This window comes from Lysobacter enzymogenes, assembly GCF_900106525.1.
Taxonomy (GTDB): Bacteria; Pseudomonadota; Gammaproteobacteria; order Xanthomonadales; family Xanthomonadaceae; genus Lysobacter; species Lysobacter enzymogenes.
This window is the reverse complement of the sequence record NZ_FNOG01000002.1, coordinates 342,850-396,617: the sequence shown is the minus strand read 5'-3', so window position 1 is coordinate 396,617 and position 53,768 is coordinate 342,850. Positions and strand designations below refer to the sequence as shown.

Sequence of the window (53,768 nt, the reverse complement as noted above, 5' to 3'; positions counted from 1 at the left end):
AGCCCCCTGTAGGAGCGGCGCAAGCCGCGACCGCGACATCCGGCGTGCGGCGCCAGCGGCTACCCCGCGGTCGCGGCTCGCGCCGCTCCTACAGGCAGCCCATGCAGGAACGCAGCGCCCCCTCCGCGACGCCGCGGCCGGCCCTTGCACAGGCTGATGCGCGCCAGCGGCCGAAGGTTTGCATGACTTACGCCAGTTAGCGCGCCGCCGCCGTGCCGTTAGTCTGCGCGCCGTCGCGGTGCCGTTCGCCGCGATCCGCCCGCGGCGCTGCGCGCCCGGGACGGTCCACGCAGTCGGGGGAGCGCGCCATGCGCCATCGTTATTCGTTCACCGCCCGGGCGGCCGCGCGCGCCGCCGCCTGCGCCGGCCTGTTGGGCGCGCCGTGCGCGCAGGCCCTGGAAATCGACGGGCGCATCGACCCGCAGGAGTGGAGCCAGGCGCGCCGCATTACCGACTTCCGCCACACCCAGCCGCTGTCGCGCGAGCCCTCGCGGCTGCCGACCGAAGCCTGGCTGATGGCGACCGAGCGCGGCCTCGCTGTGGCCTTCCGCAACGTCCAGCCCGCCGGCGTGCCGCGCATGCGCCAGCACATCCAGCGCGACGGCGACGGCACCGTCGACCGGGTCAACCTGTACGTGGACTTCGACGGCGACGGCCGCACCGGCTACAACTTCACCGTGACCCTGGCCAACGGCATCACCGACGCCACGGTCACCAGCGAAAACCAGTTCAACAACGACTGGGACGGCGACTGGCGCCACGCCACCAGCGAAGACGAGCAAGGCTGGTCGGCGGAGATGCTGATCCCCTGGCACATCGCGCCGATGCGCCAGGGCCAGGACGGCGCGCGCACGCTCGGCATCCAGCTCGACCGGGTCATCGCCTCCAGCGGCGAGCGAGTGTCGTGGCCGGCGGTGCATTACACCGAAGCGCGCTACCTGTCCGCGTTCGAGCGCATCCAGGTGCCGGCGTACAAGCAGTCGCTGTTGGCGATCACGCCCTACGTGGTCGGCATCGGCGACGCGGTCGGCCACGGCAGCGACGTCGACGGCGGCCTGGATCTGTTCTGGAAGCCCAGCGGCCGGTTCCAGCTCAGCGCCACGCTCAACCCGGACTTCGGCCAGGTCGAGAGCGACGAGCTCACCGTCAACTTCAGCGCCACCGAGACCTTCTTCAGCGACAAGCGCCCGTTCTTCACCGAGAACCAGGGCTTTTTCGACGTGCCGTTCGGCTCGTACAGCAACAACAGCCGGCTGATCTACACCCGCCGCGTCGGCGGGCCGGCCGACGACGGCAGCGGCTCGGGCGACGTGACTGCGGCGGTCAAGCTCAACGGCAGCGCCGGCGGCTTCAATTACGGCGTGTTCGCCGCCAACGAAGGTGACCAGGCCGGGCGCGACTTCTACGCCGCGCGCGTCACCCGCGACTTCGCCCGCTTCGGCCTGGGCGCGATGGCCACGCGCGTGGAGCGGCCGTTCCTGGACCGCACCGCCAACGTCTACGAGTTCGACCAGCGCTGGGCGCCGAACGCGCAGTGGTCGCTGCGCGGCACCGTGGTCGCCTCCGACGTGCAGCAGGCCGGCCGCAGCTTCCGCGACAGCGGCGCGCAGTTGCGCATCGACTACGACATGGGCGGCGGCTGGCGCCAGCAACTGTACGGCCTGCACCTGGGCGGCGAGCTGATGCTCAACGACTTCGGCTACCTGGAGCGCAACAACTTCAACTACCTGCGCTACGACCTGGGCAAGCGGGTCAGCGACCTGCCGCCGGACTCGGCCTATGCCGGGCAGGACTGGCACTTCGCCGTATCGCGCCGCTACAGCGACGACGGCGTGCGCATCGCCGACGCGATCGCGGTCAACCGCCGCAGCGACATGCGCGACGGCGGCCGCCAGTTCGTCGAAGCGGCGCTGTGGAGCGGCGGCCACGACGATCTGCTGACCCGCGGCAACGGCGTGGTGCGGATGCCGGCGAAGGGCTTCCTCAGCTACGAGCGGCTGCGCCCGCAGCGCGGCGGCAGCCCGTGGTCGCTGTACACCGAGGCCTATTACAAGGCCGACGGCCTGGGCGATCTCGACCAGGGCCGGGCGACGCTGTACCTGGAGCCGAACTATCACGTCAACGACCGCATGTCGCTGTTCGCCGGCGTCGAATACAGCCACGACCCGGCCTGGCTGCTGTGGCGCGGCGACAACCGCGTCGCCGATTTCCGCGCCGACATCCTCAGCCTCAACGGCGGGCTGGAGTGGTTCATCGACGACAAGCAGGAGCTGCGCGTGCGCCTGGAGACCATCGGCGTGGACGCGCGCAAGCGCCGGGTCTACCGCGTCGACGGCGCCGGGCGTCCGTTGCCGGTCGCCGAAGAGGTGCCGGACTTCAGCTTGCGCAATCTCGCGTTCCAAGTGCGCTATCGCTACGAACTGGCGCCGCTGTCGTACCTCTACATCGCCTACGTACGCGGCGGCGAGATGTTCGAGGAAGGCGACCGTCGCCGCGATGTCGGCAGCGAGTTCGGCGACGCGTTCAGTCTGCGCGACAGCGAGCAGTTGCTGGTGAAGCTGTCGTATCGGTTCGAGATCTGAGCGCCGCGCGAGTCTCAACGCGGGACAAGAGTGGAGCCACGCGCACATCGGTTGTGGGCGCTGTTTTCCGCGGGTTTTCGCACCGCTATGCGCTTGCGCGATGCGGCGGCGCGATGCGGCGGAAAAGCGCGCGGGGTTATCGGTTTCGGCGAAATCCGCCGTGCTATTGCTTGCGCCCGGCGACGGCGCAAGCGCTGCGATGCGTTCGCGGCGCGCGATGGCCGGACGCCACCCACCGACTGGCTCATGGAGGAATACGATGAACGTTCGTGCAGTGTGCATCGCCGCTTCGGTTCTCACCTTGGCGCTGTCCGCATTCGCCGCCACCGCGGCAGGCGGCAAGGGCGTCACCTGGCGCAAGGCCAGCCACGCCAACGGCGTGGACCGGATCGGCTGCTTCAGCCCGGAATGCGATGCGTATCAGGGCGATACCGTGTGTTCGGCGCGCTTGCCGGCGCTGTGTTTGAAGCAGGACGGCTCGCCGTCGCCGGTGCCGGTCGATTTCTACAACGGCTGGGCCAAGGGCAACATCGCCCTGAGCCGCGCGGTGCGCGGCGATTCGTTCAAGAGCCGCGCCGAAGCCGACGCTTTCTGCCGCGCCGAGTTCGGCCCGGGCTACCGCCTCGCCGAGCATCACGACGGCGGCGGCGGTTGGGGCTGGCAGGCTTACGGCAACATCGACGACACCACGCGGTTCTGGGTGACGGTCAACGATCAGCCCAGCAGCTGCTGGAACTGAGGCCGTCGCGGCGCGCCGTGCGTTCGCGCGGCGCGCCGCATCGCCGGCTGCGCCTCAGCGCGCCGACCACTCCAGGCCGACATACACGCCGCGTCCGTCGCCGGGCAGGAAGTTGCGTCCGTCGAGCCCGCGCGCGTCGGCGATGGTGTTGGTGCTGGCGATCCATTTGCGGTCGGCGAGGTTGCGCGCGTCGGCGAACCAGCTCCATTGCGCGCCGATCCGCCCGCCTGCGCGCAGCCCGGCCACGGTATAGCCCGGCGCCTTGAAGCTGTTGGCGTGGTCGATGTAGTAGCCCTGCGGCGTCCACTCGATGTTCGGCTCAAGATAGAAGCGCGCGTCCGGCGACCAGCGCAGCTTGGCGCGCAGTTGTTGCGGCGGCGCGCCGGCGAGGTCGTTGTCGCCGTAGACGCGGTCGCCGTCGAAGCGGAAATCGTTGTAGAGGTAGCTGGCCGAAACGGTCCAGTCGCGGGCGAAGGTCCAGCCCAGCCCGAGTTCGATGCCTTGGTGCAGGGTGCGGCCGGCGTTGACCGTGCCGAGCGGATTGCCGTTGCCGTCGTTGAGCGCGAGCAACTCGCCGCGGATGCGCGCGCGATAGGCGGCAAGGTCCAGCGACAATCCGCCGCGCTCCAGGCGCAAACCGATCTCGCCGCTGTCGGCGCGCTGCTTGTCCACCGGCGTCACGCCAGGGCCGCCGCTGAGTTCGCCGAAGCTCGGCGGCTCCAGGCTGCGGCTGAGGTTGGCGTAGTACTGCAGTCCGTCGCCGGCGAGATAGCGCAGGCCGAGCTTGGGGCTCAGGCCGCTGTAATCCTTGTCGAAACTTTCGTCGCGGCCCTGGGTGATCAGCAGGTCGCGCGAACGCCGCTGCGATCGCAGCGCCTGCGCGCCGAGCGAGACCGCCCACTGCGGCGTCAGCCAGCTCTGGTTCTCGATATACAGCTTGGCGTTGCGCGCGCGCTGGTCGAAGCGGTTGCTCGGCGCGCCGGCGCGGCCGCCGACGTTGAACCAGCGGCGGTCGTCGATGTCGCCCTGGGCGAAGGCGGCGCCGGCGATCAAGGTGTGGCGCAGGCCCAGGCCGTGATATTCGCCGCGCCAGCGCAGGTCCAGGCCGTAGTCGCGGCTGTCCTGGCGCAGCACCTGGAAGATCGGATGGTCGAGCGATTTGTCGGCGTAATAAGCCGACAGCGTCAGCGTGCCGGCCGCCGACGGCGACCACGCCAGGCGCCCGGCGATGCGGTCGAGGCGATAGTCGCGGCGTTGGTTCTGGGCGAGGTTGCCCGGCGCGGCCAGGCGCGGATCGCGGCGCGATTCGGCCAGGGTGAGATTGCCGGGCAGGGCCGAGCGGGTGTCGACGTGGGTGAGGTAGACGCGGCCGTCGAGCGTGTCGTCGAAGCGATAGCCGGCGTTGGCGAACAGGCGATAGTTTTCTTGTTCGGCGTGATCGCGAAAGCCGTCCTGGCGCAGGCCGCTGAGGCTGGCGTAGCCGTCGGCCGCGCCGGACGCGCCGGCGGCGGCGATCTGGCCGCGGCGGTAGCCGAACGCGCCGGTTTCCGCGCGCAGGCGCAGGGGCGCGGCGTCCAGGCCGGTCGGCGAGACGAAATCGATCGCGCCGCCGAGCGTGGCGGCGCCGTATTCGAGCGCGTTGGCGCCGCGATAGACCTCGATGTAGCGCGCGCTCAGCGGTTCCACCGCCTGGAAGTCGAAACCGCCGTCGGCGAGATTGAGCGGGCTGCCGTCCTGCAGCAGTTCGATGCCGCGGCCGTGGAAGGTGCGTTGCAGGCCCGAGCCGCGGATCGACAGCCGCGCTTCCTCGGCGCCGAAGCGCGGCTGTACGAACACGCCGGGCGCGTAGCCGAGCGCGTCGGTCAGCGTGCTGACGCGGCCGTCGCGGTAGGACTCGCCGTCGATCCACGCGGTCGCGCCGGCGCGCTGGGCCAGGCGCTCGCGCGCCTGCGCGGGCGTGGCGACGGTGGCCGGGCGCTGGCCGTGCACGCGCAGGCGGTCGAGCGTGGTTGCGGCGGGTGCGTTCGCGTCGGCTGCTGCCGCCGTCGCATCCGGCGGCTGCGCGTGCGCGGCGCCGGCGAGAGACAGCGACAACAGGGTCGACACAGGCAGGATCGATGAAAGCGTGACGGCGCGCATGCGAGGCCATGGCAGCGGGAAAATGCCGGCCAGCCTAGGGCCGCCGCGCTGCGCGCAGATGCGGCAAAACGCCGCGCCGCTGCCGGTGGCCGCTCGCGCAGCGAGAGTGCGTCAAGATTCTTTCGATAGGGCCGCGCGAAGCGTCGGTGGGATGCGCCCGCTTGGATTGCGATTAGATCCGCAGCGCTCAGGCCTCGCTTTCCGCCACGACCTCCGGCGGCACCGGCTTGATCCGCAGCGCCCACAACACGCCCGCCACCAGCAACGCGATCCCGATAAAAGTCAGCGTCGGCGGCGCTTGCCCGCGCAGCATGAACGCATAGGTCAGCGCGAACAGGGTTTCGAACACGATCAGTTGCCCGGCCAGCGCGGTCGGCAGGCGCTGGCTGGCTTCGTTCCAGCACAGCGTGCCGACCCACGAGGCGAGCAGGCCGATCGCCGCCATCAAGGCGATGAAGTAGCCCGCGCGCGGACCGAACGGCATTGGAAACGGCGAATGCGTGGCGCTCATGTACAGCCATAGCGCGAGGTAGCCGATCAGCGCCAGCGGCAACGTCGCCACGCCTTGCGCGGTGGCCCAGGTGCGCGGGCTGCGGTCGGGATGCGCGCGCAGCCAGTCGGCGTTGCGCAGCGGGTACCAGGTCCAGCAGATCACCGCGCCGAACGCGAGTAGGCCGCCGAGCGCGTAGCGGTGCAGGTCGGCGTGGGTTTGCCCTTGCAGCTCGCGCAGTTCGGCGCGGTTGACGCAGGCGATGCCGAGCGCGATCAGCAGCAGCGACGGCGCCAGCCGCGCCCACGGCAGGCGGCCGTCGCGGCGCGCGTTGCGCAGGTTGGCGCTGATCGCGATCACCACCGGCAGGGTGCCGATGATCATCGTCGGCAGCGGCCCGCCGGCGCGCTGGATCGCGCTGGCCAGGCACAGGTAATAGAGCAGGTTGCCGATCAGCGACAGCTTCAGCGCTTCGATCCAGTCGGCGCGGCCGAGTTGGCGCAAGGCCTTGCGGTCGAGCCAGGCCAGCGGCAGCGCGATCAGGCCGAAGGCGAGGTAACGGCCGACCGATTGCAGCGCCGCGGGGTATTCGGGCAGCAGCAGCGGGCCGACGAAGACCAGGCCCCAGATCAGGCCGGCGAGCAGGGCGTAGAGGGTTCCTAGCAGCATGGACGCAGGATCGCTGGGCTGCGGGCGCGCGTCTTGTACGAGATTGCGGTGCGCGGGGCTGCTGCAACGTAGCGACTGTAGGAGCGGCGCAAGCCGCGACTGCGGGGTTGCAGATTGCGTCGCAGGCGCGGTTTCGCGGTCGCGGCTCGCGCCGCTCCTACAGGGGGTTACCGCGGCTTTTTCAGCCGCGGATTTGTTTTTGGTAGCGCGCTGGGGTCACGCCGTAGCGGCGTTGGAACGCGCGGGTCAGATGCGCCTGATCGGTCAAGCCGGTGTCGGCGGCGATCCGCGCCGGGGCCAGGCCGGCGGCGAGCAGGCGCTTGGCTTCGTGCAGGCGCAGCGCCATCAGCATCTGCTGCGGGGTGACGTGGTATTGCGCGCGGAACTGGCGCAGGAAGTGGAACGGGCTCAGTTCGGCGACCGCGGCCAGTTCGTCCAGGGTGACGCGCTCGGACAGGCGCGCGCGCAGGCAGTCGAGCACCGCGGCGAAACGCTTGGGCGCTTCCGGGCGCGCGCGCCGCGGGGTCTTGGCGTGGTCGCGGAATTCCTCCAGCAGCGCGTGCAACTGGCTATCGAAGTCGAGCGGTTCGCGCGCATGCCACAGCGCGTCCAGGCGCGCGGTGATCCGGCGCGCGCGGCGCGGGTCGTGGCGCACGGCCTCGTCGAACCACCAGCCCGGCTCGCCGACGATGTCCGCGGCCGCGTCGGGTTCGACGTAGATCATGCGATAGCGCCAGCCCTCGGCCGTTACCGCGTGGCCGGTGTGCAACACGTCGGGATTCATCAGCACCAGCGAATCGGGCGGTGCGAGGTGGTCGCTGCCGCGGTAGCGGAAGCGCTCCACGCCCGATTCGATCGCGCCCAGGCCGTAGGCTTCGTGGGTGTGCGGATCGAACGAGTGGCGGACGATGTGGGCGCGGTAGAGCTCGACGCCGGGGCGATGGGCGACCTGCCGGAACTGGGCGGCATCGAAGGCATCGTCGAAGCGGTCGGGCACGCCTTGCATGGGGCGAGTATGGCATGCGGTCGTGGGCGGGCGCGGCGAACCGAGAGGAGAGCCTCGGGCCTGAAGGCCCTCCCACAAAAGCCTGTGCCTCGGGCCTGAAGGTCTCCCTACAAAAGCTCGCGCTTCGGGCCTGAAGGCCTTCCGACAACAGCTCTCGCTTCGGGCCTGAAGGCCTTCCGACAACAGCTCTCGCTTCGGGCCTGAAGGCCTTTCCACAACAGCTCGCGCCTCGGGCTTGAAGGCCTTCCCGCAACAGCTCGCGCCTCGAGCTTCAAGGCGCTCCCACAACAGCCGGCTTCGGCCACGGCGCGGGCTGTTGTGGGAGGGCCTTCAGGCCCGAGGCTTTCCTTTCAGATCCCGATCACGCCCCAGGCGAGCGCCACGCTTCCAACGCCACCCAGGTCTGCGGCGTCATGATCTCGAACAGGCCGGCGCGCGCGGTGCGCCGGCCCAGCACCACCAATGCGTGATCGCGACTGAGCAGCCAGCGCGCGCCGGCGGCCTGGGCCAGTTCGAGGAATTTCTGGTCGTCCGGATCGGCGCAGCGCGGCAGCGGCGGCGCGCCGGCAGCCGCGTCGATGCCGGCGAACGGATGCAGCCAGGCGTCGTACTCGCGCAGACACTCGGCGCGCGTCTGCGCGCTCAGGCCGAGCTTGGGATAGTCGAGGATGCGTTGCCATTCTTCGCGGCAGGCCGCGTCGGTGACCGCGGCCAGCACGCCTTCGCGCAGCGCGCGCAGCAGCGGCGCCACCGCCGGGTCGCGGAACGCGAACAGGTCCAGGCAGACGTTGCTGTCCAGCACGATGCGCGGCGCGCCGCTCATGCGCGCGGCCGCGGCGTCACAGGTCGTCCTCGCCGGGGAAGGACACGCTCAGCTCGTCGACCTGCAGCAGCGCGCCCTGTTTGGGATAGCGCGCGTCGTCGCTGGAGAACTCGCCGTCGCCGACGGGCGCGGCGGCGTTGGCCGGCGCGTCGTCGGCCCAGCCCAGGCGCGCGTTGCGCCGCACCGGGTCGCCGTCCTTGGGCGCGAGCGCGCCGCCGTTCCAGTCGGTGACGATGCCGCCGTAATCCCAATCCAGCCCGTAGAAACGCAGCGGTTTGCCGTTGAGGCGCACGAGTTCGGCCAGCGGCAGGCCGATGGCGACGCCGTTGTCCAGGCGCCAGCGGCTGCCGGGGTCGTCGACCACCACCAGCGACAGGCCGCGCAGTGCTTGGCTGTCCTGGAAGTACAGGCGCGCGCGCCGGGTCGGGTCGGCGCCGAACAGGCGCACGCCGCGGATTTCCGCGCCCTCGGCGCCGGGCAGGCGCTCGTCGATGGCGACGTTGCCGGCGCCGAACAACTGGCGCAGTTGCTCGACGCCGAGGTCGGGCGCGAGCGCGCCGGGCAGCACGTAGTCGCTCGCCGGCGCGAGCGCGGGCGGTGCGGGCGTGTCGGTGGATTGCGGCGTCGGTGCGGCAGTGGTGGCTGGCGCGGCGTTCGCCGTGTTCTTCGCAGGCGCCGCTGGAGCAGTGGCCTCGCGCTGGCAACCGGCCAGGATCAGCGCGAGCGCGGCGGCGAGCGTCAGGTGCGCGAGGTTCACGGCTTGAGCTCGCGGATGTCGGCGCTGGCGATGCGCCAGGCGCGCTGTTCGGCGCTGGCGCCGTCGACCACGGCGCGGCGCAGGGTGTAGGCGCCGACGAAACGGCGCTGGCTGCCGTCGCGCTGGGTCGCGGTGATCGACACCGGCACTTCGATATGGCGCTGGCCGGCGCCGGCATCGACGCGGCCCGCTGGCGCCAGTTCCACCGACACGCCGGCGGTCTGGGCGAAGCCGTTGGCGAACTGCTGCGCATCCTGGCCGCTGGCGCGGCCGCCGTCGGACCACAGCGCATAGGCGCGTTCGTAGCGGTGGGCGTTGATCGCGGCGTAGTAATCGCGCACCACCGCGACCGCGTCTTCCGGCGTGGGTTCGCCCGCGGGCGTGGGCGCTGCCGGGGCCGCATCGACCGCGGCCGGATCGTGCGCAGCCGGCACCGGCAGCGCCGGGTCGACCGGCGCGTTCGGATCGACCGGCGCGGCGGGATCGGCGACGGCGTTCGGATCGGCCGGCGGCAGCGGGTTGCCGTTTTCGTCCAGTTGCGGCGGCGCGGGCGCCGGCGCGCCGGTCTGGCCGGGCGTGCCGGCGTCGGGCATGCCGGTGATGCTGCCGCGCCCGCCTTCCGGCGCCGGCAGCGCCGAGGGATCGCCGGCGTGAGCGCCATCGCCGGCGACGGCCGGATCCTTGCCGCCGCAGGCGGCGAGCGCGGCCGCCAGCAGTGCGGCGGTCAGCAGGGCGAGGGCGGGCGTTGAGCGCATGGCGGAGTCCTGAAAAACCGGGCGCGCGCGGGTCGCGGCGCGAAGCCCGCAGTGTAAGGCGCGCGGCGTGGCTGCGGCATCGGCGCGGCGATGCGGCGTTGGGGATCGGTTCGTTGTGGTTGGAGCGGGTTGTCGTGGTTGCGGGTTCGTGGTCGCGGCTTGCGCCGCTCCTACAGGGACTTCGGAGGCCGCATCGCGCCCTGTAGGAGCGGCGCAAGCCGCGACCGCGAACTCACCCGCCGCGCCGAAACTCCAGACCCGAACAGACTTACTGCAACGGCGTCGCCATCGAGACCCCGGTCAATTCCCAACGCTGCTCGACCTGATTGCGCCGCAGCCGATACCAACCCTTGTAGCGCCGGTTCTCGCCGTTCTCCAAGGTCGCGCGCAGCTCCACCGGAATGCGCAGCAGCTCCGGCACCGGTTCCTGGTCCAGCGGCTCGGGCGTTTCGTTTTCGATGCGGAACGCGCGCAGGTTCTTCAGCGTGCGCAGGTCCGATTCCTCGTTGCCGCGCGGCGCGCGCTGGTAGCCCCAGTACTTGGCCGCCGCTTCGCCGTCGCCCGAGCCGATCAGCTGCAGATAACGGTGCAGGGTGTCGACGGCGTCGCTGGTGGCTTCGTTGCGCTTCTTCGCGGTCGCGGCCGCGCGCAGTTCGGCCTGGCTGGGTTCGGCGGCGTGGTCCGCGGCCGGGGGCGTAGTCGCGGCCAGCGTTGTCGTGGCGTCGGTGTCGCCGGCGTGGCGCTGGCAGGAACAGCCGACGAAGGTCAGCGCGAGCAGGGCGGGAATCAGCAATCGCATGGCATCGGTCCGCGAGCGCGCCGGTCGGCGCGTGGGCGATGCTAGCGGTTGCGCGGGGCGCTGGCGACTGCGCGGCGAGGGGAGCGTGGTGCGCGTCGCGAAGTGCGCGCGTGCCTGGCACGCAGCGGATCCTGACGCATGGCAGACGAGCCGCTGCCGCGCGCCGCTGCAACCGGCATCGGCGGCCTCGGGCCCGCGGCTGGATCGGGAGCGCAGCGCCGGACGCGCATCGGCCGATGCGCGTCCGCGCCGCCGCGCGCTCAGCCCTGCTGCGCGTCGCGCAGTTGCTGCTCCAGCCGGGTCTTGAGCGCGTCGTCGATCTTGAGCTGGCGCGCCAGTTCGTCGAGGTAGGCGCGCTCCATATAGTTCTGTTCGTCCGCGGCGAGCAGGCTGGCCAGGTACATTTCCGCGGCGATTTCCGGGGTTTCCGCGGCGCGCGCGACTTCGGCCGGATCCAGCGGCTTTTCCAGCTCCGAGTGCAGCCACGAGCGCAGTTGGGTATCGCCGTCGATGCGCACGAACTCGCCTTCGATGGCTTCGCGTTCGCGCGCGTCGATGTGGCCGTCGGCCTTGGACGCGGCTACCAGCGCCTGCAGGATCGCGCGGCTGTGCTGCTCGGCCTGCGGCGGCGGCAGGCGGTCGACGGTGCGCGGTTCGGCCGCGCCGGGGCCTTCCTGCTGGCGCTTGTAGTCGTCGTAGGCCTTGTAGGCCAGCACGCCGACCGCGGCCACGCCGCCGGCCAGGGCGAACTTGCCGGCGTGCTTGCGCAGTTTCTTGTTGCCCAGCAACAGGCCCAGCGCGCCGCCGGTCAGCGCGCCCTTGCCGAAGTCGGCGTTGAGCAGGCCGCGCTTTTCCTCGCTGCGTTTGTCTTGGTTGCGTCTGCGCTCGTCATGGCGCGGCTCGCTGCGCGCCAGCGGATTGCCGCCGCCGAGCAGATCACCCAGTCCTCCGCCTGAGCCGCCCAATGTGTTCTGGGCGGTCTTGAGCAACTGGTCGAGAAAGCCTTGGGTCTTCATGCGCGGCGCTCCGGTGCGAGGTCGTGAACCTACGACCTGAGGCTGCGCCGGCGCTGGTTCAAGCCACGCGGCGCCGCGGCCGTGCGCGCGTAAAGCCCGGATTCAAGCGCCGCTCAGCGTTGCTGCACGGCCAGGCGCAGGCCCAGGGCGATGAACACGCTGCCGGTCAGGCGTTCCTTCCAGCGGCCGCCGCCGCCGGCGAAGCGGCGGCCGAAGCGGCCGACCGCGACGCTGAGCATCAGGCTGTTGCACATCCCGATCAGCGACAGCAGCGCGCCCAGCACCAGGAACTGCAGCCACACCATGCCGCGCTCGGGATGCACGAATTGCGGCAGGAAGGCGAGGAAGAACAAGGCCACCTTGGGGTTGAGCACTCCGGTCATGACCGAGCGCAAATAGACCTGGCGTGCGGAAACCGGCAGCGGCGGCGCAGCCGCGGCTTCCGCGGCCGCGGCCGGCGCGCCGCGCCAGGCCTTGATGCCGAGCCAGATCAGATACGCCGCGCCGGCGTACTTGAGCACCTCGAACGCCAGTGCCGAGGTCGCCAGCAACGCCGACAGGCCCAGGCCCGCGGCCAGGGCGTGGATCAGCGTGGCCGTTTCCAGCCCGAACGCGGCCTGGATGCCGCGCGCGGTGCCGCCGGCGGCGCTCTGGGCGACGATCCAGGCGGTGCCGGGTCCGGGGATGAACACCAGCACGGCGGCGGCGACGAGGTAGGCGGCGAGGGTGGCGGCGTCGAACATGGCGGCGAGGTCGGGGGCGTGAGGGGAAAGTCTGCTTGGACGAGCGGCCTGCGCCAAGTGCGGCGGATGCCGGTCCAGCTACCTGTAGGAGCGGCGCAAGCCGCGATCAACCGAAGCGGTGTACGCCAGCGCCACATCCGAAGGCAGTGCAGAACGGTCGTTCGATCCGTAGAGCGATGCAGCGGCTATCGCTAAAACGCGAGATCAAACCGCCCCAGCCATCGCCCCCGCATGGCCGCTACCCAGGCGCCTGCGCCACGCCCGGCCCGGCCCGCAGCTTTTCGATCGCAGCAACGAAAGCCTCGGTACCCGGCCACTGCCCGATCCGCCCCAGCTTCTTCGCCCCACGGAACACGAAGAATGCCGGGATCCCGTGCAGGCCGAAGTGGGTAGCCATGGACGGGTCTTCGTAAACGTTGTCGTGCAGCCATTCCACGTCCGGCCATTCGAAGCGCTGCTGCGCCAGCAGCATCTGGCCCTTGGCGATGTCGCAGTTCGGGCAGTCCTTGCCCCACAGGAACAAGATGCGCAGATGGCCGTCGTCGGGCAGGAACTCGTCCAGGCGCGCGTGGCGCACCAGCCGCATCGGGAACTGCCAGAAGAAGCGGGGATGGGCGAGCTCGGTCATCGGGCCATGCTACTGCCGGCGCGCGGCGGCGGCGCGCCGTCCGGCGGACGCTGCGTCCCGCCGGCGCGGCCTATTGCGCGACCAGCGCGATCCCGTGCTTGCGGAACGCGCCCAGCACCGCGTCGTAGATGTCGGAGGCGACGTTGTTCTGGCCGTTCTCCGGATCGGAGATCCAGAAATGCCCGTCGAGCTGGATGCCCTTGTCGTTGACGCCGGTGATGTACATGTGCGGCGCCGGCTCCTGCAGCACCCGCGGCTGCGCGTTCATCGCCTCGACGAACAGCTCCCGCGCCAGGGTCAGGTCGGCGTCGCCCTTGACCAGCACGCCGCAGACCAGGCGCAGATTGCGGTCGGACCAGGACTGGTTGACGATCACGTTGTTGGTCAGCAGATCGTTGGGCACGATCGCCTCGACGCCGTCGCGGGTGCGGATCATGGTGTAGCGCACGGTCATGCGGGTGACCCGGCCGGACACCGAGTTGCTGACGATGTTGTCGCCGACCCGCACCGACTGCTCGAACAGCACGATCAGGCCGCTGATGTAGCTCGCCGCCAGCTTCTGCAGGCCCAGGCCCAGGCCGATGCCGAGCGCGCCGCCGAACGCGGCCAGGGCGGTGAGGTTGATGTCGGCGGCGGTGAAGATGAGGATGGTGGCGACGATCCAGATCGCCACGCTCATCACCCTCGACAGCGCCAGCACGAAGTTCGGCTGCAGGTTGCGGCTGCGGCGCAGCAGATTGCCGACGCTCTTCTCGGCCCACAGCGCGATGATCGCCACCACCACGCCGGTGATCAGGCCGCTGAGCATGCCGTCGCTCGACAAGGCGATGCCGCCGACCTTGAAGTGCGCCGAATAGACCTTGGCGATCAACTTGCTGCGGTCTTCGAACAGGCTGAACACCGCCGCCAGCCACATCACCACGGTGACCAGGCGCAGCATGAACTTGAGCAGCGGCGTCGGCCGGAACGCGATCTCCATCAGCGCGCCGAGCAGGCGGATCGCCACGAACAGCCCGAGCATCGAGCCGGCCAGGCCGACCAGCGGATTGGCCAGCACGCCGCCGAACAGGCTCAAGCCGCCGATGATCGCCAGGGTCAGCACCGGTGTGGCCAGGTACTCGACCAGCACCAGCCGCTTCGGACGCTGATGGCCCACCCACTGCTTGAGCTTGCGCGTGATCAGCACCGCGACCGCGATGGCGGCGGCCAGCACCAGCAGATTGATCGCCAGGTCGGTCGGATTCGACACCACGTCGATGGCGTCGGACACCGCCTCGGTCAGTTCCGGGTCTTTTTCCAGCGTCGGCTTGGGCGCGGCGGTCATGGGTCGGAGGAGTAGTCCGGTTCGAGTGCGGTCAGGGTGCGGTCGCGGCGGCACTGCGCCAGCGGCTTGCCCTTGGCCGAGAGGATGCGGGCGATGCTGTGGTCGGGGCCGGTCACCACCTTGAGGCAGGCGCAGCCGTAACCGTAGCCGCGCGGATCGCCTTCGTGCTTGACCCAGTCCCGTTGCGACGGCGGTTCCGGCCACGGTCCTTCGGCCTGATGGCCGCCCTGCAGACCGACGGTCCACTGCGCGTCGGGATCGATCAGCCAGGCGTTGCCGGGGGTGGGATTGATGAACCAGCCGCAGCGCGTTTCCGGCTTCGGCGCCGCCGCCGCGGCGAGGCCGGCGAGCGCCAGCGCGGCGATCGCCAGGGCCATGCGCGCGCACAGCAGGCGCGGCGGACGCAGGCTCGCGAAAAGCATGCGCGGCAAGGGCGGGCGACGTCCGTTGTGGGTCATGCGCGGTTCTCCGTGAGGTGCGGCCATGGTAGCCAGCCGGCGCCGATCCTGTCGTGCGCGCTCAGTCCGCCGCGCCGGCCGGCACGGCCAGGCGGAATTGCAGCAGGCGCGCCGCCGGATGCGCGTGAAGCCAGTCGTCGAGGATCGCCCGCGCCGCCGCTTCGTCGGTCGCGGCCAGGCCGACCCAGCGCGCACCGGCGGCGTCGCCGTCCGGTTCCAGCGGCGGGTGATCGTGGCCGCTATCGGCATCGCCGAGCGAACAGGCGCGGCACAGGTGGCGCACGCTGTCGGTCCAGTCCTGGGCCTGGCCGTGGTCGCGGTGCGCGCGTTCGGCCAGCGCGGCGAGGCTGTCGGGCTGCGGCGTTTCGATCCAGGCCTCGAAGGTGGCGTAGGGCGAGGCCTGCCACAGTTCGAGCTGGTCGAACACCGCGTACTCACGCTCGCCGATGCGGCGGGTGCCGTTGGGCGCGCCGTCGTTGAGCACGATGTCGGCGTAGCGATGGCCGCTGTCGGGCAGCGGCACGTTGCGGATGCGCGCGCGCGCCGGGTCGAGCCGGTCGCACCAGACCACTTCGCCGCGGCCGTCCGGGTCCAGCCGCACCGGCGCCAGGCCGCAGTCGATCTCCAGCGCGTCCTCGCCCGGCTCCACCGGCAGGCCATAGCGCTGCCAGGCCTCGCGCGCGCTGCGCCAGTCGCGCAGCGCGGTCGCGGCGATGCCGAGGTTCCAGCACGCGCCCTGGTGGCCGCTCTCGCGCAGCAAGGCCTCGCGATTGGCGCGCAGCGACTGCGCCCAATCGCCGAAGTACTTGTGCAGCAGGCCGATGTTGAACCACGGCGCGGCCCAGGCCGGATCGGCCTGGGCCGCCTGGGCGTAGAAGCTCAGCGCGCGCTCGTCGTCGCCGCGCGCGCCGAGGCGGTGGCCGTACTCGTTGAGCAGTTCGGCGCGCTCGCGCGCGTTGCGTTGCCTGGGCATGGCGGATCGTATCGAACAGGGGCGCACACGGTATCAGTCTTCCTCATGCCGCGGCTTGTAGGCCTCCACCAGTTTCTGCTGCACGTTGTTGGGCACCGGTTCGTAATGGCTGAAATCCAGCGAATAGCGCCCGCGCCCGGCGGTCACCGACTTGAGTTCGGCCGCGTAGCCTTCCAGCTCCGACAGCGGCACCTGCGCGCGCACCACGATCTCGCCGCCGCGCACGCTGTCGGTCCCGTTGATGCGCGCGCGCTTGCTGGCCAGTCCACCGCTGATGTCGCCCATGTGCTGCTCCGGCGCGTTGACCTCCAGGTCGACGATGGGTTCGAGCACTTGCGGGCGGGCCTTGCCGATCGCGTCGAGAAACGCCTTCTTGCCGGCGGCGACGAAGGCCACTTCCTTGCTGTCGACGCTGTGGTACTTGCCGTCGTAGACGACCACGCGCACGTCCTGGATCGGGTAACCGGCCACGGCGCCGTCGTGCAGCACCTGACGCACGCCTTTCTCCACCGCCGGCAGGAACTGGCCGGGAATGGTGCCGCCCTTGACCTCGTCGACGAACTCGAAGCCGCTGCCGCGCGGCAGCGGCTCGATGCGCAGGAACACCTCGCCGAACTGGCCGGCGCCGCCGGTCTGCTTCTTGTGCCGGTGATGGCCTTCGGCGCGGCCGGCGACGGTTTCGCGGTAGGCGATGCGTGGCGGGCGCGACTGCACTTCCACCCCGTACTTGTCCTTGAGCCGGTCCAGGTTGATGCGCAGGTGCAGGTCGGACAGGCCGCGGATCACGGTCTCGTTGGTTTCGGCCTCGTGCTCGACCTGGAAGCACGGGTCTTCTTCGGCCAGCTTGTGCAGCGCGGTGGAGAGCTTCTGCTCCTGGCCCTTGCTCGCCGCTTCCACCGCCAGACCGAACATCGGCCGCGGGAAGTTCAGCGGCGCCAGGTGGATGTGGTCCTCGTCGTGGCTGTCATGCAGCACCGCGTCGAAATGCAGCTCGTCGACCTTGGCCACGGCGGCGATGTCGCCGGGCACGGCCTGCTCGATCTCGACGTGGTCGCGGCCCTTGAGCTTGAACAGATGGCCGACCTTGAACGGCTTCTTGCCGTCGTCGACGAACAACTGCGTGTCCTTCTTGACCGTGCCCTGATAGACCCGGAACACGCCGAGCTTGCCGACGAAGGGATCGTTGACGATCTTGAACACGTCGGCGATGACGTGGGCCTTGGGGTCGGGCCGGGCTTCGATGGATTGCGCGTTCTCGCCCGCGCCCTTCGCGAACGGCGGCGGATTGGCCTCGCCCGGGTGCGGAAACAGCCGCTCGGCCACGCCGAGCAGTTCCTGCACGCCGACGCCGCTGCGCGCCGAGCAGAACAGCACCGGCACCAGGTGGCCCTCGCGCAGGCATTGCTCGAAGGCGTCGTGCAGTTCCTGCCCGGACAGGCCGCCTTCGCCGAGGTCGAGGTAGTGCTCCATCACCGTCTCGTTGATCTCCACCACCTGGTCGATGATCTTCTGGTGCCAGTCGGCGACCGGGCCGAGGTCGCTGTCGCCGTCGGCGTTGCCGAAGCAGTCGATCACCCGCGCGCCGCCGTCGGCGGGCAGGTTCAGCGGCAGGCATTCGGGGCCGAAGGTCTCGCGGATGTCGTCGAGCACGCGCGCGACCTTGGCGCCGTCGTGATCGATCTTGTTGACCACGATGGCGCGGCACAGGCCGCGCGCGCGGGCGTGGTCCATCATCCGGCGGGTGCCGTACTGCACGCCGCTGTCGGCGTCGACGATTACCGCCAGGGTTTCCACCGCCGCCAGCGCCGAGAGCGTGGGGCCGCGGAAATCCGGATAGCCGGGGGTGTCGATCAGGTTGAGGTGGATGCCGGCGTGGTCGGTGCTGGCGATCGCGCAATCCAGCGAATGCCCGCGCTGTTTTTCGATCGGATCGAAGTCGGACACGGTGTTGCCGCGTTCGATCGTGCCTGCCGTCTGGACTGCGCCGCCGGCGTGCAGCAGGGCTTCGAACAACGTGGTTTTGCCGGCGCCAGGGTGGCCTGCCAAGGCCACGTTGCGGATTTGTTCTGTGCTGTAGGACATGAGCGGACTTCTCCCTGAGGCTAGGGTGGGAAGGCCGTCATGGCTGTCCGCGCTGCGCGCCCGAGCGTGGCGCTCGGCGGGCGGTCATGGCGGGCCGGCGGAAGCCGGGAGGACAGGCTCGCGCAGCGCGTGAGGTGGGTCAAGTGCGGACCGCGATTGCGTGTGCTGCGTCGCGGTTGGGGTGTTGCGTTGCGGCATGGCGTTGCGGCATGGCGTTGAGGAGTGAGGAGCGCCACAGGCAGCGGACCGCTTTCCGCTCACTCCTCGCTTCTGCGCGCTCACTCCTGTTTCTTAACCTGCCAGACGTTACGCTACCGGCCCCCACCAACCGGAGCCGCACACCATGGGTATTTCCCGCCACGCCACTGCGCATTGGGAAGGCGATCTCAAGAGCGGGCAGGGCCGCCTGAGCACGCCGCAGAGCGGATTGCTCGACAACACCCGTTACGGCTTCAACAGCCGCTTCGGCGAAGAGAAGGGCACCAACCCGGAAGAACTCATCGCCGCCGCGCACGCTGGCTGCTTCACCATGGCGCTGTCGGCCAAGCTCACCGAGGCCGGGCATCCGCCGGCCAGCCTGGACACCCGCGCCGAGGTCGATCTGTCGATGGAAGGCGGGCCGACGCTGTCGCAGATCCGGCTCAAGGTGAAGGCGCAGGTGCCGGGCATCGACGCGGCCAAGTTCCAGGCCATCGCCGAGGACGCCAAGGCCAACTGCCCGGTGTCCAAGGCGCTCAGCGCGGTGCCGGTGAGCCTGGAAGCCACGCTGCTGTGATCCGGCCGCAGCCGCTGTAGGAGCGGCGCGAGCCGCGACGGCGCAAGCGGTGAACGCAAGCGCAGTCCCCGAAGCCGAAACACCCCAAGCGCTCTGACCCTCGGCTTCGGCGACTCCCGTGGCACTACGCCACCCTCATTCGTCGCAGCTTGCGCAACTTCTACCGTCGCCAAGCCCACCCACGTCACGACATGCCCGAGCCATCTTCCATCCGCCACGCCCTGCTGATCCACGGCGCCGGCGCCGGCGGTTGGGAATGGAACCTCTGGCGCGAGGTCTTCGCCGCGCGCGGCATCGACAGCCGCGCGCCCGATCTGCAGCCGTCGCCGGCCGGCCTGGAGGCGACCACGCTGGAGGACTACTGCGGGCAGATGCGCACCGCCCTGGCCGCGCTGCCGCATCCGCGCGCCGTCGTCGGCGCCAGCCTCGGCGGCTTGCTGGCCTGGCTGTGCGGCGATCTCGCCGACGCGCTGGTGCTGGTCAACCCGCTGCCGCCGGCGCCGTGGGCGGGCGAACGGGCCCCGCGGCCCTGGCCGGCGCGGGTGCCGTGGCGGCGCGACGCGCGCCTGGCTTCGACCCGCCGGGCCCTGCCCGATGCCGACGAAGCTGCCGTGCTGTACGCGCTGCGGCGCTGGCGCGACGAATCCGGCGCGGTGCTGACGCAGGCCCTGGCCGGCGTCGAGGCGGCGCGGCCGGCCGCGCCGGTGCTGTGCATCGCCAGCCACGGCGACACCGATGTGTATCCGCAAACCACGGCTCGGTTCGCCGCGGCGGTCGGCGCGAGCCTGATCGCCTTGCCGGGCAGCCACGTCGGCCCGCTGCTGGGACGCGAGGCCGCGCGCGCGGCGGCGCAGGCGGCGGACTGGCTGACGGCCGGCGGGCGGTGAACGGTTAGCGGGCAGCGGGTGGGCGGCGAAGCGACAAACCGGACAGACTGTCTGTATGCCCGTACAGACATACAGTCTGTATGTCGCGTCGCTCGTCGGTGAGCCGGCCGCCGCAACCTGAGTCCGCGAGGCTGGCGCGCAGGCTGTCGCCGAGGTAAACAATTTTTTGACATCGTCGCGGGCTCCGGCCGCATTCAGCCCGGGTTGACCGCGCCGGACCGACGATCCGCATCGCGCCATTCCGGCGCCTGGGAGCCCGCCATGAACCGCTCGCTCGTCACCGTCCTGGGCCTGGCCCTGGCCGCAGCCACCGGCATCGCTTCGGCGCAGTCGTATCCGACCGGGTCGGGCGCGTATTCGGGCAACTACAACAACGGCTCCACCAGCTACAACGGCGCACCCAGCTACAGCTCGCAGGTCGACTTCGCCCGCGTGGTGCGGGTCGACCCGGTGTTCGAAACCTACTCCCAGCCGGCCAGCGCGCCGCGCTGCTACGAGCGCCCGACCTACGTCCAGGGCGGCAGCGACTATTACGGCGGCGACGGCTACAACAACAACAGCAACAACGACGGCTACTACGATCAGTACGGCAGCGAGCGCCGCGGCGTCGGCACCGAGGGCGGCCGCACCGCCGCGACCGTGGTCGGCGGCATCGTCGGCGCGGTGCTCGGCAGCAAGGTCGGCGGCGGCAGCGCGCGCTACGCGACCTCGGCGATCGGCTCGATGGTCGGCGGCATGGCCGGCCGCAGCATCTACGAGCAGAGCAAGCGCAGCCAGGAACCGCCGCGCACCGGCACGGTGCGGGTCTGCGACCCGGTGCCGAACAACGGCTACGTCAACGATCAGCGCAGCGTGACCGCTTACGACGTCACCTACGAATACGCCGGCAAGACCTACCGCACCCGCACCGACCACAACCCGGGCGACCGCATCCGCGTGCGCGTGGACGTGCGTCCGGACTGACGCGGCGACCGCCGGGCCGAACGCAGCGCCCGGCCGAGGCATCTTCGCAAGGCGCAAGGAATCGGCGCGGGCGCGCAGGAACGGGGCGCCGCCCGCCCGGTGGGACGCCGGGGCCGCAAGGCTCCGGCGTCTTTCGTTGGTGCGGGCTCGTGTTCGCGCGAGCTTTCTTGTGCGAGCCGTCATCGTGCGGGCCCGTCCACGGCGCGCGCCGCGCCTAGACCAAGGTCGTAACGCCCCGCGTGCGCCGCATGGTCTAGCCTGCGGGCGGATGTCCCTTCGAGGCCGCGCCCCATGCGTTACGAGGAGTTCCACCGCCGTTCGATCGAACAGCCCGAGGCGTTCTGGGCCGAGCAGGCCCGGGCGATCCACTGGCGCACGCCGCCGCAGCGCATCCTCGACTACTCCAACCCGCCGTTCCGGCAATGGTTCGCCGGCGGCGAAACCAATCTTTGCTACAACGCGCTCGACCGCCACCTCGACGAGCGCGGCGACCAGCTCGCGCTGGTGACGATCTCCAGCGAAACCGGGCAGACCCGCGAGCTGAGCTATCGCCAGGTGCACCGCGAGGTCAACGTCTTCGCCAGCGCGATTCGCGCGCTCGGCGTGGGCCGCGGCGACCGCGTGGTGATCTACATGCCGAACATGGCCGAGGCGGTGTTCGCGATGTTGGCCTGCGCGCGCATCGGCGCGGTGCATTCGGTGGTGTTCGGCGGATTCGCCGCGCACAACCTGGCCCTGCGCATCGACGACGCCACGCCCAAGCTGCTGATCTGTGCCGATGCCGGCATGCGCGGCGGCAAGGTCATTCCCTACAAGCCGTTGGTGGACGCGGCCTGCGCAGAGGCGCAATCGCCGCCGCCGCACGTGCTGGTGGTCAGCCGCGGGCTCGACCCGGACCTGCGCCTGATCCCCGGTCGCGATGTCGACTACGCGGCCTTGCGCACGCAGCACGAAGACGCGCAGGTCGAGGTGGAATGGCTCGAATCCAACGAGCCCAGCTATCTGCTCTACACCTCCGGCACCACCGGCAAGCCCAAGGGCGTGCAGCGCGACGTCGGCGGCTACGCGGTCGCGCTGGCGCTGTCGATGTGGGCGATCTACGACATCCGCGCCGGACAGGTGATGTTCTCCACTTCCGACGTGGGCTGGGCGGTCGGCCATTCCTACAACGTCTACGGCCCGCTGATCGCCGGCGCGACCTCGGTGTTGTACGAAGGCCTGCCGACCAATCCCGACCCGGGCGTGTGGTGGAGCATCTGCGAGCGCTACGGCGTGCGCACCATGTTCTCCTCGCCGACCGGCATCCGCGTGCTCAAGAAACAGGACGCGGCCTGGTTGAAGAAGCACGATCTGTCCGCGCTGCATTGGCTGTTCCTGGCCGGCGAGCCGCTGGACGAGCCGACCGCGCACTGGATCACCGACGGCATCGGCAAGACCGTCATCGACAACTACTGGCAGACCGAAACCGGCTGGCCGGTGCTGGCGCTGATGCCCGGGCTGGACCTCAAGCCGGTCAAGTTCGGCTCGCCCGGCCTGCCGATGCCGGGCTACCACCTGCGGGTGATCGACGAGGCCACCGGCCGCGATGTCGGCCCGAACGAGAAGGGCGTGCTGACGATCGTGCCGCCGCTGCCGCCGGGCTGCCTGAGCACGGTGTGGAACGACGATGCGCGCTTCCTCACCAGCTATTTCGGCCACTTCAAGGAGCTGTTGTACAGCTCGCTGGACTGGGCGATCCGCGACGAGGACGGCTACACCTTCATCCTCGGCCGCACCGACGATGTCATCAACGTCGCCGGCCACCGCCTGGGCACGCGCGAGATCGAGGAATCGGTGGCCAGCCACGCCAGCGTCGCCGAGGCGGCGGTGATCGGCGTGCACGACGAGCTCAAGGGCCAGGTGCCGGTGGTGTTCGCCACGCTCAAGGCCGGCGATGCGCACGACCCGCATGCGGTCGCGGCGGGCATGCAGGACTGCGTGGTGCGCCAGCTCGGCGCGGTGGCGCGGCCGGCGCGGGTGTACGTGGTCGCCGCGCTGCCCAAGACCCGCTCGGGCAAGCTGCTGCGGCGCTCGATCCAGGCCCTGGCCGAAAGCCGCGACCCCGGCGATCTGTCCACGCTCGACGATCCCGGCGCGCTGGAGGAAGTGCGGCGCGCGCTCGAACGCGGCGCCGATGCGGGCGGCTGACCAGCCTGGGCGCAGCGTGAACGCGAGCGAAAGCGTTCGCCCGCGCAACACCGGTGTTGACGCCATTTTTCTGCGACAGCGTTAGCATCGCGGCAACGGGCGGGCTGCGGCCCGCCCTCGATCCAGCGAGGCACGCGCGCAATGCAGTACACCAGTCCTTCCGGCACCGACGCCGAACCCGGCCCGGCGCACCACGGCGATGCGCACCGCGGCGACGCGCATCGCAGCGAAGCCGGCGCGCCCGGCTGGGATGCCATCAACCACGCCTTGAACCGCGTCTATCCGCGCCAGTCGCCGTGGCATTCCAGCGCGCCGCCCGGTTCGGCCGCGCCCTTGCCCGGCATCAGCGCCTACAAGCGCATCACCCCGCTGCCGCATTGGCATTTCGTCACCTACGGCTTCAGCGAACTGTTCGACAAGCGCAACGACGATGCGGCCACCAGCGGCTACGGCTTCGAACTGACCTTCCGCCTGGCCAATCCCGACGATGCCGAGGAACCGCCGCGCTGGGCACTGAATTTCCTGCAGAACCTGGCGCGCTACGTGTTCGACAGCGGCCACGGCTTCCATGCCGGCCACTACCTCAGCGCCGGCGGGCCGATCGCCGCCGACAGCGACAGCCAGATCCGCGCGCTGGCCTTCGTCCAGGACCCGGAGCTGGCGCCGGTGGACAGCGACAACGGCCGGCTCGAGTTCCTGCAGATCGTCGGGCTGACCAACGAAGAAGAGTTCGCGCTCAAGCGCTGGTCGACGCTGAAGGTGTTGGAGGTCTTCCACGACCGCCTGCCGCTGTGGATCACCGACCTGGAACGCGGCTCGCTGCTGGCCGATCCCGACGTCGCTGCGCGCCTGGCCGAGGGCTCGGCGCGCGAGGGCTCGTCGGTGGGCACCATCTATGCCGATCACGTGAGTTGGGAGCAGCGCAAGCGCCTGCTGCGCGCGCCGGTGACGGTGCTGGCGCTGAGCGCGCGCCAGGTCGGCGAACTGCTGGCGCTGCTGCCGCTGCGGCTGCCGTTCGGGCACGCCTTCAGCGCGGTCGGGCCGGATGCGCGGGTGGTGTTCGAGCCGGCTGCGCGCGGCAACGAGGCGCTGGTCGTCGACGGCGTGCTGCATCTGCGCCTGGACGAGCGGGCGATGCGCAGCCTGGTGCAGCGGCTGCGGGCGCAAGCGGGAACGTACGAGGTCGAAGGGTTTCCCGCGTTGCAGGTTCAGGTGCGCTGAGGCTGGGGCGCGGGTTTGGAAATCGCGTCGGATAGAGCGCTCTGGTGCGACAAGCGCTGCGCCACGAGAGCCGGCGCCGCCATCAGCACGTCATTCCCGCGAAGGCGGGAATCCAGAGACTTCAGAGCCCTGCCACGGTGAAGCCCTGGATGTTCGGCTTCGCCGAAATAAAAGCGGAGCCCGCCTTCGCGGGAATGACGTTCTGGCGGGGCGCGGAAAGCCGCGGGAATAGGGCCTTCAAGCGCACCGCGTTCGTTCCGGCCCACCGCAATCCCCAGGCGCGCTTTGCGCATTCAGCCCGCTCGTCCCTCGCCGGCGCCCAGCGCGCATCGGCGGCCGACACGTCCGGCGGGTTAAAATGGCCGGATCGCCCCGACCGGGCCACCCGGAGTCAGACAGATGTCCCAGCTCTCCGCCGGCGCCAAGTTCCGCGCCGCGCTCGCCGCCGAATCGCCGCTGCAGGTGATCGGCGCGATCAACGCCAATCACGCCCTGCTGGCCAAGCGCGCCGGTTACCGCGCCATCTACCTCTCCGGCGGCGGCGTCGCCGCCGGTTCGCTGGGCCTGCCGGACCTGGGCATCAACACGCTCGAAGACGTGCTCATCGACGTGCGCCGCATCACCGACGTGTGCGACCTGCCGCTGCTGGTCGACATCGACACCGGCTTCGGCCCGAGCGCGTTCAACATCGAACGCACGGTCAAGTCGCTGATCAAGGCCGGCGCCGCCGCCTGCCACATCGAGGACCAGGTCGGCGCCAAGCGCTGCGGCCATCGTCCGGGCAAGGAGATCGTCAGCGCCGGCGAAATGGCCGACCGGGTCAAAGCCGCGGCCGACGCCAAGACCGATCCCGACTTCTTCCTGATCGCGCGCACCGACGCCATCGCGGTCGACGGCGTCGATGCCGCGATCGAACGCGCCATCGCCTGCGTCGAGGCCGGCGCCGACGGCATCTTCGCCGAAGCCGCCTACGACCTGGCGACCTACCGCCGCTTCGTCGACGCGGTCAAGGTGCCGGTGCTGGCCAACATCACCGAGTTCGGCCAGACCCCGCTGTTCTCGCGCGAAGAACTGGCCTCGGCCGGCGTCGCCATCCAGCTGTTCCCGCTGTCGGCGTTCCGCGCCATGAACAAGGCGGCGGAGAACGTGTACGAATCGATCCGCCGCGACGGCCACCAGAAGAACGTGGTCGACAGCATGCAGACCCGCGCCGAGCTGTACGACCGCATCGGCTATCACGCGTTCGAGAACAAGCTCGACGCGTTGTTCGCCAAGAAGGGCGGTTGATTTTTTCTTCTCCCGCTTGCGGGGGACCCGATGTTTTTTCCTTCTCCCGCTAGCGGGAGAAGGTGGCCCGAAGAGCCTGCCCCTGCGTAGGCAGGGGGCCGGATGAGGGCAGGCGCGATTTCAATCCAGCGATGCAGCTGGACGTTTGCGCGCCCTCACCCCAACCCTCTCCCGCGGAGCGGGAGAGGGAGCAGAAAAGACCACTTTCATCGAGGAAGGACCATGAGCGATACCCAATCGACCCTGCCCAAGCCCAAGAAATCCGTCGCCCTCAGCGGCACCGCCGCGGGCAACACCGCGCTGTGCACCGTCGGCCGCAGCGGCAACGATCTGCATTACCGCGGCTACGACATCCACGACCTGGCGACCCAGTCCACCTTCGAGGAAGTCTCGCACCTGCTGGTCCACGGCGTGCTGCCGACCGCCTCGCAGCTCAAGGCCTACAAGACCAAGCTCAAGCGCCTGCGCGGCCTGCCGGCGATCGTGACCGAAGCGCTGGAACTGGTGCCGGCCAACGCCCACCCGATGGACGTGCTGCGCACCGGTTGCTCGGTGCTGGGCACGGTGCTGCCCGAGCGCGAAGGCCATCCGGCCAGCGAAGCGCGCGACATCGCCGACCGCCTGATCGCCAGCTTCGGCTCGATGCTGCTGTACTGGTGGCACTTCACCCGCAACGGCCGCCGCATCGACTGCGAGACCGACGACGACTCGGTCGCCGCGCACTTCCTGCACCTGCTGCACGGCGAGCCGCCGAGCGAGCTGCTGGCCGATTCGCTGGACAAGTCGCTGATCCTCTACGCCGAACACGAGTTCAACGCGAGCACCTTCACCGCCCGCGTCATCGCCGGCACCGGCTCGGACCTGCATTCGTGCATCACCGGCGCGATCGGCGCGCTGCGCGGCCCCAAGCACGGCGGCGCCAACGAAGTGGCGATGGACATCATCTCGCGCTACAACGACGCCGACGAAGCCGAGGCCGACATCCGCGCCCGGGTCGAACGCAAGGAGATCGTGATCGGCTTCGGCCATCCGGTCTATACGGTCGGCGATCCGCGCAACCCGATCATCAAGGAGATCTCGCGCGCGTTGTGCAAGGACGGCGGCAACCAGACCCTGTTCGACGTCAGCGAGCGCATCGAGAACCTGATGTGGGACACCAAGAAGATGTTCCCGAACCTGGATTGGTACTCGGCGTCGGCCTATCACATGATGGGCATTCCCACGCCGATGTTCACCCCGCTGTTCGTGATCGCCCGCACCACCGGCTGGAGCGCGCACGTGATCGAGCAGCGCGAGGACGGCAAGATCATCCGCCCGAGCGCGAACTACACCGGCCCGGAAGATCGCCAGTACGTGCCGATCGAAAAGCGTTGAGCCTCGGCCGGGCCCGCCCGGCGGCGTAAACGCAAGACGCGAACGAAAAAGGCCAGGCGCGAGCCTGGCCTTTTTCATGCCCGCGCGAAGCGCGCGAGCGTCGGTGGTTGACCTGCGTCCGCATGCGGCTAACGTCGAATGCGACACAGAACGCATGCACGTTGCGATGGCATAGTCCGGTGCCGCCAGGCATGCGGCGCGCTCGCGCCTCGGCGGCGGCGCGACAAGGAAGCATCGAGCACGAGGAAGAGCTATGCGCGACAGCGACGTTCCGGTGAAGACCAACGAAGGCCGCGACGAGATCGAACACCGCACGCGCAAGTTGCCGCCGATGCTGCGTTCGATCCTGCTGATCGTCGACGGCGAACGCAGCGCGCGCCACCTGCGCGAACTGGCGGTCAGCCTGCACGGCCCGGCCGATGCGCTGGAACAACTGGAAGGCATGGGCTTGATCGCGTCCTCGGCCGCGGTTGCTGCGAGCCTGGCCGCGCAGGCGCCGGTGCGCGCGGCGGCGGCGTCCGCGTCGGCCGATGCGGCGGCCTCGCCGCCGGCGCAGCGCTATCAGGCGCTGTATTCGCTGATGAGCGAGGCGGTGCGCGATCACCTCGGGCTGCGCGGCTATTTCCTCCAGCTCAAGATCGAGCGCTGCAGCAACAGCGACGAACTGGCGGCAGTGTTGCCGGAGCTGAGCGCGGCGCTGGCCAAGGCGCGTAAGGACGAAGTCGCCGCGCAGATCGAGGCGCAGTTCGCCGCGGGCGCGTGAGCGCGGTTTTCAGATAGAGCTGCTTTCGACTGGCACGGCTCTCAACAAGCATCGTCCCGATACGCGCGCAGCCCGCAAACGCGAGCTGCTGCGACAGCAGTCGCGCGCCGCGCCGCGCGACCCGATAAGCGCCGACAAAAAAAATCCCCCCGGCGCAACGCACCGGGAGGATCGGGTATTGCCGCAGCGCTACGCGCTTACAGGCCTTCGGCCTTCAGCGCAGCCTGCACGCCGCTGTCGGCTTCCATGCGCTGCTTGAACGCGGCCAGGTGCTCGTAGCCAGACAGATCGACCTTGGTCGCGGCGGCCCAGCGCAGGGTGATGTAGAGATACGGATCGGCGTAGCTGCGGAAACCGGCCAGCCACTGGCGATCGGCCAGGCGCTCGTCGGCGGCGGCGTACATCGCGCGCAGACGCTCGCGCGCGGTCTGGCGCACCACGTCGGCCTGGGCGGGATCGGGATGGAACTTGCCCGGCGAGAAGATCGGCACGAACGCCGGATGGATGTCGGAGTTGCAGTACGCCAGCCAACGCGCGGCTTCGGCGCGCTGTTGCGCGCTGCCGTCGCCGGCCAGTTGCGCCTGCGGGAAGGTGTCGGCGATGTAGCCCATGATCGCCGAGTTCTGGGTCAGCACGAACTCGCCGTCGACCACCGCCGGCACCGCGCCGGCCGGATTGATCGCCAGGAACGCCGGCGCCTTCATCGTGTCCTTGTCGACGATCTCGACTTCGAACTTGCCGCCGGCCCATTGCAACGCGATGTGATCGGCGGTGGAGCACGCGCCGGGCTTGCTGTAGAGCTTCATCAGTGGCGACCCTGTGGTAGTGAGCCGGCGACTATCGCCGGTCCAGAGGGAAATGCTCAAGCAAGCCGATGCAACGCTGCGTTACGAAGCGGCCTGGCTCAGCCGCGCCGCGGCTTGAGCGCCTGCACTTTGTAGAACGTGTGATCGCCGATCGTCGCCACCTGATAGGCATTGCGCCACGACGGGCTGGCGATGGCGTGGGCGGCGAAGTGGCTCGCGCCCGGTACGATCTCCTTGCGCTGACCGGCCGGCAGGGCCCAGTTGCGCTCCGCGGCCAGGGCCACGTTGACGGACTCGGCCCAGGCTTCGGAATTGCTCAGGCGCGTGCCCGGCGAGACCAGGGTCGGGGCGAACTGCTTGTTGGCGGTGACGACCTCGCACACGGTGTCGCCCCACAGGCCGCTGTCGCGGCGGCGCAGGGCCACTTCGGCGACGGCTTGCTGGCCGCGTTGGGACTGGTCGCGGGCTTCCAGGTAGACGGTGGTGCTCAGGCACAGCGAATCGGCGGTCTGCGGCGGAAGCACGGAGGCCAGCCACAATATCCAAGCCAGTTTCATATCGGACTCCTTGCTCCGTTGCGTCGGGCCGCACTGGGTCGTCCATCCTCCGCAGCGGAGGAAAGGGACGGCGGTGAGGCCGACATGGCGTACTGGGGAGGGCAGCGGCTCTAGCGGCGCGCTTTTGCCCCGTCACCGGGACCGGGGGCAAATGAGCGCCCGGGGCGGTGGTGGGTGCCGCCTCTGCAGGGGCGGCGGAAAAGTCGGCGAACGGTAGCGACGCGAATCCAAACCAAGACTGAACGACAAAATCCAAGTTTCTAATTTGGTTGGAGTTTTTATTCTGAACAGGCGCTAGGTGCTTGGTTCTGAAAGGCTTTGTGCCGGCACGAAGCGTGCCGAGGTTGTCTCACCCTTGTGTGAGCGAGCCGGTTCAGCAAAGTGGGGGAGGGGTGTTTGGCGTCTCCGGGCGACGGTGGACTCCGCTCGGGGTGGGATTTCGGGCCATGACGGCCAAGCCAACCCCACCGATTGGGGTAAGCGGTCGCGCATTGCCCTATCTGATCGGGTGCGCGGTGGGGCGAGCGCCTGCGAGGATGCCGCGATGGCGCCCTGCAGGAGCGACGCGAGTCGCGACTGCGGCAACGCAACTGCGATGAAAGCAGCGGCGTAGTTGAGTTGTCGCGGTCGCGACTCGCGTCGCTCCTACAGGGGGCCGCACACACATACATATATATGTGTGTGTGCGTGGCTCAGAGCTGCGCGGCGAGGCGGCTGGCCTGGGCGATCGCGCGTTTGGCGTCGAGTTCGGCGGCGACGTCGGCGCCGCCGATCACGTGCACCGGCCGGCCGCTGCCGGCCAGCGCTTCGGCCAGCGGCTTGTACGGCTCCTGGCCGGCGCAGATCACCACCTGGTCGACCGGCAGCGTCTGTTCGCTGCCGTCGATGCGGATGTGGAAGCCCTCGTCGTCCACGCCGACGTACTCGACCCCGCCGAGCATGCGCACTTGCTTGGCCTTCAGGGTCGCGCGGTGGATCCAGCCGGTGGTCTTACCCAGCTTCGCGCCCGGCTTGCCGGCGCTGCGCTGCAGCAGCCAGACCTGCCGCGCCGGCGGCGTCGGCTGCGGCGCGGCCAGGCCGCCGCGGTTGTCGGCGTAGTCCAGGTCCACGCCCCATTCGGCGCGCCACTGCGCCGGGTCCGGGTAGTGCGGGGCGTCGTCGCCCGAGTGCGGGCCGTCGTGGACCAGGAACTCGGCCACGTCGAAGCCGATGCCGCCGGCGCCGACGATGGCCACGCGCGCGCCGGGCACGACCCGGCCTTGCAGCACGTCCAGGTAGCTCACCACCTTGGCGTGGTCGCTGCCGGGGAAATCGACCCGGCGCGGGCGGATGCCGGTGGCGAGCACCACCTCGTCGAAGCCGGCCAGCGCGGCCGCGTCGGCGTCGGTGTTCAGGCGCAGCTCCACGCCGGTCTGCTCGATCCGGCCGGCGAAGTAGCGCAGGGTCTCGTAGAACTCTTCCTTGCCCGGGATCCGCTTGGCCAGGTTGAACTGGCCGCCGATGCGCGCGGCGCGGTCGAACAGGGTCACCCGGTGGCCGCGCTCGGCCGCGACCGTCGCGCAAGCCATGCCGGCCGGGCCGGCGCCGACCACGGCCACGCGCTTGGGCGTGGCGGTCGGGCGGTAGTTCAGTTCGGTCTCGGCGCAGGCGCGCGGGTTGACCAGGCAGCTGGCGTGCTTGTTCTCGAACACGTGGTCCAGGCAGGCCTGGTTGCAGCCGATGCAGGTGTTGATGTCGGCGGCGCGGCGGTTGCGCGCCTTGTTCACCCACTCCGGGTCGGCCAGCAGCGGCCGCGCCATCGACACCATGTCGGCGTCGCCCTCGGCCAGGATGCGCTCGGCCACGTCGGGCATGTTGATGCGGTTGGTGGTCACCAAGGGCAGCCGCACTTCTTCCTTCAGCCGCCCGGTGATGCCGGTGAACGCGCCGCGCGGCACCGAGGTGGCGATGGTCGGCACCCGCGCCTCGTGCCAGCCGATGCCGGTGTTGATCAGGGTGGCGCCGGCGGCTTCGATCGCGCGGGCCTGGGCGATGACCTCGCTCCAGGTCGAGCCCTCGTCGACCAAGTCGATCATCGACAGCCGGTAGACGATGATGAAGTCCGGCCCGCAGGCCTCGCGGATGCGGCGGACGATTTCCACGCTGAAGCGGTAACGCTGCGCCGCCTCGCCGCCCCAGCCGTCGCGGCGCTTGTTGGTGCGCGGCACGGTGAACTGGTTCAGCAGATAGCCTTCCGAGCCCATCACCTCGACCCCGTCGTAGCCGGCCTCGCGCGCCAGCCGCGCCGAGTTCACGAACGCCTTGATCTGGCGCTCGACCCCGCCGGCCGACAGCGCGCGCGGGGTGAACGGGTTGATCGGCGCCTTGAGCTTGCTCGGCGCCACCTGCAGCGGGTGATAGCCGTAGCGGCCGGCGTGCAGGATCTGCATGCAGATGCGGCCGCCGTGGGCGTGCACGGCGCCGGTCACCTGCTTGTGCTTGGCCGCTTCCCACGGCCAGCTGAGCTTGCCGCCGAACGGCTTGAGCCAGCCGACGATATTGGGCGCGAAGCCGCCGGTGACGATCAGGCCGACCCCGCCGGCGGCGCGCTCGGCGAAATACGCGGCCAGCTTGGGGAAGTCGGCGGCCTTGTCCTCCAGCCCGGTGTGCATCGAACCCATCAGCACCCGGTTGGGCAGGGTGCAAAAGCCCAGGTCCAGCGGCGCGAACAGATGCGGGTAGAGCGGATGCGCGCCAGTGTCGGCGGCCGGGGCGGAGGCGGGAGCGGTCGGGGCGGCCGTGGTCATTGCTGGCTGGATACGCTGGCGTATGGATTGCGCACGATGCCGGGAAAAGCCCTGGAATTCAAGGGGGAAACCACGCCTGCGTCGGGCACGTGCGCGATTTCGACGCAGCTGCGGGCCACTTTCGCAGCGCGGCCTGTGCAAACCGCGCGAAGACAGGCATGCCGGCGCGGCCAAAGCAACGGTTGTCACGCCCTCGCGCATCGCCGAACATGCCCGACCCCCCGTAGTCCGCCTTACATGGACGCCGCCGCCGACACCAGCCTCCAGGACTACCTGCGCGCCGACATCGTCGCCGCCGACCTTCCCGACCTGCAGCCCCTGCTGGGCGCGCGCGATCTGCTGCGCGCCTTTTCCACCCTGTTCCACGGCGGCGAAGAGTCGGTGATGGTGCGGCTGCTGGTGCTGCGCGCCATCGGCGAGCGCGGCCAGGCGCCGGACTGGAGCCCGCAGGAACTGCGCGAGCACTTCGCCTACCTCGACCCGGTCAAGTTCGACACCGTGATCGGCCGCCTGCGCGACAACGACCTGTTGCTGTGGGACGGCCACACCCAGCGCTACCGCATCAGCCCGGCCGGGCGCCAGGCGCTGGCGGCGATCGGCATGCTGCTGCAGTTCAACCGCGAAGGCGACGAACTGGCCTACGTGACCGCGCAGATCGCCGCCGGCCAGGCCGTCGGCCGGGTGCGTTCGGACGATCTGCAGCACCTGCTGTCGCGCTTGAACGAACTGCGCGAAGACTTCGACCAGGCGGTGCTGTCGGGCTCCGAACACCGCATCCAGCGCGCCGCCGGCACCTTGCAGCACGCCTGGCGCTGGATCGAGAAGGGCACCCAGATCGTCGAGGAGATCTCCGCCGACCTGGAACTGGACAGCCACACCCACCGCGTCGCCCAGCAGATCGGCCGCGCCCAGAGCGCGATGCTGCGCCAGGCCTCGGTGTTCCAGCGCGCGCTGAGCCAGCTCGACCGCCACCGCGTGCATTTGGGCGCGAGCGGCTTGTCCTCGTCGGACGTCAACCGCTTTCTGCGCGAACTCGACATCGACAAGCTCGCCGGCATCGCCGACGACCTGCTCACCCGCACCGCGATCCCGGCCTTCATGCTCGCGCCGATCGCGCTGGACGTGGCCGAGTACGAACTGGTCGAGCGCGAGCGCGAAGCGCGCGAGGACCAGTCGCTGCCGCCGGCGCAGGCCGCGCCGAGCGCGGAAGGCTCGCCCGCGGCGGCGACCGATTTCGGTTTCGCCGAGAACTGGCTCGACCAGCTCACCGCATTGGCCGGCGGCCCGCTCGCGGACGACGCATCGCTGCCGTCGACCACGCTGGCCGCGGTGGTGCCTCACGACAATTTCTCGCTCAGCGCCTATCGCCTGTCGCTGCTCGGCCTGATCGGCGATCCCGGCGCGGAGAACCGCGAAGGCGTTAGCGCGTCGATGGCGCGGTTGCCGCTGGCGTGGCGGGTCGAGCCGGTGTTCGAAACCGTCGGCCACTCCGGCGTGGCCTACATGAGCCGCGGCCGCCTGGACACGCTGAGCGAAGAAGACCTGCTGCGCGCGCGCCAGCCGCGCAAGCGCAAGGCCGCGGCCGAAGAGGGCGATGCAGCCGCAGCCGAACAAGGCGCGGCCGCCGAAGCCGCGCCGCGCAAGCGCAAGCGCGCTGCCGACAGCGATGCCGGCAACAACGAACACGACGACAAGAAGACCGCCGCAGGCGGCGCCGCACCCAAGCGGCGTGGCAAGAAAGCGGCCAAGGACACCGTACCCACCGCATGAACGACCCCATCGCTTCCCTGATCGCGCGTCTGTTGGCCGAACGCTGGCTGCCGCGCGACGACGCCGCGGTCCGCGAACTGCTGACCGACGCCGAACTGCGCAACGACCTCGACCGCCGCCTGGCCTCGGTCGGCATGCGCCTGCTCGAACATCCCTACGCCGCGCACGTCGCGGTCGGCATCGCCCGGCCGCAGGAATCGGCGGTGTTCGGCAGCGCCAAGGCCTGGTCGTCGACCAACCTGCAGCTCGACCGCGACGCCATCGCCTTGCTGGTGGTGCTGTGGGCGCTGCTGGTGCTGCCCAAGCGCCAGCGCCAGATCGCCCGGCAGAAGGCCGACCGGGACCAGGACCAGGAACAGATGTTCGCCGAGCTCAAGCCGGTGCCGGTCGGCGCCGAAGTGGTCGAGCCGATCAACGAACGCACGCTGATGGCCGACTTCGGCGACAAGCTCGGTGGCAAAACGCGCATCCAGTTCAACCTGGGTTCGCTGGCGCGGCAGGGCTTCATCTTGCGGCGCAAGGAAAAGATCCATGAAGGGCCGATGCTGGACTTGGCCTTCGATTACGAACGCATTGCCGGGCGAGTGATGGACGGCGCGCTGTCGTTCGTCGTCGCCGAGGCGCGCCAGCACGCGCTGGAACTGGCCGAGCGCGAAGCCGCCGACGCCGCGGCGCTGGAGGGCGAAGGCGCGACGGTGGCCGAACTGGCCGACGCCGCGCTGGCCGCGGCCGGCTTGCAGGCCGACGATTACGACGCGTTCCAGGCCGCGATCGAAGCGGTGGAAAGCGTCGACGAAGGCAATCTCGACGAAGTCTTGCCCGAGATCGCGCAAGGGCTGGCCGAAACGCTGGCGGCGGGCGAGGGCGACACGGACGCGCCGACTGCCGCACCGGCGACCGATGCCGAAGCGCCGGCCGACGCCGCACCACCGCACACCGACAAGCACGAGGAGGCCGCGGCCGATGTTTGAGTTCCGCTCGCTCGAAGTCGTGCACTGGGATTACTGGCAGCGCTTCCAACTGCCGCTGGACGCGTCCATCGTCACCGTGGTCGGCCCCAACGGTTCGGGCAAGACCACCTTGCTCGATGCGCTGCGCACCCTGCTGGCGATCGAAGACCGCGACACCGCGCGCGACTACAAGACCTACCTGCGCCACAACGGCAAGCCTTATGCCTGGCTGCGCGCGGTGGTCAGCAACAGCCCCGACCGCCGCGGCGGCCGGCCGTTCTTCCCGATCAAGGACGATCAGGTCACGCTCGCCTGCCGCATCCGCAAGCGCGGCGGCGACTGGAGCCGCGACTACCAGATCGTCGGCGGCGACGTGCCGGTGGAGACGCTGGAGCAGGGCGGCGAATGGCTCGGCGTGCGCGATTACCGCGTGCGTCTGGCCGGCGCCGGCCTGACCCGGGCGATCTGCCGCGTGCTCACGCTCGAGCAGGGCGCCACCGACAAGCTCTGCCAGTACTCGCCGCGCGAACTGCTGCAGCTGATTTTCGACGTGTTCGAAGACAAGGCCGTGCTCGACGACTACCAGCGCGCGCGCACCGAGCAGTTCGACGTGGAGAAGGAATTGCAGCAGCTCGGCCAGGACTTGGCCGGCCTGCATCTGCGTTTGGAATCGGCCAAGGCCGACGTGCGCTCGTTCGAGGAATACAACGCGCTGCGCGGCCAGCGCCAGCGCCTGGAAAGCGAGATCGCGCCCAAGGTCGAACTGGCCGACCAGCGCAACGCCATCGAAGGCGCCAAGCCGCGCCTGACCGGCCTGCGCCGCGCGCTGCGCGAACGCGAGCGCATGCTCGACGAGATGCAGCGCGAGGACCAGATCGCTTCGGGCGGTCGCGAGACCCTGGTCGAAGCCATGCGCGAGGCGCGCCGTCAGGTCGGCGCCAGCGAACAGGCCTTCACCCAGGCCCGCGACGCCGCGCGCGACGCGGAAATGCTGGTCAAGCGCCGCGACGAACTGGCCAAGCTGCAGGCCCAGCGCGGCGATTTGGACGTGGACTCGCTCAGCGCCGCGGTCGAGAACGGCCGCCGCCGCCAGGCCGAGCTGAAGCTGGAAGCCGAGCGCGACCGCAAGCGCGCCGGCGAGCTGGCCGCGCAGTTGGCCGCGCTCAGCGGCGGCGGACGCATCGTCGAGCCGTTCGAGCGCGATTTCCGCGCCAGCCTGCTCAAGTCGAACATCGACCACCGGGTGCTGACCGAACTGGTCGAGATCGTCGATCCGCAATGGTCGGTCGCGGTCGAAGCGGTGCTGGCGCCGTACCGGCATCTGTTGGTGCTGGAAAACCCGAAGGACGCGCGCGCCGCGTGGCAGCTCGGCGAAAGCCAGCAGTACCGCCACTTCATCGTCGCCGAACGCGCGCCGGTGCCCAAGCCCAGCGCCGGTTCGCTGCTGGAAGTGGTGCGCTTCTCGGCCGATCCGCCGGCGTGGCTGCCGCGCCAGCTCGACCGCATCCGCCGCGTCACCGACATCGAGCACGGCTCGCGCCTGCCGGCGCAGCAGGACTGGATCACCCAGAAGGGCTATCTGCGCGAAAGCCGCGGCGGCCGCCACATCGGCGGCGGCCAGCAGCACTTCGGCAGCGGCGCGCGCCAGTCGCAACTGGCCGAACTGCGCGCCGAGCAGGAAACCATCGTCCAGCGCGCGCAGGCGCGCGAAGCCGAGTTGCAGGAACTGAGCCAGCGCGTGGACGCGGACCAGTCGCGCCTGCTCGGCCTGGATGCGACCCAGGAATTGGTGACCCGCGCCGGCGAATTCGCCGCCGCGGCCGAGCGCCTGCCGGAGCTGGCCGAAACCGCCGCCGCCGCCGCCGCGGCGTTGGCCGAAGCGCGCGCGCGCATCGACGCGGCCGGCGACCAGGACAAGGCCGAAGGCATCGCTGCGGCCAAGCGCCAGGGCCAGATCGACGCGCTGGCGCGCGAGCTGCGCGAGCGTTCCCAGCAGATCAACGGCGAGCGCCAGAGCCTGATCCAGCGCATCGTCGATTACCGGCGCAAGCGCGGGCTCATGCCCGAATCCTGGCGCACCGCGGCTGCGCTGCACGCCGCGCGCGAGGAATACGAAAGCGCCTCGGCGGTGCGCCGCGAGATGGAGCGCATCGACGACCGCCTGGAACGCGGCGGCTTCGTGACCGACGAGTCGTGCGTGCCGATGCGCGACAAGATCGGCGCCGACCACGACGAGCTGGCCAGTTCGATCATGCGCCGCGAAGGCCATCTCGATCGCGCCAAGCGCCTCACCGAGGAAGCGCGCGGCGCCTACATCAACGTGCTGCGCGCGACCGTGCGCCGCTACAAGAAGAACCTGGCCGCGCTCGGCGAGCTGGCCGGCATCGGCGTCGACGCCGACATGCCGGAACTGGCCAACAACGACGTGGCGCTGGCCCAGGCCGGCCTGTCGGTGCGCTTCGACTTCGACCGCAAGGGCTGGATCGGCCTGGACGACGGCGAGGCCTCCGGCGGCCAGCAGGTGATGAAGTCGCTGCTGCTGCTGGTGGCGCTGCTGCGCGACGAAGACCAGCCGGGCGGCTTCGTGTTCATCGACGAACCCTTCGCCCACCTGGACGTGTTCAACATCGAGAAGGTCGGCCGCTTCCTGCGCGCCACCGACGCGCAGTACATCCTGACCACGCCGATCACGCATAACCTCAACGTGTTCGACCCGTCGGACCTGGTGCTGACCACGAGCAAGCGCCGCGGCGGCAACACCTGGGCCGAGCCGGTGGCGGTGCTCAAGCGCCAGGTCGAAGCCAAGGGCAAGGCCGCGTAACGCGGCTTCGCGATCTACCTGTAGGAGCGGCGCAAGCCGCGACTGCGACAACGCAACTACGCCGCAACCTTCGTCATGGTTGCGTTGTCGCGGTCGCGGCTCGCGCCGCTCCTACAGGGGGCGAACGCGGCAGCGCGGGGTTTGGAACGATAAATCCCATCGCGCAAACCCCCGCGCGGCTTGACTCCCGCCGCGCCGCCCCTACGATATGCACACGCAACACCCACCCCTTTCCTCAGGCCGCCCCATCATGCAGCGCTTCCCGCTCCTGATATCGCTGAACGCCCTGCGCGCGAGCGCGGGCCGGGTGCGCCTGCCTCCTGCGATCTTGGCTTCGCGGTCGAACTGACCAACCGCGCTGAGCCGAGTCGCATGAAAGCAAGCACCCATCCGGGTGCTTTTTTATTGCCCGCTGTTTGCGAAACCGCCGGCCCGCTCCGGCTTTCCTTCTAACCGCATCGCCCGAACACCCAAGGAGAACGTGTCGTGAATACCACGGAAGACACCCAAGCCTAGCCGCGCGTCCCGCAGCCAACCGGGTCGCGCGGCGACCCTGACGTTGGCCACGAGTGCGAACCTTTTTATGAACACCCCGCTTACCGGCAACACCCCCATCCGCCGCTGGCGCAACCTCGGCATCATCGCCCACGTCGACGCGGGCAAGACCACGCTGACCGAACGCCTGCTGTGGAAAACCGGCGCGATCCATCGCACCGGCGAAGTCCACGACGGCGCCGCCACCACCGACTTCGACCCGATCGAACGTCGCCGCGGCATCACCATCGGCGCGGCCGCCGTGCAGGCGCGCTGGACGCCGCACGACGGCGCCGAGCATCGCCTGACCGTCATCGACACCCCGGGCCACATCGACTTCGCGATCGAAGTCGAACGCTCGCTGCGCGTGCTCGACGGCGCGGTCGCGGTGTTCAGCGGCGTCGACGGCGTGCAGCCGCAATCGGAAACCGTGTGGCGCCAGGCGCGCCGCCACGGCGTGCCGCTGATCGCGTTCGTCAACAAGATGGACCGCGTCGGCGCCTCGCTCGAGCGCACCCTGACGCAGATGCGCGACAAGCTCGACGCGGTGCCGTGGGCGCTGGGCGAAACCGTCGGCGCGGAATCCGACTTGAGCGGCTGGATCGACTACGTGGCGCGCGAAAGCGTGTCGTGGGACGACGCCGGCACCCTGTCGCGGCAGGCGTGGACGAGCGAAGAAGCGGCCCGTTTCGAACCAGCGCGTCAGCGCCTGATCGAAGCGGTCGCCGACCACGACGACGCGCTCGCCGAGGCTTTCCTCGACGCTCGCGCCATCGACGCCGCGCTGCTCAAGGCCGCGCTGCGCCGGGCCACCCTGGCCGGCGCGGGCACCCCGGTGCTGGCCGGTTCTGCGTTCAAGAACAAGGGCGTGGAACCGCTGCTCGACGCCATCGTCGATTACCTGCCGTCGCCGCTGGACCGGCCGGCCGTGTGCGCGCAAAGCGAACGCGGCGAGGTCGAACTGGCGCCTGACGCGAACGGCCCGCTCGCCGGTCTGGTGTTCAAGATCGTGCAGCAGGAACACGGCGCGCAGACCTTCGTGCGCCTGTACTCGGGCACGTTGCGGGTCGGCGACACGGTGTGGGCGTCACGACGCGAGAAGGCGCTGCGCGTGGGCCGTCTGCAAGTCGTGCAGGCCGACCGCGGCCAGGACGTGGACGTGGCGTATGCGGGCGAGATCGTCGCGGTCGTGGGCTGGAAAGACGCGATCAGCGGCGAGACCCTCAGCGATGCCGGCGAGCGTTTGGCGCTCGACAGCATCCAGGCGCAGCCGGCGGTGTTGTCGTGGCGGTTGACCGCGGCCAAGGCCAGCGACCTGATTCGTCTTGGACAGGGCTTGGCGAGTCTGGCCCAGCAGGATCCGTCGTTCCGTGTCGGTACGGATGCGGATACGGGCGAGACCTTGGTCTGGGGCATGGGCGAGCTGCATCTGGAAGTGATGGTCGATCGCCTGCGCGAGCTGTGGAACGTCGATGTGCGCACCGGTTCGCCGCGCGTGGCCTATCAGGAAACGCCGAGCCGCGCGGTGCGAGGCGTGGAGGGCAAGCTGTCCAAGCAGACCGGCGGCAGCGGCCAGTTCGCGCGTGTGGTCATCGATGTGACCCCGCGCGAGGACGGGCAGTTCGAGTTCGTCGACCGCACCGTCGGCGGCGTGGTTCCGCGCAACTTCGTCGGCGCGACCGAGAAGGGGCTGCGCGCGGCGTTGGCCGAGGGGCCGCAAGGCTTCCCGGTGGTGGGGCTCACCGTCGCCTTGACCGACGGCGAAACCCACGCGGTGGACTCTTCGGAGATGGCGTTCCAACGCGCCGCCGCCGAGGCGCTCAAGGCCGCGCTGGCGCAAACCGGCACGACCCTGCTCGAACCGGTGATGGCGCTGGTGGTGGACACGCCTGCGGCGAACGTCGGCGACGTGGTCGGCGACTTGCAGCGGCGTTCCGGCCGGGTCTTGTCGATCGAGGACAAGGGCGGCCGCAGCGATGTCACCGCACGCGCGCCGCTGGCGCAGTTGTCGGGCTATACGACGACGCTGCGTTCGCTGAGTCAGGGCCGCGCGTCGGCGTCGATGGTGTTCGACGGCTACGAAGTCGCGCGCGGTTTGCCCAAAGCCGCATAAACGGCGCTAAACGGAAGTAAATGGAATGGGGGCCGGTTCGCCGGCCCCCTTTTTTTGTCAATTTTCCGCGCGAATGCGTGCTTTTTGCGCAGCCAGTGCGCAGGCTGCAACGCGGCGGACGGCCGCAAGCCCAGCGCACGCTCGTCCGTTTCCGGCCGGCCGTCGCGACCGATCCATGCGCGCCGGCACAGTGACCCCGCCGGCCGTCCGGAGGCTCGCGGCCGCTGGCGCTTTCTGTGAGTGCGGTCGCGTCAGGCGGACGGAGATTCGGGCTGACTGGCGCCGAATCAGGAATCGCCCCGGCCCGCGGCCTTGCGGATCCGGCGCGCACCGCGATCAGGAGGATCCGACGATGGCCCCGTCCGCCCGCATCACCCCGCGCATTCGCCCTTGGCTGTCGTCGCTGACCCGAGCCGCGCTCGCGCTGATGTTCGCGCTGATCGCACTCGCACCTGCGCACGCGCAGGTCTGCGACACGCCCAATCTCGCCCGCGCCGGCAACGCGGTCGGCCATTCGACTTACCCGGGCTATTCCGCGCAGCGCGTCAACGACGGCAACCGCAGCACCGATCTGGGCGGGCAGGCGAGCTGGGTCAACGACCGCGGCCAGACCATGACCCTGGACCTGTTCCTGCCCAGCGCGGCCAATATCGACCGGGTGCAGTTCTTCACCACGCGCGGCTACGAAGCCATCGCCTACGACATCCAACTGCGCATCGGCGGCAGCTGGACCACGGTGCATTCGGTGCGCGGCAACACCGGCGTGTCGCGCGACGACCGCTTCGCGCCGCGCCTGGCCGATGCGGTGCGCATCGTCGGCATCACCGGTTCGGCGGCGCAGGCGTTCTACTTCCGCATCAACGAGCTGGAAGTCTACGACTGCCGCTCGGCCCAGAACGCGACCTTGCGCGGTCGCGTGCTCGAGTTCGGCACCGGCGCGCCGGTGGCCAACGCGCTGGTCGATCTGGGCGGCGGGCGCACCACGACCACCGACGGCAACGGCAACTACACCTTCCTCGGCCTGCCCGCGGGCACCTACACCACGCGCCCGGCGCTGGCCGGCTGGACCTTCGGCAGCGACGCTTTTCTGCGCGACCGCTACACCATCGCGGTCAACGGCGGTTCGCCGTCGATGCCGATCCTGTGGGGCTATCGGCGCAATCCGATCGTCTACGTCAGCGGCTGGACCGACAACATCAACCGCTTCACTCCGGTATTCGACGCGTTGCGGCAAGCCGGCTACCGCGGCTTCGACGCCGACATCCAGACCAGCCTGGGCTTCACCCCGCCGCTGCGGGTGAACGCCTTGCGCGTGCGTTCGGCCATCGACACTGCGCGCTACGAAACCGGCCAGCCGCGGGTGATCCTGTTCGCCCACAGCATGGGCGGGCTGGTCGCGCGCTCGTACGTCGAGAGCCTGCTGTACCGCAACGACGTCTCGCAGCTCTTCAGCTTCGGCACCCCGCACCGCGGCGCGCCGGCGATCACCGGCCTGGCCTGCCTGCCGAACCAGCCGGCGGTGTGCGAGATGATGAAACCGAGCATGCAGCTGTTCAACATCACCCACGGCCAGCGCCCGGGCGTGGTCTACCACGCGGTCGGCGGCGACGCGCCGATGTGGCGCCAGCATCAGGTGTGCTTCCGCATCTTCGGCCGCCGCATCTGCCTGTTCTCGATCCCGCTGCCGAGCTTCGAATTCCGCAACGGCTGGGGCTGGACCTCGGGCCTGTTGATTCCCGGCGCCGACGACGGCCTGATCCAGACTTACAGTTCCACCGGCATGCCGGGCTACCTGGATCGCATGAACACCCAGGAAATCCATATCACCCCGACGCTGGGCTCGCGCGATTACTACAACTGGAGCGGCGGCCTGAGCGGGCACGCCTATTGGAACTGCGTGCACCCGGTGCTGGTCGCGCGTTCGCGCAGCCATTGCGGCTCGGCCTCGTTCCAGTTCCCGTTCGGCGGCGGTCTGCTGCGCGAGACCGAACCGCTCGGCGACACGCTGGCGGTCTACAACCCGGCGGCGCCGAGCGGTTTCGCCGCCGGCGAGGAATACAACCAGCGCAGCCTGAATCTGCGTTCGGTGTTGAAGGCCGGCGGCAAGATCGAGCGCGAGCTGCTGATCGACGGCAGCCCGACGATGTTCGCCGCGCGCTGGAGCGCCGGCAGCGCGCGCGTGACCTTGGTCGATCCGAGCGGGCGCGTGTTCGATCCGGAGTTCGCCGCGTCGGTCTACGACGGCGAGCCGCAACCCGGCGAGCCGGTCACCGACAAGCTCGAGCCCGACATGGTGCTGTATCAGGCCGAAGGCACCACTGCGAGCTATCAGCTGCTGGCGCCGCGCCCGGGGCGCTGGCGCATGATCGTGGAAGGCGGTTCGGATATCGCCGGTAGCACCGAACTGGAGACTTCGGCCTCGTTCGTCAGCCCGTTGGGCGTGCAGCTGGATGCGTTGTTCCCGTTCCTGGTCAGCGGCGCCCAGGCCGAACTGGTGCTGGAGCCGACCTCCGCGCTGTTGAGCGCGACCGGCTACCTGCAGGTGCGCACGATCGACGGCAAGGTCGACACGCTGCCGCTGGCGCGCCGCGACGACGGCCGCTTCGTCGGCCGCTACAACGTGCCCGACGCGCCCGGCAACGCCGAAGTGTCGTGGTTCGTGTCGGGCCTGACCGCGACCGGCCTGGATTTCGAACGCGGCGGCAGCGAGTCGGTGCAGATCGGCAAGCGCAGCCTGGGCGTGCGGGTGACCGGCGCGGAAACCGCGGTGCCGCTGCCCGACGGGTCGGCGAAGCGCTACGCCGCGCTGGAGGTTCCGGTGGAGATCCAGTCCAGCTACGCGGGCGCGGCGATGGTGTCGGCCGATCTGGTCGACCGCGACGGCCAAGTGGTCGCCAACGCGGCGGTGCCGCTGGAGGTCGCGGTCGGCGCCAACGCCGCGAGCCTGCGCTTCGCCGGCGAAGACCTGTTCGCCAGCCGCCGCGACGGGCCGTATCGGCTGACCAATCTGATCACCACCGATCAGCGCTCGGCGGCGAACCTGTCGGAGTGGTTGAACGATCAACTGCAGACCCAGGCCTACGATCACCGCCTGTTCGGCCCGGCGCCGCCGCGCGCCTGCGCCGCGGGCAATCTGCTGGCCGGCGGCGCGGCCAGCGCGAGCGACACGGCGCCCGGCTACAGCGCCGCGCGCGCCACCGACGGCGACACCAACACCGCCTTCGGCGGCCAGTACAGCTGGTCGAGCGTGGGCGATGCGGACAAGGCGCAGGCCAAGGCCAGCTTCTACAACCGGCTGCAGGTCGCGTTGCCGACGGCGGCCGAGGTCGATCAGGTGCTGGTCTACACCACGGACGGATGGGAAGTGCGCGATTACGACCTGGAGTATCTGGACGGCGAGACCTGGCGCCTGGTCGAGGAAGTGCGCGGCAACGTGCAGACCGTGCGCGAGCATCGCCTGCCGACGACCCGGATCGGGCAGTTGCGCATCGTCGGCTACCGCGGCCCGGACCACGATCCCAGCCGCATCCGCATCAACGAAATCGCCGCGTATCGCTGCGCCAGCCGGCCGACCCGCACGGCGCTCCGGGCCAACTGAGCGGCTGCGTCCGCCCCGCCGGTAGCGGCGGGGCGGAGCGGACATCATCGTCCGCGTGCGTGCATTGCGCTGAACGCAAGCGGGCCGCGTTCGGGCTTGCTCACCAGCCCGCCAGCACCAGCTTGCCGATGGTCGCGCCCGATTCCAGCCGGCGGTGCGCCTCGCGCATCGTCGCCGCATCGATGCGGCCCAGGGTTTCGGTATGGGTGCCCTGCAGCTCGCCGGCGTCGATCAGCTGCGCCACGCGGTCGAGGATGCGGCCTTGCTCGATCATGTCCGGGGTGCGGAACTTCGGCCGCGCGAACATCATTTCCCAGTGGATGCCGATGCACTTGAGCTTGTACGGGTCGCCGATCTTGAGCGCGCCGGCGGGCTCCACGATCAGGCCGACGCTGCCTTGCGGCGCCAGCAGTTCGCCCAGTTCGTCCCAGTAGCGCGCGGTGTCGGCGAGGTTGATCGCTGCGTCGACTTGTTCGATGCCCAGCGCCTGGAGCTGCGGCGTCAACGGCTGGCGATGGTCGACGACGTGGTCGGCGCCCATCCTGCGGCACCAGGCGACGGTTTCGGCGCGCGAGGCGGTGGCGATCACGCTGAAGCCCGCGCGCTTGGCGATCTGGATCGCGATCGAACCCACGCCGCCGGCGCCGGCGATCACCAGCAAGGTCTTGCCGCGGCCGCCGGTCTCGCTGTCGAAGGGCATGCGCTGGAACAGCAGCTCCCAGGCGGTGATCGCGGTCAGCGGCAAGGCCGCGGCTTCGGCCGCGCTCAGCGACTTCGGCGCGGCGCCGACGATGCGCTCGTCCACCAGTTGCAGTTCGCTGTTGCTGCCCGGGCGGGTGATGTCGCCGGAGTAGTACACCTGGTCGCCGACCTTGAAGCGGGTGACGTTTTCGCCGACGGCTTCGACGGTGCCGGCGGCGTCATAGCCGAGCACGCGCGGCTGCGCTTCCACCTGCGGCTTGGGCGAGCGCACTTTGGTATCGACCGGATTGACCGAGACCGCCTCGACCCGCACCAGCAGATCGTGGCCGCTGGCGACGGGCGCGGGCAGTTCGACGTCGGTCAGCGATTGCGGATCGTCGATGGGCAGGTAACGGGTGAGGGCTACGGCTTTCATTGCGGACTCCGGTTGCGAGGGGAATGCGGGGAGCGGCGTCGCCAGGGCGATGCCGGATTGTGCGGGATCGTGGATTACGGCGCCGAGAAGCCGGGCGGTGAGGCTGGGCTAGGCTCGATGCTCTGGGTTCAATGCGCGCCGAACAGCACCGCCTCATCGAGCGAATCGGCCATCGCCCGATAACCGGCGTCGCCCGGATGCAGGCGGTCGCCGGAATCGAACGCGGCGCGCATGCGCGTGGGGTGGGCCGGGTCGCGCAGCAGCGCGTCGAAGTCGGCGACGGCGTCGAACTCGCCGCTGCTGCGGATCCAGGCGTTGACCTGCTGGCGCACGCGTTCCTTGTCCGGGTTGAAGTAATGCTTGACCGGCGCGTCCGGCAGCGCGTCTTCGAACGGGGTGAGGGTGGCGCCGACGATGCGCACGCCGGCCTGGCGCGAGCGCGCGATCAACTGGCGGTAGCCGTCGATCAGGCGCTGCGCGCTCATCGCTTCGCGCGCGGGCTCGAACGTACTGCCGGGCCAGCCGATGTCGTTGATGCCCATCAGCACCACCACGCTGTCGGGGCGTTGCGCCAGCACATCGCGTTCGAACCGCGCCAGCGCGTTGACGCCCATGCCGTCGTTGAGCACCTGCGCGCCGGAGATGCCGGCGTTGAGCACGGCGATGCCGCGCGGCGCCAGGCGTTCGGCCAGCGCGTCGGGCCAGCGGCGGTTGCGGTTCGGGGTCGAGGCGGCGCCGTCGGTGATCGAGTCGCCGAACGCAACCACGCTGCGGGCGCGGCGCGCGGATTCGACGTAGATGCCGCTGAGGTAAGGGCGGCTGGGGATCGTCGCGGCGCCGTCGAACGCGGCCTGCGCGCTGCGGTCGCCTTGGGCGAGGTAGGCATCGCGCAGTCCTTCCCAGTGGAAGCTGCGCAGCGCGGTGTCCTGCGGCAAGTACAGGCTGACGGCGACTTCGGCCAGCGCCGGCGCGCTGAGATCGACTGGATCGCTGAGCACCGGCGCGCCCGGCAGCAACGTCACCGAGCTGCGGCCGCCGAAGGTCAGCGCGCGGTCGCTGCCGGCGTCGATGCGCGAACCGCCGAGGCTGCGGGCGATGCGCGCCGCGCCGATGGTCACCGGTTCGCGGCCATAGGCGTTCGACAAGGCGATGCGCACGCGCTCGCCGCCGACGCTGAGGCGCGCGACCTGGCGGATCGTCTGGTCGCCGATGCGGTCGGGCGCGTTGTTGGGAAGGACGAAGTCGGCGCCCCAGGTGGCTTGCGGGCTGGCGATCCAGGTGCTTGTCCACTGGGTTGCGTTGCGGGCGTGAGCGGGGGCGAGCAGGGACAGCGCGAGTGTGGCGGCGAAGAAGGTTTTGCGCAGGGGGTTCATGGATGTGGGCCGTGGAGGCGTCGCAGGAGCGGCGCGGGAAGTTTGGGTTTCTGTTCGAAGCCGGTTTGTTTGCCGTCATTCCCGCGAAAGCGGGCTCTGCTTTTATTTCGGCGAAGCCGAACATCCAGAGACTTCAGAGCCATGTCGCGTTGAAGCCCTGGATCCCCGCCTTCGCGGGGATGACGGGGAGGGGGGCTTTCGCTCACCCTGCGCAAGCCGCCGCCGTCGCGGGCCCGGCGGTATGCGTCGTAACCACGCGCCCTTTCGCATCCAGCCGCGCCGCCACTACCGCCAGCACCAGACCCGACAGCGTCACTAACGCTGCGACCCAAGTCACCGCGCCCAGCCCCGGGCCGTACTCGATCACCGCGCCGCCAAGCCACGCGCCCAGCGCATTGCCGAGATTGAACGCGCCGATGTTGAGGCTGGAGGCCAGGTTCTGCCCGGCCGGGTCGGTCTTCTGCAGCACCCACAGCTGCAGCGGCGGCACCGTCGCGAACGCGGCCACGCCGAGCAGGCCGACGAAGGCGACCGTGGCGATCTTGTCGTGCAGGGCGAAGGTCATCACCCCCAGCACCGCCGCCAGCGCGATCAAGGTCGCGATCAAGGCCGGCGCCAGACGCTGGTCGGCGAAACGCCCGCCGATCAGATTGCCCAGGATCATGCCGCCGCCGAACACCAGCAGGATCGGCGACACCGCCGCTTCGCCGAAGCCGCTGATCGAGGTGAGGATCGGCTGGATGAAGGTGTAGACGGTGAACACGCCGGCGAAACCCAGCACCGTCATCAGCAGGCCCAGCAGCACCTGCGGATGCAGCACCGCGCTCAACTCGCGGCGCAGCGCCACCGGCTCGGGCTTGGCGCGGTCGCGCGGCACCAGCGCGGCGATCACCACCGTGGCGACCACGCCGATCGCGGCCACCGCCCAGAACGTCGAGCGCCAGCCGAACTGCAGGCCCAGCCACGCGCCGGCCGGCACGCCGAGCAGGGTGGCCACGGTCAGGCCGGTGAACATGATCGAGATCGCCGAAGCCTTGCGGTCCTGCGGCACCAGAGCGGTGGCGACCACCGCGCCGACACCGAAGAAGGTGCCGTGGGCGAGCGAGGTGATGACGCGGGCGATCATCAGCACCGTGTAGTTCGGCGCGATCGCGCAGACGATGTTGCCGAGGGTGAAGATCAGCATCAGCGCCACCAGCACCGCCTTGCGCGGCATGCGCTCGGTGGCGATGGTGAGCACCGGCGCGCCGACGAACACGCCCAGCGCGTAGCCGGAGATCAGCAGCCCGGCCGCGGCCAGCCCGACCTGCAGATCTGCGGCGACCTGCAACAGCAGGCCCATGATGACGAACTCGGTGGTGCCGATGCCGAACGCGCCGACGGTCAGCGCGTACAGCGCCACCGGCAGGCGCGCGCGGCCGCCCGCGGCGGGCGCGGGCAGGTCGGCGGAAGAGGAGGGGGCGTGCATGGGACGCATCCGGGAGGGGAGGGATGCGGCAGTCTGGGCCGTTGCATCTTGTGGAAAAACCCGCAGGATGACGAATCACTCTCAACCCAGAATTGAAAATCGCGTGGACCGGATCGCCGACCTGAACCTGTTCCTGCGGGTCCTGGACCTGGGCTCGATCAGCGCCGCCGCGCGCAGCCTGGACCTGTCGGTGGCGGTCGCCAGCCAGCGCCTCAAACGCCTGGAGCGCGACCTGGGCGTGCGTCTGCTGCACCGGACCACGCGGCAACTGCACGCCACCGCCGAAGGCCAGGCCCTGGCCGAGCGCGGCCGCGCCCTGATCGAGGAACTCGAAGGCCTGACCGACGACCTGCGCCGCGCCGGCAGCGAACCGGCCGGACTGGTGCGGGTGACCACCTCGGCCTCGTTCGGGCGCATGTACCTCTCGCCGCTGCTGCCCGAGTTCCAGCGCCGCTACCCGCTGGTGCGGCTGAGCGTGAACCTCAGCGACGAAAACCTCGACCTCGTCGCCGCCGGCATGGACCTGGCGATCCGCATCGGCGCGCTCGGCGATTCGACTCTGGTCGCGCGCAAGCTCGCCGACAACCGCCGCGTACTGGCCTGTTCGCCCGACTACCTGCGCCAGCACACCGCACCGCGCGTGCCGCAGGATTTGGCCGAACACGAATGCCTGGTGCTGGTCGGCGCGCACGGCCGCCTGGAAGACTGGCGCGTACTCGACGCCGCCGGCGCCGAAACCGTAGTGCGGGTCAACGGCCGCCTGGAAAGCAATTTCGGCGAAGTCCTGCGCGACGCCGCACTGGCCGGCCTCGGCATCGCCCACTTCTCGGTCTGGCACGTGCACGAAGACCTGCGCGCCGGTCGCCTGGTGCAGGTACTGCCCGAGCACCGCCTGCCCGAAACAGCGATCCACGCCGTGATGCCGCAGCGACGCTACGTGCCGTTGCGAGTGCGGGCTTTCATCGACTTCGTCGCCGAGTCTTTCGGCGAGGTGCCGCCGTGGGAGCGCGGTGGCTGAAAGGCGCTGCGTTGCTGTGATCGAGAGCGACGCGAGTTGCGAAGATGGCAAGGTCGTGGCGATGTCGGGCCATTAGCCAGCGACGGCAGCGAAAGCCAGAGTCCAACCGAAGCGATGCGGCTCTGCCGCAGCGTCTGAAGCCCCGCAACCTCCAGCAAGTCATTCCGGCGTAAGTCGGAATCCATGTGGTTGTTGCCTTTGTTGTTGTTGTTGCTGTTGCCTTTAGCTCCCCCGCCGCCCCGAACTCGCCACAGGCAATCGCAGACCCGAAGGGCGGCGCGCAGGATGCGCGCCGTGCGCCACCCAGGCCATGGATGGCCTGTGTGGCGCATCCCCGCGAACGCACCGAACGATAGTGGCTCTTGATTCGAAAACAAGGAAAGCGCCTTTCTTTGGTTACTTTCTTTGGCAAGACAAAGAAAGTGACCCGGCCGCTTGCGGACGGAAGCTGTTGATCTTCGCTGGTCGTCGCTTGTAATTACGAGAGAGGCAGAAGCAACAGCAAAGTCAAAATGGGTTCCGGCTTTCGCCGGAATGACGGGTGGGGAGCTTCGGGTCTTCGGGCGAGTTCGGCGGAGCTATGTCGCTGCGGTTGGATTCCGGCTTTCGCCGGAACGACGGCGTGGGGGTTGCAGGCTTCGGGAAATCACGGCGGAGCCGCGTGGCTGCGGTTACATTCCGGCTTTCGTCGGAATGACGGGTGGAGACGTTTCGCTTCGGGGAGAGGCGGCGGAGCCGCGTCGCTGCGGTTGGTCGCGACTCGCGTCGCTCCTACAGGAGCTCCGGCGAGTTTCGTATCCGACTGTAGGAGCGGCGCAAGCCGCGACCGCGAACCTTCAGCCACGAAGAACCTCAGCGCATTCCACGCCACAGCCACCGCACCACCGCCACCCACACCAACTCAATCGAACGCAAACGCATCCAACGCCAACGACCCCATCTCATGCGAACGATGAATCGTCCGCGCCGTCGGCTCCGCCCCCGCCGCACCCAAGGCCACGAACAACGGCATCAAATGCTCCACCGTCGGATGCGCCCGCCGCGCATGCGGCGCCCGCGCCTGCCAATCGAGCAACGCCTCGCGATCGCCCGCCGCCAACGCCGCATGCATCCAGCCGGCGAACTCCGCCGCCCAATCGGGCATCGGCGCCTCGCGCTGACCCCAGTCCAGATCGCCGAGGTTGTGCACGAAACCGCCCGAACCGATCACCAGCACCCCTTCGTCGCGCAGCGCCGCCAGCGCCTGGCCGACCGCGTAATGCTGGGCCGCGGTGCCGTAAGGCTGCACCGACAACGGCACCACCGGAATATCGGCCTGCGGATACATCCGCCGCAGCGGCACCCACACGCCGTGGTCGAGCCCGTGGTTGTCGCGCAGCTTCGGGTTCAAACCGGCATCGGCCAAGCGCGCGAGCACCTGCTCGGCCAGCCGCGGCTGGCCCGGCGCGGGGTACTGGATCTGGTACAGCGGCTGCGGAAAACCGCCGAAGTCGTGCACGGTGTGCGGCTGCGCATGGCCGCCGAGCATCGGCCGGTCGGTCATGAAGTGGGCCGAGGCGATCACGATCGCGCGCGGCCACGGCAGCTGCTGGCCGAGCGCATCGAGGAAACGCCCGGCGGGCGAATCCTCCAGCGCCAGCATCGGCGAGCCGTGCGAAAGGAACAGGGTCGGCAGGCGGGTAGGGATGTCCATGCCGCAAGGGTGATCCTCGCACCGGCGATTTGAAAGCCGCGCGTTCGCGCCTGATCGTTCCGCAGTTGTCGGCAATCGGGCCCGCAGTGGCCGATTGTTGAAGGCGAGGCGAGCGCCGGCCGCCGCCGTCTCCATACCGGTGCGGTCCGCCGCGCCGTCGCGGTCTGGCAAAATAGCGGGCTCTCTCACCGCAGGCCTTTCGCCCATGAGCCACTTCGACATCCGTTCGACCGTCCGCCCCGATCCCGACAAGCCGATGGCCGACATCGCCGACTACGTCGCCGATTACAAGATCGACTCGAAGGAGGCCTTCGACACCGCGCGCTACATGCTGCTGGACTCGCTGGCCTGCGCGGCGCTGGCGATGGACCATAAGGAATGCCTCAAGCACCTCGGCCCGCTGGTCCCCGGCGGCGAGATGAAGGGCGGCGCGCGCGTGCCGTTCACCTCCTACGAACTCGACCCGGTCCAGGCCGCCTACAACATCGGCGTGCAGATCCGCTGGCTCGACTTCAACGACACGTGGCTGGCGGCCGAATGGGGCCACCCGTCCGACAACCTCGGCGCCATCCTCGGCGTCGCCGACTACCTGGGCCGCAAGGCCGAGGCCGAAGGCGGCAAGGCCATGACCGTGCGCGACGTGCTCGGCCACGCGATCAAGGCCCACGAAATCCAGGGCGGCTACGCGCTCAAGAATTCCTTCAACCGGGTTGGCCTGGACCACGTGATCCTGGTCCGCCTGGCCTCGACCGCGGTCGCCACCCAGATGTTCGGCGGCGGCAAGGAAGAGATCATCACCGCGGTCTCGCACTCGTGGATCGACAACGGCGTGCTGCGCACCTATCGCCACGCGCCGAATACCGGCCCGCGCAAGAGCTGGGCCGCCGGCGACGCCTGCCGCCGCGCCGTCACCCACGCGCTCAACGCCAACAAGGGCGTGGTCGGCTACCCGAGCGCGCTGTCGGTCAAGACCTGGGGCTTCTACGACATCTCGTTCAAGGGCAAGCAGTTCGAGTTCGAGCGTCCGTTCGGCAGCTACGTGATGGAGAACGTGCTGTTCAAGATCTCGTTCCCGGCCGAGTTCCACGCCCAGACCGCGGTCGAGTGCGCGATGAAGCTGCACGATCAGGTCAAGGACAAGCTCGACCAGGTCGAGCGCGTCGAGCTGGAGACCCAGGAAGCCGGCGTGCGCATCATCGACAAGACCGGTCCGCTGGCCAACTACGCCGACCGCGACCACTGCCTGCAGTACATGGTCGCCGTGCCGCTGATCTTCGGCCGCCTGACCGCCGACGACTACGTCGACGCCGTCGCCGCCGATCCGCGCATCGACGCGCTGCGCGACAAGATGGTGGTCAAGGAGAACGAGCAGTTCACCAAGGACTACTTCGATCCCGACAAGCGCTACATCGGCAACTCGGTGCAGGTGTTCTTCAAGGACGGCACGTCCACCGACAAGGTCTCCATCGACTTCCCGATCGGCCACCGCAAGCGCCGCGCCGAAGGCATCCCGGTGCTGATGGCCAAGTTCGAAGCCGCCATCCGCGCCAAGCTGCCGGCCGCCCAGGCCGAGCGTCTGCTGGCCCTGGCCAACGACCCGGCCGCGCTCGAAGCCCTGCCGGTGACCGAGTTCATGAGCCTGTTCGTGCGCCAGTAATGCGCCCGGTGCGAACCCGCGTGCGGGTTCGCACTTCATTCGCACTTCAGAAGTGCAGTTCCAGCTGAATGGAACTGCACTTTCTAAACTGAACGAATTGCGACCGGATCCCATTATTCATGGAACCGGCTCGAATGTTAGACGGTTGTTAACACCGCTTTCACGTTGGCAAACCTAACCTGCGCGGGTCGGCGTCGGTCCAGGCGGCCGCCGCGAACGGTAGAAACCTCGCAGACGCGGTTTCCTTTAATAAGAAACAGGAGCTAGAAGATGAATAAGAAACTCCTCTGCGCCGCCCTGCTGGGTGGCCTGAGCCTCGCGCAGGTCGCCAGCGCCCAGGACTTCGACGACCGCTGGTATCTCACCGGCGCTGCCGGCATGAACATCCAGGACAACGATCGCGGCACCCGCAACGCGCCGTTCGGCGCGATCGGCCTGGGCAAGTTCCTCAACAAGAATTGGTCGCTCGACGGCGAACTGAACTATCAGAACCCGAAGTTCGACGCCAACCAGGACGCCAACTGGAGCCAGTACGGCATCTCGCTGGACCTGCGCCGCCACTTCGTGACCGACGGCCGCAACTGGAACCCGTACATCCTGGCCGGCATCGGCTACCAGCGTTCGGAAGAGGAGTACTTCATTCCGTCGCCGCTGTCGCCGGGCAAGCGTAAGGACGGCAACTTCGCCGCCAAGGTCGGCGTCGGCATCCAGGGCGACCTGGGCCGCGTCGGCATCCGCACCGAGCTGGCCTACCGCGCCGACTTCGACGACCAGAGCGTCAACGCTTCGAAGGAAGACTGGTTCGGCGACGTGCTGGCCTCGGTCGGCATCGTGGTGCCGCTGGGTCCGGAGCCGAGCGCCCCGGTCGTCGCTCCGCCGCCGGTGCAGCCGGGTTGCGCGGACAAGGACGACGACGGCGACGGCGTGAACAACTGCGACGACAAGTGCCCGAACTCGCAGGCTGGCCAGACCATCGGTCCGGACGGCTGCCCGGTTCCGGTCACCATCGACCTGAAGGGCGTGAACTTCGATTTCGACAAGGCCACCCTGCGTCCGGATGCGATCGCCATCCTCAACGAGGCCACCGAAATCCTGAAGCGCTACCCCGAGCTGAAGGTCGAAGTCGCGGGCCACACCGACCTGTGCGGTAAGGACGCGTACAACCAGAAGCTGTCCGAGCGCCGCGCCAAGGCCGCCTACGACTACCTGACCAGCAACGGCGTCGACGCCGGCCGCCTGGTCGGTCCGATCGGCTACGGCGAGAGCCGTCCGCTGGAGCAGACCCCGCAGACGCTGCCGGGCTGCAAGAGCGAGAAGAACCGTCGCACCGAGCTCAACGTCCAGAACTGATTCGGACGCAGCGACCGCCGCGGGCCTTCGGGTCCGCGGCATGCGATACCCGGGAGCCCGGCCCCGCGCCGGGCTTCCTTGTTTATGCAGGGACTGGATTTTGTAAGGCCGGTTCTTGCCGACGAGCGGCGCGAATATGGAACTGCAGCGCAGTTTTTCGCGCAGTATCCGACCGTTCGTCGGCGCGGCTGTTCCGATGTGTGCGTAAAAGCTACGGAAGCGTTACACACGAATCGGTTCTTGGCCGCCTGAACTACGTTAAGTGGTATTAACAAACTTCTTGACAGTGTATGATCCCCCCGCCAGTGACCGCGGCGCTCGGCTCGTGCCAGTGCTGAAAGTGTCTCTGCCGTAGAGTCAGCGCCGCAGAAGACTGTCCCGATCACACAGTCCCGATCTACCCCCCGTTCCGATCGATCTGAAGGAGTTACAAATGAAGATCCGTATGTTGAGCACCGCTTTGCTGGCGGGCTTGGCTTTCTCGCAGGTGGCCAGCGCGCAGGATTTCGATGACCGCTGGTACCTCACCGGCGCTGCCGGCATGAACATCCAGGACAACGACCGCGGCACCCGCAACGCTCCGTTCGGTGCGATCGGCCTGGGCAAGTTCCTGAACAAGAACTGGTCGCTCGACGGCGAACTGAACTATCAGAACCCGAAGTTCGACGCCAACCAGGACGCCAACTGGAGCCAGTACGGCATCTCGCTGGACCTGCG

The 53,768-nt window shown here is 69.5% G+C and carries 40 protein-coding genes; 19 read left to right on the top strand and 21 right to left on the bottom strand.

All coding sequences use genetic code 11. From position 1 onward, the window contains the following. The first annotated feature begins 308 nt into the window (after nucleotides 1-308). Together BLU84_RS05985 and BLU84_RS05980 are read left to right on the top strand one after the other, a co-directional pair. Nucleotides 309-2,582, top strand: coding sequence for a DUF5916 domain-containing protein (locus tag BLU84_RS05985; protein ID WP_233431081.1), 2,274 nt, complete (start codon nucleotides 309-311; stop codon nucleotides 2,580-2,582). A 259-nt stretch (nucleotides 2,583-2,841) separates the two neighbouring features. Continuing rightward, nucleotides 2,842-3,321, top strand: coding sequence for a hypothetical protein (locus tag BLU84_RS05980; RefSeq protein ID WP_074863999.1), 480 nt, complete (start codon nucleotides 2,842-2,844; stop codon nucleotides 3,319-3,321). Nucleotides 3,322-3,375: 54 nt separating this feature from the next. Here the strand turns inward: BLU84_RS05980 and BLU84_RS05975 are convergent, their stop codons facing one another. From BLU84_RS05975 to fusA (BLU84_RS05910), 14 genes are all read right to left on the bottom strand, one after another. Next, the gene (locus BLU84_RS05975; protein ID WP_211664507.1) at nucleotides 3,376-5,427 is read right to left on the bottom strand and encodes a TonB-dependent receptor family protein; all 2,052 of its coding nucleotides are present in this window, start codon (nucleotides 5,425-5,427) and stop codon (nucleotides 3,376-3,378) included. Nucleotides 5,428-5,647: 220 nt separating this feature from the next. Then, entirely contained in the window at nucleotides 5,648-6,619 is a 972-nt protein-coding gene (locus BLU84_RS05970; protein ID WP_074863995.1) for a DMT family transporter, read from the bottom strand. Between the two features lie 181 nt (nucleotides 6,620-6,800). After that, nucleotides 6,801-7,625, bottom strand: coding sequence for an AraC family transcriptional regulator (locus BLU84_RS05965; protein WP_074863994.1), 825 nt, complete (start codon nucleotides 7,623-7,625; stop codon nucleotides 6,801-6,803). Nucleotides 7,626-7,986: 361 nt separating this feature from the next. After that, entirely contained in the window at nucleotides 7,987-8,448 is a 462-nt protein-coding gene (locus tag BLU84_RS05960) for a PIN domain-containing protein (protein WP_074863992.1), read from the bottom strand. Nucleotides 8,449-8,464: 16 nt separating this feature from the next. Next, on the bottom strand, nucleotides 8,465-9,205 hold the full coding sequence (locus BLU84_RS05955; RefSeq protein WP_074863990.1) for a hypothetical protein: 741 nt from the start codon (nucleotides 9,203-9,205) through the stop codon (nucleotides 8,465-8,467). Next, nucleotides 9,202-9,960: a hypothetical protein gene (locus BLU84_RS05950; RefSeq protein ID WP_074863988.1), complete on the bottom strand. Its 759-nt coding sequence runs from the start codon at nucleotides 9,958-9,960 to the stop codon at nucleotides 9,202-9,204. The genes BLU84_RS05955 and BLU84_RS05950 overlap by 4 nt, the downstream gene beginning before the upstream one ends. Before the next feature lie 268 nt (nucleotides 9,961-10,228). Beyond that, complete coding sequence (locus BLU84_RS05945; RefSeq protein WP_074863987.1) at nucleotides 10,229-10,759, bottom strand: hypothetical protein; 531 nt, start codon at nucleotides 10,757-10,759, stop codon at nucleotides 10,229-10,231. A 260-nt stretch (nucleotides 10,760-11,019) separates the two neighbouring features. Next, nucleotides 11,020-11,775, bottom strand: coding sequence for a tellurite resistance TerB family protein (locus BLU84_RS05940; RefSeq protein ID WP_074863985.1), 756 nt, complete (start codon nucleotides 11,773-11,775; stop codon nucleotides 11,020-11,022). Between the two features lie 113 nt (nucleotides 11,776-11,888). Continuing rightward, nucleotides 11,889-12,518 carry a LysE family translocator gene (locus BLU84_RS05935; protein WP_074863982.1) on the bottom strand — a complete coding sequence of 210 codons (630 nt, stop codon included), beginning with the start codon at nucleotides 12,516-12,518 and terminating at the stop codon, nucleotides 11,889-11,891. Nucleotides 12,519-12,756: 238 nt separating this feature from the next. Continuing rightward, a complete protein-coding gene (locus BLU84_RS05930) occupies nucleotides 12,757-13,146 on the bottom strand; it encodes a thioredoxin family protein (RefSeq protein ID WP_074863979.1) in 390 nt (129 codons plus the stop codon). Between the two features lie 70 nt (nucleotides 13,147-13,216). Further along, entirely contained in the window at nucleotides 13,217-14,470 is a 1,254-nt protein-coding gene (locus BLU84_RS05925) for a mechanosensitive ion channel family protein (RefSeq protein ID WP_074863976.1), read from the bottom strand. Then, a complete protein-coding gene (locus BLU84_RS05920) occupies nucleotides 14,467-14,928 on the bottom strand; it encodes a DUF4087 domain-containing protein (protein ID WP_233431080.1) in 462 nt (153 codons plus the stop codon). Before BLU84_RS05920 ends, BLU84_RS05925 begins: the two co-directional genes overlap by 4 nt. 61 nt (nucleotides 14,929-14,989) lie before the next feature. Then, on the bottom strand, nucleotides 14,990-15,901 hold the full coding sequence (locus BLU84_RS05915; protein WP_074863970.1) for a hypothetical protein: 912 nt from the start codon (nucleotides 15,899-15,901) through the stop codon (nucleotides 14,990-14,992). A gap of 33 nt (nucleotides 15,902-15,934) precedes the next feature. Then, complete coding sequence (gene fusA / locus BLU84_RS05910) at nucleotides 15,935-17,983, bottom strand: elongation factor G (RefSeq protein WP_074863969.1); 2,049 nt, start codon at nucleotides 17,981-17,983, stop codon at nucleotides 15,935-15,937. A gap of 343 nt (nucleotides 17,984-18,326) precedes the next feature. On the opposite strand from fusA (BLU84_RS05910), the gene BLU84_RS05905 reads away from it, so the two are divergent. From BLU84_RS05905 to BLU84_RS05870, 8 genes are all read left to right on the top strand, one after another. Beyond that, nucleotides 18,327-18,758, top strand: a complete 432-nt coding sequence (locus BLU84_RS05905; RefSeq protein ID WP_074863967.1) for an OsmC family protein — start codon at nucleotides 18,327-18,329, stop codon at nucleotides 18,756-18,758. Nucleotides 18,759-18,949: 191 nt separating this feature from the next. Then, nucleotides 18,950-19,645: an alpha/beta hydrolase gene (locus BLU84_RS05900; protein ID WP_074863964.1), complete on the top strand. Its 696-nt coding sequence runs from the start codon at nucleotides 18,950-18,952 to the stop codon at nucleotides 19,643-19,645. Nucleotides 19,646-19,906: 261 nt separating this feature from the next. Next, nucleotides 19,907-20,608, top strand: a complete 702-nt coding sequence (locus tag BLU84_RS05895) for a glycine zipper 2TM domain-containing protein (protein ID WP_074863962.1) — start codon at nucleotides 19,907-19,909, stop codon at nucleotides 20,606-20,608. A gap of 291 nt (nucleotides 20,609-20,899) precedes the next feature. Continuing rightward, the gene (gene prpE / locus BLU84_RS05890) at nucleotides 20,900-22,795 is read left to right on the top strand and encodes a propionate--CoA ligase (protein WP_074863959.1); all 1,896 of its coding nucleotides are present in this window, start codon (nucleotides 20,900-20,902) and stop codon (nucleotides 22,793-22,795) included. 141 nt (nucleotides 22,796-22,936) lie between these two features. Beyond that, a complete protein-coding gene (locus tag BLU84_RS05885; protein WP_083382355.1) occupies nucleotides 22,937-24,016 on the top strand; it encodes a suppressor of fused domain protein in 1,080 nt (359 codons plus the stop codon). Nucleotides 24,017-24,415: 399 nt separating this feature from the next. Then, on the top strand, nucleotides 24,416-25,303 hold the full coding sequence (prpB, locus tag BLU84_RS05880; RefSeq protein WP_074863957.1) for a methylisocitrate lyase: 888 nt from the start codon (nucleotides 24,416-24,418) through the stop codon (nucleotides 25,301-25,303). Between the two features lie 222 nt (nucleotides 25,304-25,525). Then, on the top strand, nucleotides 25,526-26,677 hold the full coding sequence (prpC, locus tag BLU84_RS05875; protein WP_074863954.1) for a bifunctional 2-methylcitrate synthase/citrate synthase: 1,152 nt from the start codon (nucleotides 25,526-25,528) through the stop codon (nucleotides 26,675-26,677). A 253-nt stretch (nucleotides 26,678-26,930) separates the two neighbouring features. Beyond that, entirely contained in the window at nucleotides 26,931-27,440 is a 510-nt protein-coding gene (locus BLU84_RS05870; protein WP_074863951.1) for a hypothetical protein, read from the top strand. A 197-nt stretch (nucleotides 27,441-27,637) separates the two neighbouring features. Here BLU84_RS05870 and BLU84_RS05865 read toward each other — a convergent pair whose 3' ends face one another. The 3 genes from BLU84_RS05865 to BLU84_RS05855 all read right to left on the bottom strand — a co-directional run bounded on the left by BLU84_RS05865 (nucleotide 27,638) and on the right by BLU84_RS05855 (nucleotide 31,589). After that, on the bottom strand, nucleotides 27,638-28,246 hold the full coding sequence (locus BLU84_RS05865) for a glutathione binding-like protein (protein WP_074863949.1): 609 nt from the start codon (nucleotides 28,244-28,246) through the stop codon (nucleotides 27,638-27,640). 98 nt (nucleotides 28,247-28,344) lie between these two features. Further along, nucleotides 28,345-28,803 (bottom strand): cell wall hydrolase, encoded by a 459-nt coding sequence (locus BLU84_RS05860; protein WP_074863946.1) that lies wholly within the window; start codon nucleotides 28,801-28,803, stop codon nucleotides 28,345-28,347. 692 nt (nucleotides 28,804-29,495) lie between these two features. Further along, entirely contained in the window at nucleotides 29,496-31,589 is a 2,094-nt protein-coding gene (locus BLU84_RS05855) for an NADPH-dependent 2,4-dienoyl-CoA reductase (RefSeq protein ID WP_074863944.1), read from the bottom strand. A gap of 237 nt (nucleotides 31,590-31,826) precedes the next feature. Here BLU84_RS05855 and BLU84_RS05850 point away from each other — a divergent pair, with 237 nt between their 5' ends. The 5 genes from BLU84_RS05850 (at nucleotide 31,827) to BLU84_RS05830 (ending at nucleotide 43,375) form a co-directional block, all read left to right on the top strand. Further along, nucleotides 31,827-33,359 carry a hypothetical protein gene (locus tag BLU84_RS05850; RefSeq protein ID WP_074863942.1) on the top strand — a complete coding sequence of 511 codons (1,533 nt, stop codon included), beginning with the start codon at nucleotides 31,827-31,829 and terminating at the stop codon, nucleotides 33,357-33,359. Beyond that, on the top strand, nucleotides 33,356-34,330 hold the full coding sequence (locus tag BLU84_RS05845) for a hypothetical protein (protein ID WP_074863940.1): 975 nt from the start codon (nucleotides 33,356-33,358) through the stop codon (nucleotides 34,328-34,330). The genes BLU84_RS05850 and BLU84_RS05845 overlap by 4 nt, the downstream gene beginning before the upstream one ends. Next, nucleotides 34,323-37,130: an AAA family ATPase gene (locus BLU84_RS05840; protein ID WP_074863937.1), complete on the top strand. Its 2,808-nt coding sequence runs from the start codon at nucleotides 34,323-34,325 to the stop codon at nucleotides 37,128-37,130. Before BLU84_RS05845 ends, BLU84_RS05840 begins: the two co-directional genes overlap by 8 nt. Before the next feature lie 583 nt (nucleotides 37,131-37,713). Then, nucleotides 37,714-39,777 carry an elongation factor G gene (fusA, locus tag BLU84_RS05835; protein ID WP_074863934.1) on the top strand — a complete coding sequence of 688 codons (2,064 nt, stop codon included), beginning with the start codon at nucleotides 37,714-37,716 and terminating at the stop codon, nucleotides 39,775-39,777. A gap of 352 nt (nucleotides 39,778-40,129) precedes the next feature. Beyond that, nucleotides 40,130-43,375, top strand: coding sequence for a discoidin domain-containing protein (locus BLU84_RS05830; protein ID WP_074863932.1), 3,246 nt, complete (start codon nucleotides 40,130-40,132; stop codon nucleotides 43,373-43,375). A gap of 100 nt (nucleotides 43,376-43,475) precedes the next feature. On the opposite strand, the gene BLU84_RS05825 is transcribed toward BLU84_RS05830, so the two are convergent. From BLU84_RS05825 to BLU84_RS05815, 3 genes are all read right to left on the bottom strand, one after another. Then, nucleotides 43,476-44,492 carry a zinc-binding alcohol dehydrogenase family protein gene (locus BLU84_RS05825; RefSeq protein WP_074863929.1) on the bottom strand — a complete coding sequence of 339 codons (1,017 nt, stop codon included), beginning with the start codon at nucleotides 44,490-44,492 and terminating at the stop codon, nucleotides 43,476-43,478. 128 nt (nucleotides 44,493-44,620) lie between these two features. Further along, nucleotides 44,621-45,865, bottom strand: coding sequence for an SGNH/GDSL hydrolase family protein (locus tag BLU84_RS05820; RefSeq protein WP_074863926.1), 1,245 nt, complete (start codon nucleotides 45,863-45,865; stop codon nucleotides 44,621-44,623). Between the two features lie 202 nt (nucleotides 45,866-46,067). Beyond that, the gene (locus BLU84_RS05815; protein WP_170849099.1) at nucleotides 46,068-47,333 is read right to left on the bottom strand and encodes an MFS transporter; all 1,266 of its coding nucleotides are present in this window, start codon (nucleotides 47,331-47,333) and stop codon (nucleotides 46,068-46,070) included. 103 nt (nucleotides 47,334-47,436) lie between these two features. Between BLU84_RS05815 and BLU84_RS05810 the strand changes: the two genes are divergently transcribed. Then, a complete protein-coding gene (locus BLU84_RS05810) occupies nucleotides 47,437-48,351 on the top strand; it encodes a LysR family transcriptional regulator (RefSeq protein WP_074863922.1) in 915 nt (304 codons plus the stop codon). 901 nt (nucleotides 48,352-49,252) lie between these two features. Here BLU84_RS05810 and BLU84_RS05805 read toward each other — a convergent pair. Beyond that, on the bottom strand, nucleotides 49,253-50,044 hold the full coding sequence (locus BLU84_RS05805) for a DODA-type extradiol aromatic ring-opening family dioxygenase (protein ID WP_074863919.1): 792 nt from the start codon (nucleotides 50,042-50,044) through the stop codon (nucleotides 49,253-49,255). Between the two features lie 205 nt (nucleotides 50,045-50,249). Between BLU84_RS05805 and BLU84_RS05800 the strand changes: the two genes are divergently transcribed. From BLU84_RS05800 to BLU84_RS05790, 3 genes are all read left to right on the top strand, one after another. Further along, entirely contained in the window at nucleotides 50,250-51,701 is a 1,452-nt protein-coding gene (locus BLU84_RS05800; RefSeq protein ID WP_074863916.1) for a bifunctional 2-methylcitrate dehydratase/aconitate hydratase, read from the top strand. Nucleotides 51,702-51,971: 270 nt separating this feature from the next. Beyond that, nucleotides 51,972-53,051, top strand: a complete 1,080-nt coding sequence (locus BLU84_RS05795; RefSeq protein WP_074863912.1) for an OmpA family protein — start codon at nucleotides 51,972-51,974, stop codon at nucleotides 53,049-53,051. A 433-nt stretch (nucleotides 53,052-53,484) separates the two neighbouring features. Next, nucleotides 53,485-53,768: outer membrane beta-barrel protein (locus BLU84_RS05790; RefSeq protein ID WP_139174782.1), on the top strand; the 284-nt coding region annotated here is incomplete at its 3' end.

Bases quoted from the DNA above. Each gene is read 5' to 3' on its own strand.
- BLU84_RS05985 (WP_233431081.1), top strand. From the start codon at position 309: ATGCGCCATCGTTATTCGTTCACCGCCCGGGCGGCCGCGCGCGCCGCC.
- BLU84_RS05980 (WP_074863999.1), top strand. From the start codon at position 2,842: ATGAACGTTCGTGCAGTGTGCATCGCCGCTTCGGTTCTCACCTTGGCG.
- BLU84_RS05970 (WP_074863995.1), bottom strand. From the start codon at position 6,619: ATGCTGCTAGGAACCCTCTACGCCCTGCTCGCCGGCCTGATCTGGGGC.
- BLU84_RS05965 (WP_074863994.1), bottom strand. From the start codon at position 7,625: ATGCAAGGCGTGCCCGACCGCTTCGACGATGCCTTCGATGCCGCCCAG.
- BLU84_RS05960 (WP_074863992.1), bottom strand. From the start codon at position 8,448: ATGAGCGGCGCGCCGCGCATCGTGCTGGACAGCAACGTCTGCCTGGAC.
- BLU84_RS05950 (WP_074863988.1), bottom strand. From the start codon at position 9,960: ATGCGCTCAACGCCCGCCCTCGCCCTGCTGACCGCCGCACTGCTGGCG.
- BLU84_RS05945 (WP_074863987.1), bottom strand. From the start codon at position 10,759: ATGCGATTGCTGATTCCCGCCCTGCTCGCGCTGACCTTCGTCGGCTGT.
- BLU84_RS05940 (WP_074863985.1), bottom strand. From the start codon at position 11,775: ATGAAGACCCAAGGCTTTCTCGACCAGTTGCTCAAGACCGCCCAGAAC.
- BLU84_RS05935 (WP_074863982.1), bottom strand. From the start codon at position 12,518: ATGTTCGACGCCGCCACCCTCGCCGCCTACCTCGTCGCCGCCGCCGTG.
- BLU84_RS05930 (WP_074863979.1), bottom strand. From the start codon at position 13,146: ATGACCGAGCTCGCCCATCCCCGCTTCTTCTGGCAGTTCCCGATGCGG.
- BLU84_RS05925 (WP_074863976.1), bottom strand. From the start codon at position 14,470: ATGACCGCCGCGCCCAAGCCGACGCTGGAAAAAGACCCGGAACTGACC.
- BLU84_RS05920 (WP_233431080.1), bottom strand. From the start codon at position 14,928: ATGACCCACAACGGACGTCGCCCGCCCTTGCCGCGCATGCTTTTCGCG.
- BLU84_RS05915 (WP_074863970.1), bottom strand. From the start codon at position 15,901: ATGCCCAGGCAACGCAACGCGCGCGAGCGCGCCGAACTGCTCAACGAG.
- fusA (WP_074863969.1), bottom strand. From the start codon at position 17,983: ATGTCCTACAGCACAGAACAAATCCGCAACGTGGCCTTGGCAGGCCAC.
- BLU84_RS05905 (WP_074863967.1), top strand. From the start codon at position 18,327: ATGGGTATTTCCCGCCACGCCACTGCGCATTGGGAAGGCGATCTCAAG.
- BLU84_RS05900 (WP_074863964.1), top strand. From the start codon at position 18,950: ATGCCCGAGCCATCTTCCATCCGCCACGCCCTGCTGATCCACGGCGCC.
- BLU84_RS05895 (WP_074863962.1), top strand. From the start codon at position 19,907: ATGAACCGCTCGCTCGTCACCGTCCTGGGCCTGGCCCTGGCCGCAGCC.
- prpE (WP_074863959.1), top strand. From the start codon at position 20,900: ATGCGTTACGAGGAGTTCCACCGCCGTTCGATCGAACAGCCCGAGGCG.
- BLU84_RS05885 (WP_083382355.1), top strand. From the start codon at position 22,937: ATGCAGTACACCAGTCCTTCCGGCACCGACGCCGAACCCGGCCCGGCG.
- prpB (WP_074863957.1), top strand. From the start codon at position 24,416: ATGTCCCAGCTCTCCGCCGGCGCCAAGTTCCGCGCCGCGCTCGCCGCC.
- prpC (WP_074863954.1), top strand. From the start codon at position 25,526: ATGAGCGATACCCAATCGACCCTGCCCAAGCCCAAGAAATCCGTCGCC.
- BLU84_RS05870 (WP_074863951.1), top strand. From the start codon at position 26,931: ATGCGCGACAGCGACGTTCCGGTGAAGACCAACGAAGGCCGCGACGAG.
- BLU84_RS05865 (WP_074863949.1), bottom strand. From the start codon at position 28,246: ATGAAGCTCTACAGCAAGCCCGGCGCGTGCTCCACCGCCGATCACATC.
- BLU84_RS05860 (WP_074863946.1), bottom strand. From the start codon at position 28,803: ATGAAACTGGCTTGGATATTGTGGCTGGCCTCCGTGCTTCCGCCGCAG.
- BLU84_RS05855 (WP_074863944.1), bottom strand. From the start codon at position 31,589: ATGACCACGGCCGCCCCGACCGCTCCCGCCTCCGCCCCGGCCGCCGAC.
- BLU84_RS05850 (WP_074863942.1), top strand. From the start codon at position 31,827: ATGGACGCCGCCGCCGACACCAGCCTCCAGGACTACCTGCGCGCCGAC.
- BLU84_RS05845 (WP_074863940.1), top strand. From the start codon at position 33,356: ATGAACGACCCCATCGCTTCCCTGATCGCGCGTCTGTTGGCCGAACGC.
- BLU84_RS05840 (WP_074863937.1), top strand. From the start codon at position 34,323: ATGTTTGAGTTCCGCTCGCTCGAAGTCGTGCACTGGGATTACTGGCAG.
- fusA (WP_074863934.1), top strand. From the start codon at position 37,714: ATGAACACCCCGCTTACCGGCAACACCCCCATCCGCCGCTGGCGCAAC.
- BLU84_RS05830 (WP_074863932.1), top strand. From the start codon at position 40,130: ATGGCCCCGTCCGCCCGCATCACCCCGCGCATTCGCCCTTGGCTGTCG.
- BLU84_RS05825 (WP_074863929.1), bottom strand. From the start codon at position 44,492: ATGAAAGCCGTAGCCCTCACCCGTTACCTGCCCATCGACGATCCGCAA.
- BLU84_RS05820 (WP_074863926.1), bottom strand. From the start codon at position 45,865: ATGAACCCCCTGCGCAAAACCTTCTTCGCCGCCACACTCGCGCTGTCC.
- BLU84_RS05815 (WP_170849099.1), bottom strand. From the start codon at position 47,333: ATGCACGCCCCCTCCTCTTCCGCCGACCTGCCCGCGCCCGCCGCGGGC.
- BLU84_RS05805 (WP_074863919.1), bottom strand. From the start codon at position 50,044: ATGGACATCCCTACCCGCCTGCCGACCCTGTTCCTTTCGCACGGCTCG.
- BLU84_RS05800 (WP_074863916.1), top strand. From the start codon at position 50,250: ATGAGCCACTTCGACATCCGTTCGACCGTCCGCCCCGATCCCGACAAG.
- BLU84_RS05795 (WP_074863912.1), top strand. From the start codon at position 51,972: ATGAATAAGAAACTCCTCTGCGCCGCCCTGCTGGGTGGCCTGAGCCTC.